42 protein-coding genes and 1 riboswitch (1 of these 43 only partly in view) are annotated in these 42,745 nt (G+C 74.0%); of the genes, 25 read left to right on the top strand and 17 right to left on the bottom strand.

Annotated elements, in window-relative coordinates; translation table 11 throughout:
- Window positions 1-412: 412 nt before the first annotated feature.
- Together DQ237_RS17160 and DQ237_RS17155 are read right to left on the bottom strand one after the other, a co-directional pair.
- A complete protein-coding gene (locus DQ237_RS17160) occupies window positions 413-1,039 on the bottom strand; it encodes an alpha-ketoglutarate-dependent dioxygenase AlkB (protein WP_113801351.1) in 627 nt (208 codons plus the stop codon).
- Between the two features lie 53 nt (window positions 1,040-1,092).
- Window positions 1,093-3,309 carry a RecQ family ATP-dependent DNA helicase gene (locus DQ237_RS17155; RefSeq protein WP_113801350.1) on the bottom strand — a complete coding sequence of 739 codons (2,217 nt, stop codon included), beginning with the start codon at window positions 3,307-3,309 and terminating at the stop codon, window positions 1,093-1,095.
- Between the two features lie 35 nt (window positions 3,310-3,344).
- Between DQ237_RS17155 and DQ237_RS17150 the strand changes: the two genes are divergently transcribed.
- The gene (locus DQ237_RS17150; RefSeq protein ID WP_240619705.1) at window positions 3,345-4,226 is read left to right on the top strand and encodes a PHP domain-containing protein; all 882 of its coding nucleotides are present in this window, start codon (window positions 3,345-3,347) and stop codon (window positions 4,224-4,226) included.
- Window positions 4,226-4,744, top strand: coding sequence for a GNAT family N-acetyltransferase (locus DQ237_RS17145; RefSeq protein WP_113801349.1), 519 nt, complete (start codon window positions 4,226-4,228; stop codon window positions 4,742-4,744). Before DQ237_RS17150 ends, DQ237_RS17145 begins: the two co-directional genes overlap by 1 nt.
- Before the next feature lie 2 nt (window positions 4,745-4,746).
- Here the strand turns inward: DQ237_RS17145 and DQ237_RS17140 are convergent, their stop codons facing one another.
- Together DQ237_RS17140 and DQ237_RS17135 are read right to left on the bottom strand one after the other, a co-directional pair.
- Window positions 4,747-6,426, bottom strand: coding sequence for a signal peptidase I (locus tag DQ237_RS17140; RefSeq protein WP_113801348.1), 1,680 nt, complete (start codon window positions 6,424-6,426; stop codon window positions 4,747-4,749).
- A gap of 67 nt (window positions 6,427-6,493) precedes the next feature.
- Complete coding sequence (locus DQ237_RS17135; protein ID WP_113801347.1) at window positions 6,494-6,883, bottom strand: hypothetical protein; 390 nt, start codon at window positions 6,881-6,883, stop codon at window positions 6,494-6,496.
- A 390-nt stretch (window positions 6,884-7,273) separates the two neighbouring features.
- Here DQ237_RS17135 and DQ237_RS17130 point away from each other — a divergent pair, with 390 nt between their 5' ends.
- The gene (locus DQ237_RS17130; protein WP_240619704.1) at window positions 7,274-8,464 is read left to right on the top strand and encodes a Cache 3/Cache 2 fusion domain-containing protein; all 1,191 of its coding nucleotides are present in this window, start codon (window positions 7,274-7,276) and stop codon (window positions 8,462-8,464) included.
- Window positions 8,465-8,567: 103 nt separating this feature from the next.
- Complete coding sequence (locus DQ237_RS17125) at window positions 8,568-9,653, top strand: PP2C family protein-serine/threonine phosphatase (RefSeq protein ID WP_240619703.1); 1,086 nt, start codon at window positions 8,568-8,570, stop codon at window positions 9,651-9,653.
- Window positions 9,654-9,674: 21 nt separating this feature from the next.
- On the opposite strand, the gene DQ237_RS17120 is transcribed toward DQ237_RS17125, so the two are convergent.
- Complete coding sequence (locus DQ237_RS17120) at window positions 9,675-10,196, bottom strand: RNA 2'-phosphotransferase (protein ID WP_240619702.1); 522 nt, start codon at window positions 10,194-10,196, stop codon at window positions 9,675-9,677.
- A gap of 180 nt (window positions 10,197-10,376) precedes the next feature.
- Between DQ237_RS17120 and DQ237_RS17115 the strand changes: the two genes are divergently transcribed.
- From DQ237_RS17115 to DQ237_RS17095, 5 genes are all read left to right on the top strand, one after another.
- Entirely contained in the window at window positions 10,377-10,778 is a 402-nt protein-coding gene (locus DQ237_RS17115; RefSeq protein ID WP_113801343.1) for a DUF4345 domain-containing protein, read from the top strand.
- A gap of 71 nt (window positions 10,779-10,849) precedes the next feature.
- Window positions 10,850-12,340 carry a uracil-xanthine permease family protein gene (locus DQ237_RS17110; RefSeq protein WP_113801342.1) on the top strand — a complete coding sequence of 497 codons (1,491 nt, stop codon included), beginning with the start codon at window positions 10,850-10,852 and terminating at the stop codon, window positions 12,338-12,340.
- A 41-nt stretch (window positions 12,341-12,381) separates the two neighbouring features.
- A complete protein-coding gene (locus DQ237_RS17105) occupies window positions 12,382-12,780 on the top strand; it encodes a hypothetical protein (RefSeq protein ID WP_113801341.1) in 399 nt (132 codons plus the stop codon).
- A 132-nt stretch (window positions 12,781-12,912) separates the two neighbouring features.
- Window positions 12,913-14,121, top strand: a complete 1,209-nt coding sequence (locus DQ237_RS17100) for an EAL domain-containing protein (RefSeq protein WP_113801340.1) — start codon at window positions 12,913-12,915, stop codon at window positions 14,119-14,121.
- A gap of 49 nt (window positions 14,122-14,170) precedes the next feature.
- Window positions 14,171-15,100 (top strand): oxidoreductase, encoded by a 930-nt coding sequence (locus DQ237_RS17095; protein ID WP_113801368.1) that lies wholly within the window; start codon window positions 14,171-14,173, stop codon window positions 15,098-15,100.
- Between the two features lie 70 nt (window positions 15,101-15,170).
- On the opposite strand, the gene DQ237_RS17090 is transcribed toward DQ237_RS17095, so the two are convergent.
- Together DQ237_RS17090 and DQ237_RS17085 are read right to left on the bottom strand one after the other, a co-directional pair.
- Window positions 15,171-15,722 carry a hypothetical protein gene (locus DQ237_RS17090; protein WP_113801339.1) on the bottom strand — a complete coding sequence of 184 codons (552 nt, stop codon included), beginning with the start codon at window positions 15,720-15,722 and terminating at the stop codon, window positions 15,171-15,173.
- The gene (locus tag DQ237_RS17085; RefSeq protein WP_113801338.1) at window positions 15,722-16,855 is read right to left on the bottom strand and encodes a serine hydrolase; all 1,134 of its coding nucleotides are present in this window, start codon (window positions 16,853-16,855) and stop codon (window positions 15,722-15,724) included. Before DQ237_RS17085 ends, DQ237_RS17090 begins: the two co-directional genes overlap by 1 nt.
- Before the next feature lie 120 nt (window positions 16,856-16,975).
- Between DQ237_RS17085 and DQ237_RS17080 the strand changes: the two genes are divergently transcribed.
- Window positions 16,976-17,617: an NAD(P)-dependent oxidoreductase gene (locus DQ237_RS17080; protein ID WP_113801337.1), complete on the top strand. Its 642-nt coding sequence runs from the start codon at window positions 16,976-16,978 to the stop codon at window positions 17,615-17,617.
- A 1-nt stretch (window position 17,618) separates the two neighbouring features.
- Here the strand turns inward: DQ237_RS17080 and DQ237_RS17075 are convergent, their stop codons facing one another.
- A complete protein-coding gene (locus DQ237_RS17075; RefSeq protein WP_113801336.1) occupies window positions 17,619-18,530 on the bottom strand; it encodes a sensor domain-containing diguanylate cyclase in 912 nt (303 codons plus the stop codon).
- A 161-nt stretch (window positions 18,531-18,691) separates the two neighbouring features.
- On the opposite strand from DQ237_RS17075, the gene DQ237_RS17070 reads away from it, so the two are divergent.
- Window positions 18,692-19,900, top strand: coding sequence for a globin domain-containing protein (locus DQ237_RS17070; protein WP_113801335.1), 1,209 nt, complete (start codon window positions 18,692-18,694; stop codon window positions 19,898-19,900).
- Between the two features lie 46 nt (window positions 19,901-19,946).
- Here DQ237_RS17070 and DQ237_RS17065 read toward each other — a convergent pair whose 3' ends face one another.
- Window positions 19,947-21,032: an alkene reductase gene (locus tag DQ237_RS17065; RefSeq protein ID WP_113801334.1), complete on the bottom strand. Its 1,086-nt coding sequence runs from the start codon at window positions 21,030-21,032 to the stop codon at window positions 19,947-19,949.
- Window positions 21,033-21,168: 136 nt separating this feature from the next.
- On the opposite strand from DQ237_RS17065, the gene DQ237_RS17060 reads away from it, so the two are divergent.
- A complete protein-coding gene (locus DQ237_RS17060; protein ID WP_113801333.1) occupies window positions 21,169-21,522 on the top strand; it encodes a hypothetical protein in 354 nt (117 codons plus the stop codon).
- On the opposite strand, the gene DQ237_RS17055 is transcribed toward DQ237_RS17060, so the two are convergent.
- Entirely contained in the window at window positions 21,516-22,025 is a 510-nt protein-coding gene (locus tag DQ237_RS17055) for a DUF1992 domain-containing protein (RefSeq protein WP_166509661.1), read from the bottom strand. The two genes, DQ237_RS17060 and DQ237_RS17055, sit on opposite strands and share 7 nt — an antisense overlap.
- Window positions 22,026-22,182: 157 nt before the next feature.
- Between DQ237_RS17055 and DQ237_RS17050 the strand changes: the two genes are divergently transcribed.
- The 3 genes from DQ237_RS17050 (at window position 22,183) to DQ237_RS17040 (ending at window position 26,597) form a co-directional block, all read left to right on the top strand.
- Complete coding sequence (locus DQ237_RS17050) at window positions 22,183-23,607, top strand: SulP family inorganic anion transporter (protein ID WP_369832232.1); 1,425 nt, start codon at window positions 22,183-22,185, stop codon at window positions 23,605-23,607.
- 70 nt (window positions 23,608-23,677) lie between these two features.
- Window positions 23,678-24,691 carry an ATP-dependent DNA ligase gene (locus DQ237_RS17045; protein WP_113801331.1) on the top strand — a complete coding sequence of 338 codons (1,014 nt, stop codon included), beginning with the start codon at window positions 23,678-23,680 and terminating at the stop codon, window positions 24,689-24,691.
- A 64-nt stretch (window positions 24,692-24,755) separates the two neighbouring features.
- A complete protein-coding gene (locus DQ237_RS17040) occupies window positions 24,756-26,597 on the top strand; it encodes a GGDEF domain-containing protein (RefSeq protein ID WP_113801330.1) in 1,842 nt (613 codons plus the stop codon).
- Window positions 26,598-26,608: 11 nt separating this feature from the next.
- Here DQ237_RS17040 and DQ237_RS17035 read toward each other — a convergent pair whose 3' ends face one another.
- On the bottom strand, window positions 26,609-27,601 hold the full coding sequence (locus tag DQ237_RS17035) for a sensor histidine kinase (protein WP_166509660.1): 993 nt from the start codon (window positions 27,599-27,601) through the stop codon (window positions 26,609-26,611).
- Between the two features lie 152 nt (window positions 27,602-27,753).
- Between DQ237_RS17035 and DQ237_RS17030 the strand changes: the two genes are divergently transcribed.
- Window positions 27,754-28,245: a phosphoribosyltransferase gene (locus tag DQ237_RS17030; RefSeq protein ID WP_113801366.1), complete on the top strand. Its 492-nt coding sequence runs from the start codon at window positions 27,754-27,756 to the stop codon at window positions 28,243-28,245.
- 213 nt (window positions 28,246-28,458) lie between these two features.
- On the opposite strand, the gene DQ237_RS17025 is transcribed toward DQ237_RS17030, so the two are convergent.
- The 3 genes from DQ237_RS17025 to msrA all read right to left on the bottom strand — a co-directional run bounded on the left by DQ237_RS17025 (window position 28,459) and on the right by msrA (window position 32,121).
- Window positions 28,459-30,045 carry a methyl-accepting chemotaxis protein gene (locus DQ237_RS17025; RefSeq protein WP_113801328.1) on the bottom strand — a complete coding sequence of 529 codons (1,587 nt, stop codon included), beginning with the start codon at window positions 30,043-30,045 and terminating at the stop codon, window positions 28,459-28,461.
- Window positions 30,046-30,160: 115 nt separating this feature from the next.
- Entirely contained in the window at window positions 30,161-31,279 is a 1,119-nt protein-coding gene (locus tag DQ237_RS17020) for a class I SAM-dependent methyltransferase (protein WP_113801365.1), read from the bottom strand.
- Window positions 31,280-31,467: 188 nt separating this feature from the next.
- Window positions 31,468-32,121, bottom strand: a complete 654-nt coding sequence (gene msrA, locus DQ237_RS17015; RefSeq protein ID WP_113801327.1) for a peptide-methionine (S)-S-oxide reductase MsrA — start codon at window positions 32,119-32,121, stop codon at window positions 31,468-31,470.
- Between the two features lie 69 nt (window positions 32,122-32,190).
- Between msrA and DQ237_RS17010 the strand changes: the two genes are divergently transcribed.
- The 4 genes from DQ237_RS17010 (at window position 32,191) to DQ237_RS16995 (ending at window position 34,647) form a co-directional block, all read left to right on the top strand.
- Window positions 32,191-33,213 (top strand): NADP-dependent oxidoreductase, encoded by a 1,023-nt coding sequence (locus DQ237_RS17010; protein ID WP_113801326.1) that lies wholly within the window; start codon window positions 32,191-32,193, stop codon window positions 33,211-33,213.
- Window positions 33,214-33,241: 28 nt separating this feature from the next.
- Complete coding sequence (locus DQ237_RS17005; RefSeq protein WP_113801325.1) at window positions 33,242-33,448, top strand: hypothetical protein; 207 nt, start codon at window positions 33,242-33,244, stop codon at window positions 33,446-33,448.
- On the top strand, window positions 33,445-34,131 hold the full coding sequence (locus tag DQ237_RS17000; protein ID WP_113801324.1) for an alpha/beta fold hydrolase: 687 nt from the start codon (window positions 33,445-33,447) through the stop codon (window positions 34,129-34,131). The genes DQ237_RS17005 and DQ237_RS17000 overlap by 4 nt, the downstream gene beginning before the upstream one ends.
- A 72-nt stretch (window positions 34,132-34,203) precedes the next feature.
- Window positions 34,204-34,647, top strand: coding sequence for a rhodanese-like domain-containing protein (locus tag DQ237_RS16995; RefSeq protein WP_113801323.1), 444 nt, complete (start codon window positions 34,204-34,206; stop codon window positions 34,645-34,647).
- Here DQ237_RS16995 and DQ237_RS16990 read toward each other — a convergent pair.
- Both DQ237_RS16990 and DQ237_RS16985 read right to left on the bottom strand, forming a co-directional pair.
- Window positions 34,631-35,185: a GNAT family N-acetyltransferase gene (locus tag DQ237_RS16990; protein ID WP_113801322.1), complete on the bottom strand. Its 555-nt coding sequence runs from the start codon at window positions 35,183-35,185 to the stop codon at window positions 34,631-34,633. The two genes, DQ237_RS16995 and DQ237_RS16990, sit on opposite strands and share 17 nt — an antisense overlap.
- A 25-nt stretch (window positions 35,186-35,210) precedes the next feature.
- Window positions 35,211-36,017, bottom strand: a complete 807-nt coding sequence (locus DQ237_RS16985; RefSeq protein ID WP_113801364.1) for an SDR family oxidoreductase — start codon at window positions 36,015-36,017, stop codon at window positions 35,211-35,213.
- 176 nt (window positions 36,018-36,193) lie between these two features.
- On the opposite strand from DQ237_RS16985, the gene DQ237_RS16980 reads away from it, so the two are divergent.
- From DQ237_RS16980 to DQ237_RS16960, 5 genes are all read left to right on the top strand, one after another.
- Entirely contained in the window at window positions 36,194-37,483 is a 1,290-nt protein-coding gene (locus tag DQ237_RS16980; protein ID WP_113801321.1) for an Nramp family divalent metal transporter, read from the top strand.
- Between the two features lie 96 nt (window positions 37,484-37,579).
- Window positions 37,580-37,683, top strand: a riboswitch (TPP riboswitch).
- Window positions 37,681-38,292 (top strand): ECF transporter S component, encoded by a 612-nt coding sequence (locus tag DQ237_RS16975; RefSeq protein ID WP_113801320.1) that lies wholly within the window; start codon window positions 37,681-37,683, stop codon window positions 38,290-38,292. (Overlaps the previous riboswitch by 3 nt.)
- Window positions 38,234-39,715 (top strand): ABC transporter ATP-binding protein, encoded by a 1,482-nt coding sequence (locus tag DQ237_RS16970; protein WP_240619700.1) that lies wholly within the window; start codon window positions 38,234-38,236, stop codon window positions 39,713-39,715. The genes DQ237_RS16975 and DQ237_RS16970 overlap by 59 nt, the downstream gene beginning before the upstream one ends.
- A complete protein-coding gene (locus tag DQ237_RS16965; protein ID WP_205730262.1) occupies window positions 39,712-40,479 on the top strand; it encodes an energy-coupling factor transporter transmembrane protein EcfT in 768 nt (255 codons plus the stop codon). Before DQ237_RS16970 ends, DQ237_RS16965 begins: the two co-directional genes overlap by 4 nt.
- Window positions 40,480-40,592: 113 nt before the next feature.
- On the top strand, window positions 40,593-41,027 hold the full coding sequence (locus DQ237_RS16960) for an ATP-binding protein (RefSeq protein ID WP_113801319.1): 435 nt from the start codon (window positions 40,593-40,595) through the stop codon (window positions 41,025-41,027).
- A 2-nt stretch (window positions 41,028-41,029) separates the two neighbouring features.
- On the opposite strand, the gene DQ237_RS16955 is transcribed toward DQ237_RS16960, so the two are convergent.
- Window positions 41,030-42,745, bottom strand: the 3' portion of a protein-coding gene (locus tag DQ237_RS16955; RefSeq protein ID WP_240619699.1) for a SpoIIE family protein phosphatase. It continues 837 nt past the right edge of the window; 1,716 of the gene's 2,553 nt are visible here — the last part of the coding sequence; its start codon lies beyond the right edge, outside the window — the gene reads right to left on this strand; its stop codon occupies window positions 41,030-41,032.

The following is a 42,745-nucleotide window of genomic DNA, read 5'->3' as shown; positions in this document are numbered from 1 at the left end:
CGCCGCCAGCGTTCGTCCTGAGCCAGGATCAAACTCTCCGTAGATGATTTGATCGCGGCTGAGAACCGAGAGCTGACACTCTCGATATCAATCAACCAAAGGAATCCCAGCCACGACTGCACGAGCCGTGGCACGGGGTATTACTTGGCACTGACTTTCGGCACGCTGTTGAGTTCTCAAGGAGCGGACGCGCAGAAACTCGACCCTTCCGGGCTTCGCTCCTGGCGGGATGTCCAACTCTACGCCGCTTCCGGAGCATCCCCGTTCCGGGGGCTCCTCCGTGGCCCTTTCGGGCTCCCGTGGGGCGCAGGGAGAACAGTACACGCCCTCTGAGGGCCTCTGCAGGGGGGGTCCCCCGCGCCCCGGAACGCCCGCCCAGGGGCCCGCGCCCAGTGCGGGAGGGGGCCCTTCGTCAGGCGACGCCCCGCGGTCGGAACTGGACGCTGACCCGCGGCCCGACGGCCTTCGTGGTCTTCGGGATGCAGTGCTCCCACGTCCGCTGGCAGGACCCGCCCATCACCACGAGGTCTCCGTGGCCCAGGGGGAAGCGCAGCGACTCCCCGCCCCCGACCGGGCGCAGGAGCAACGGGCGGGGCGATCCGAAGGAGACGATGGCGACCATCGTGTCGGTGGACCGGCCGCGGCCGATCCGGTCGCCGTGCCACGCGACACTGTCCCGCCCGTCGCGGTACAGGCACATCCCCGCGGACACGAAGGGCTCGCCGAGCTCAGGGCCGTAGTGACGGTTCAGTGCGTCCCGGGCGGCGGTGAGGAGCGCGTGCGGGAGCTGCTCCCCGCCCCCGTACCAGCGCAGGAGGCGCGGGACGGCGACCTCGCGCTCGTACATCTGGCGGCGGTCCTCGCGCCAGCCGATGTCGCCGAGCAGCACCTCGAGCACCTCGTCCGAGCCGGACACCCACCCCGGGAGGTGGTCCACCCACGCACCGCGGCCCAGCTGGTGCCGGACGACCGTGTCGAGAGAGCCGAGGGTCGCCTCCTCGGCGAGATCCCACATCGAGGGCTGGTGTGCCAGCGTCATGCCCGCACGCTACCCGGAGTTTTCGCACATGTGTGCGAAAACCTGTGGAGAAGTCAGGCGGTGAGCGCCAGCGCGAACGGCAGGACCGAGGACGCGCCGGCCCGACGCAGCTCGCGTCCGGCGACGGTCATGGTCCAGCGCGAGTCGGCGAGGTCGTCCACGAGCAGGACCGGCCCGGCCACCTCGGCCAACCGGGCCCGCAGCTCCGGCCCGACGACGATGCGATCCCACACCGCCGCGAGACGGAAGGCGCTGTTCCCCCCGGGCTGGCCGGTCGGGCCGCCGTGGGCGAGGGAGAGCTCCCCGAGGTAGGGGAGCCTGCCCATGCGGGCGAGCCCCTGGGCCACGCCGCTCACCAGCTGGGGGCGGCGCCGCGACGGGATCGCGACCACGGCGGCCGGGCGCTCTGCCCAGTCCCAGGCAGCCAGCACCCGTCCGCAGGCGCGGAGCAGCTCCTCGTCGGGCGGCACGTCGGAGACCGATCGCCGCACCGGGACGTCGAACGCGGCGTCCGGGTCCTCCTCGAGGCCCGGAGCCTCGAGCTCGACCACCCCGCCCACGCCGTCGTCCCCGAGCAGGGCACGCAGGCGCTGGCCCCAACCGAGGTCGGTGAGCCGGGCGACAGCACGGCCGGTGGCCAGCTGCTCGGACGGTGGGATCTTGCCCTTCACATCGACGCCCAGGCGATCGGCGCCGGTGGGCCACATCGCCCGCGGGGCGAGCTCGACCCCCGGGCGGTCGAGCGCAGCGGAGGCCTTCTCGGCGGCCGCTTCGGGGACGTCGGTGGAGTACCAGGGGCCGGCGCAGACGTCGCACCTGCCGCAGGGCGCGGCGGTCGGGTCGTCGAGCGCGGACTGGAGGAAGGCCATGCGGCACTCGGCCTCGTCGACCGGCTTCGCGTAGGTGAGCATCGCCCGCTGCTCGGCCTCCCGGGTGCGGGTGACCCGGGCGTAGCGGTCGGCGTCGTAGATCCAGGGCCGGCCGGTGGACCGCCAGCCGCCCTGCACCCGTTCCACCGCACCGTCGACGGCGAGGACCTTGAGCAGCAGCTCCAGTCGCGACCGCCGGACGTCGGCGACCGTCTCCAGGCGGGCGACGGACCAGTCCTTGCCATCAGCCATCGCCGAGAGCACGGCCGCGGCGTGGTCCTCCCGCGGCATCGACGAGGTGGCGAACCACTGCCAGATCGCGATGTCCTCGGGGCCGGGGAGGAGGAGGACGTCGGCGTGCTCGACGGCACGGCCTGCGCGGCCGACCTGCTGGTAGTAGCTGACCGGCGACGAGGGGGCGCCCAGATGCACCACGAACCCGAGATCGGGCTTGTCGAAGCCCATGCCGAGCGCGGAGGTCGCCACGAGCGCCTTGACCCGGTTCTCGCGGAGCGCCTCCTCGGCGTCCTTGCGGTCTGCGTCGTCGAGCCGGCCGGTGTAGGCGCGCACGTCGTAGCCGGCATCGCGCAGGAGGTTCGCCGTCTCGTCGGCGGCGGCAACCGTCAGGGTGTAGACGATGCCGCTCCCTGGCAGGTCGTCCAGGTGCGAGGCGAGCCAGGCCAGTCGCGCCCGGTCCGACGGGAGGCGCAGCACGCCCAGACGCAGCGAGTCGCGGGCGAGCGGCCCGCGCACCGTCGTCACCTGCACGCCCCCGGCGCCGAGCTGCTCGGCGACGTCCTCCACCACCCGCTCGTTGGCCGTCGCCGTCGTCGCCAGCACGGGTGTGCCGGTCGGGAGGGTGCCGAGCAGGTCGCGGATGCGGCGGTAGTCGGGGCGGAAGTCGTGACCCCAGTCCGAGACGCAGTGCGCCTCGTCGACGACGAGGAGACCGCACCGCTCCACCAGCCCGGGGAGCTGCTCCTCGCGGAAGCGCGGGTTGGTGAGCCGCTCGGGGGACACGAGCAGCACGTCGACCTCGTCGGCGGCGAGCTGCGCGGCGACGTCGTCCCACTCCGTGGCGTTGGCGCTGGAGATCTCCACGGCGCGGATGCCGGCGCGGGCGGCAGCAGCCACCTGGTCGCGCATCAGGGCCAGCAACGGGCTCACGAGCAAGGTGGGACCCTTGCCCCGGCGACGCAACAGGGCGGTGGAGACGAAGTAGACCGCCGACTTGCCCCATCCGGTGCGCTGCACGACCAGGGCGCGCTGCGACCGCTCGACCAGCGCGGCGACGGCGGCGTCCTGCCCCTCCCGGAAGACCGCGTCGGGACGGCCGGTGAGCTCGCGCAGGATCTCCAGCGCCTCGGCGGCGACCTCGGACGGCGGGGCAGCGGTGCTCATGACGACGACAGTAGGCACCGGCGCCGACAGGACGGGTGGCCGCGCGCGACCTGGGGACGGAGGAGGAGAATCCACAGGCGATGGACCACCAGGGGCAGCTTCCGGCCGACAACCACGTGCACACCCACTGGTCGTGGGACACCCCCGACTCCTCGACCATGCGCAAGGCCTGCGAGCGGGCCGTCGCGCTGGGCCTGCCCGCCGTCGCGTTCACCGAGCACCTGGACTTCACCGTCTGGCACGCCGAGGACCGGGCGACGGAGGAGGGGCTGGTCGACCGCTACCCGGCCCACCAGCTGCCGATCGACGTCGAGGGCTACGTCGCCGAGCTCGCCGAGGTCCGCGACCGGTTCCCGGAGCTGCGCATCCTGTCGGGCATCGAGACCGGCGAGCCGCACCTGTTCGCAGCGAGCATCGCCCGGCACCTCGAAGGCGCACCGGTGGACCGCATCCTGGGCTCGCTGCACTCCCTCGCCGACGACGACGGCCGACTGGTGGGGGTGGGGCGGCTGCTGCACGGGGACGCCGACGCCACCATGCGCCGCTACCTCGGCGAGATGGTCGGGATGATCGAGAGCAGCGACGTCTTCCAGGTGCTGGCGCACGTCGACTTCCCCCGGCGGTACTGGCCCGGGGGCAGCCACCGGTACGTGGAGAAGGACTACGAGGAGGAGTACCGGGCGGCGTTCCGCGCCCTGGCCGGCAGCGGCCGCGCGCTGGAGATCAACACCAGCAGCCCGCTCGCCTCGGCCGACCAGGTGCGCTGGTTCCACGAGGAGGGCGGGGAGGCGGTCAGCTTCGGCAGCGACGCCCACGCCCCCGCCGCCGTCGGGCAGAAGTTCGAGCTCGCCGTCGCCGTCGCCGAGGCGGCCGGCTTCCGGCCGGGCCGCGACCGCTTCGACTTCTGGCGCCGTTGATGGGAGTTCGCGACGCCACCGCCGACGACGCGGTGGCCTGCGCGGCGATCTACGCGCCGTACGTCACCGGCACGGCCATCACCTTCGAGCTCGATCCGCCGTCCGCCGCGCAGATGGGCGCGCGGATCGCGGCGGCACAGCGGGCACACGCCTGGCTGGTGCTCGAGGAGGACGGCGCCGTCGCCGGGTACGCCTACGCGGGCCCCTACAAGGAGCGCGCCGCCTACCGGTGGTCGTGCGAGGTGAGCGTCTACCTCGACGCCGGCCGACGACGGCGCGGCGGCGGCCGCACCCTGTACGAGGCGTTGTTCGCCCGGCTGGCGGGACGCGGGTTCCGGACGGCGGTCGCCGGCATCACGCTGCCGAACGAGCCGAGCGAGGGCCTGCACGCCGCGATGGGCTTCGAGCCGATCGGCACCTACCGGCGGATCGGCTTCAAGCACGGGCAGTGGCGCGACGTCCTCTGGACGCAGCGGGAGCTCGGGCCGTACGAGGACGACCCGGCCGAGCCGGTCTGACCTCAGGCGAGGCGGCCCCGGAATCCGCCCGCCCGCGGCAGCGGCGTCGTGAGGTCCGGCTCGTAGGAGTGCGCCGCGGACGTGCGCGACGGCGCGGGCACCGGGGGCTTCCCGCGGCGGCGCTCGGCGGCACCGGGGACGACGAAGCGGTAGGTGGCGTCGACGTCGCGCACGGCGAAGGTGTCCTCGTCCTCGCCGGCGTGGTGCAGCACCACGGTGTCGAAGCGCTCGGCGACGCGGTGGAGGGACTCGGCGTCGGAGACGTCGATGACGGTGCCGGCGGCCTGGAAGGCCGCGACCGGCACGATCCGGTCGGCGTGGCGGACGGCGAACTCGTCGGCGGTGTCCCCGCGACCGGACCGGCTGAGCCAGAACGCACCCGCGGTGACGAGCAGCGCGAGAGCCAGCACGAGGAGACCGAGACCACGGGCGGCGGCGAGGGTGAGCGACAGGCCGGCGATCTCCAGGGTCCGCGGCGCCACCTGGTCGGTCGTCACCACGGTCTCGGTCTTCGTGGTGAGCACGGTCTCCGGCTCGCCCGACAGGCGCAGCGACGTCCCGTCCAGCGTGAACGCGAGGGTGGCCGGCGGGTCCGCCTCGAACGGCGTGCCCTGGACGGTGCCGGAGGTGGCGGTCGTGGGCGTGATGCGGAGCGTGGCGCCCCCGCTGGAGCTGCCCACCTCTGCGTAGTGGCGTTCCAGGACCGAGGTCGCCCGGGCGGCATCGACCACGACGCTCGCGGTGGCGGCACCGTTCTGCAGGGGCACGACCGAGCCGCTGTCCAGGTACGTGCTCCAGCCGTCCGCCGCCTCGATCGAGACGTCGAGCCGCAGCGCACCGGTGAGGTCGGCGAGGCCCGGAGCGGTCACCGCGCTCGCGTACGAGACGGTCAGACCGGTGGCGAGCTTCACCCACACGGTGTCGCCGGTCTCGATGACGCCGGTGGGGTAGGTGGTGCCGCGCTCGGCGCTGCCGGTGTAGGCGAACTGCCCGCGCTCGGTGACCGCGACGGTCTCGCCGGCGTCCTCGTCGGCGGGCACGAGGAAGAGTGCCCCGGCGCTGATCGCGGCCACCAGCGCGGTGGCCCCGGAAGCGAGCGCGACCTGGCGGGCGCGGGCGCGGACGCGCATGGACACGGTGTCCGGGAGCCGCTGGAGGTCGGCCGCGGTGAGGGAGAAGGAGGCGACGGAGAGGGACGGCGTCCGACGGCGGCGGGCGCGACGCTCCCGCACGGGCCGGGCCGCGCCCACGACGAGGACGACGGCGAGGAGGACGACGACCACGGCCCACGGGGACGTGAGGGCGTCGAGGGCGCGGCCACCCTTGGGCACGCGCAGGAAGAGCTGGCCGAGGATCTCGTCCTCGGTCGGGTGGTCCTGGTCGAGCCAGTCGTTGTTGTCGCCCTGGGTGACGAACCCGTCGGAGTCCGCCGAGACGATGCGGTGCATGACGATCGTGTCGAGCGAGTCGCTGTGGTACGCGACGATGTCACCGACCGAGTAGGTGTCGGCCTGGCTGAGGATGGCCAGGTCCCCCGTGTGGAACCGCGGCTCCATGCTCACGCCCTGCGTGGTGACGTACGTCGTGCCGCCACCGAGCGCCGAGGGCCAGAACAACCACAGGGTCGCCAGCACCAGCGCGAGGAACGCGCTGGTGCTGGCGACCTTGGACGTGGAAGTCATGGGGAGACACCCGACCACGGGGCGGGCGGCGCGACCGTTCAGGCCGCGCCGCCCGATCCGGGAAGGATTACTGGGCGATCGTCAGACCGAGGGAGTCGAAGTCGGTCAGGTGCCGGTCGTTCAGCGGGCAGCTGACCGGGGAGATCGTGGTGCGGGTACCCACGGTGCACTGCACCGGGCTGCCGACGACGGCACCGGAGGCGCCACCGCTGCGCAGGGTCACGTAGGCCTGCATGCCGGTGATGTTCTCGGTGATCTCGAAGTTCACCGCGTCGGCCAGGGCCTTGTCGGTCGGGTCGAGGACGTAGGTGATCTTCGTGGCGGTGGCGCCGCTGACGGTCGCGGAGGCGTAACCGGCGGTGCTGGACGGCACGGTGTTGCTGGCAGTGAAGGCGGAGGTGGTGACGCCGGCAGCGACAACCGCGACTCCGGCGAGCAGAACGCGCGACTTGCGCATTGCCTGGTCCTGTTCTCTCAGCGGCTCAGCCCGCCCGGGTGCCGTTCACCCGGGTCATCGGCACTGGCCTGTCCATCGACACCCCAGTTCTCGGCAATGCGCGGCTCATTCTTAACTCTTGTCCCAAAAGAAACTCGAGTCTCCGAGTCGACAATGAAAAGAAGGTGACCGAGCGCATTCTTGATAATGGCTTCGCGCCGGTTCGGGTCGCTTCGGCGTGCCTCCTCGGATCCCAGCCGCAGCGGCCTAGGTTGTTCCGGAACCTCCTGCCCCCGGGGCGCGTCGAGGTGTGTGGTGTCTCGAGGTGCCGGAAGGGGTCTGGTCGTGCGCTCGTCGGTGTCATCGAGGTCCGTCGCTCCCGTCGAGCCGGCGCCTCCTGCCGTCGCCCCCGTGCGGGCGGCGCCCCGCCGTCGCGCCACGGAGCGCGACACGAGCATGGAGGCGGCCGCGCAGCAGGCCGGTGTGCTCGCCCAGGCCTCGCGCGAGGTGTCGGACACCTCCCGGGAGGCCGCCACCTCGCTGTCGGAGCTGCGCGCGGCCATCGGTGACATCTCCACCAGCACCAGCCGCGCCTCCTCGGTCGCCGAGGAGGCGGTGCGCGACGCGCAGGCGGTCGACGAGCGGATCGCCGCGCTGCAGACCGCCAGCGAGTCGATCAGCCAGTTCGTGCGCATGATCACCGCGATCAGCCAGCAGAGCCGTTTCCTGGCGCTCAACGCCTCCGTCGAGGCGACCCGCGCCGGCGAGCTCGGCCGCGGCTTCGCCGTCGTCGCCGACGAGGTCAAGGAGCTCGCCAACCGGACGGCTCAGGCCGCCCAGGACATCGACGCGCAGATCAAGGCGGTCCAGCACGAGACCGCCCAGGCGGTCCAGGTGATCCAGCGGATCACCGGGACGCTCGGCTCCATCGCGGAGGCGCAGGACGCCATCGCCGCCGCCGTCGAGCAGCAGCGGGCAGCCACGGAGCGCGTCGTGGAGAACGTGGACCGGGCGGCGAGCGGTTCGGCCCGGATCACCGATGCGGTCGCGCAGCTGGCCGACAGCCAGCGCGTCGTCTACGTCCGGCGGGCCCTCACCGTCGCCGAGCAGCACCTCGCCGAGCTCGGCGGGGCGCGCCTCGGCGAGCACCGGTCCACGGTGACCGCCAAGGACCAGGTCAGCGGGGCCGCGCACACGGCACAGCTGGCCGACGTCGTCATCGGGGACGTCGTCCTCGACCGCAGCGACGACCCGCACCGCCCGGCACTCCTGGTCGACGAGGTGGTGCGCCAGGTCGGCGGCAGCTGCACGCTCTTCCAGCGCCTGGACGACCAGGGCAGCATGGTCCGGGCAGCGACCACGGTGCTCAACCCCGCGGGCCGGCGGAACGTGGGCACCTACATCCCCCGCGTCGGCGCCGACGGCACGTCGAACCCCGTGCTCGCGGCCGTCCTGGCCGGGCAGGTCTACACCGGTGAGGCCACCGTTGCCGGGCGGCAGTACTTCACCGCCTACGCCGGGCTGCACGACGACGACGACGTCCTGTTCGGGATGCTCTACGTCGGGCTGCCCCTGGACTCGCTGCCCGGCCCCACCACCTGAGCGGCCGGTACGGCCCGGGGATCCCGGCGCGGTGGTGTCGTCGTCTAGGTTGGTGCGGTCGGTTCAACAGCAGCCGCCGCACCGGGCCGGACGAGGAGACGTGGTGAACCGGTCAGGGCGCATCGATGCGGCCGTCCCCGCGGTCGTCCTGGTCCTGGTCGTGCTGGGCGAGATCGTCACCGGCCGCGGGCACGTCGTCCTCGGACTCAGCGTCATGGCGCCCCTCGTGGCCGCGACCTCGCTGGGCCGGCGGGCCACCATCTGCTACGCGGCGGCAGCCTTCGTCGTCGCCACCCTGCTGGGGCTCTACTCGCAGCAGTACACCTCGGACGCCGCCCTGGCCCAGACGATCCGGCTCGTCGCCGTCCTGCTCAGCGGAGCGCTGGCCGTGGCCACCTGCGACCGGCGGCTGCGGCACGAGGCGCACGCCTCCCGGCTCAGCGCGGAGGCGGCCTCGACGCGCGCCGTCGTCCGCACCAGCGAGACCCTCCAGCGGGCCCTGCTGGGCTCACCACCCCAGGTTCCCGGGATGGAGACCGCGGCCCGCTACCTGCCCGGCGACCAGGGGGCACAGGTGGGGGGCGACTGGTACGACGCCTTTCCGCTGCCCGACGGCCGGATGATGCTGGTCATCGGCGACGTCGCAGGGCACGACGCCCCGGCGGCGGCCACGATGGCGCAGACCAAGGGGATGGTCCGCGCGCTGGCGGCGTCGGGCCACACCTCACCGGCCGGCCTCCTCACGGCGCTGGACGAGGTGCTCGACGGGCTCGCCCTGGACTCCCTGGTGACCGTGACCGTCGCGACGGTCGACATCCGGGGCGCCGGTGCCTCGGCGCCGCTGTGCTGGTCGAACGCCGGGCACCCGCCGCCGGTGCTCGTGCGCGCCGACGGCACCGCCGCGCTGCTGGAGAGGACCCCCGAGCGCCTGCTGGGTGCCGGCTCCGTCGGAGCGGTCCGGACGGAGCACACGACCGAGCTGCAGCGCGGAGACTCCGTCCTCTTCTACACCGACGGCCTGGTCGAGCGTCGGGGGATGACCCTCGACGACGGAACCGCGTGGCTCGTCCGGGCACTGGGCCGGATCGGCCTGGAGCCGCTCGACCGCGTGTGCGACGGGCTGCTGGGTGCGCTCGGCTCGCGCGGGGACGACGACATCGCCCTGCTGGCGGTCCGGCTCCCCCGCTGACGCCCGGGTCCCGGGTGACGTTCAGCCCTCGAGAACGGCCAGGTACGGCGGGGGGACGGCGTCCACCAGCCAGACGCCATTGGCGGAGCGGGTGAACGCGACGCCGTCGTCGGCCATCCGACCGGCGGCCACGCCGAGGACGACCGGGTGGCCGCGGCGCGCACCGACCGCGCGGGCGGTCGCGACGTCGGCGCTGAGGTGCACCGCGTGCCGCCGACGGGGCCGGAGCCCCTCGGCGAGGATCGACGGGAGGAACCGCTCGACCGTGCCGTGGAACAGCTCGGCCGACGGCCGCTCCGGCGCGTAGCCGAGGTCGACGGCGACGCTGTGCCCCTGGACCGCGCGGATCCGGTCTCCCACGATCTCGAACCGCCGCTTGTCGTTGGTGGAGACCACGCGGTCGAGCTGTTCGCGGGTCAGGTGCAGCGCGGCCAGCAGCGCGTCGACGTCGACCCAGCCGGCGTCGTCGAGCCGCAGCCCGACGGCCTGCGGTCGATGGCGGAGGACGAAGGAGAGCCGCTTGCTGGTCCGGACGACGTCCACGCCGCCATTGTCGGGCGACGGTGCCCCGCTGCACCCCATCGGCGACGAGGACGGGTCTGGCGGGGCGTGCCGGACCGGGGAGACCCCGTCCGACCCGATCTCGGCTCATGGAGGCCCGCTCGAGGAGGCCCGCTCGGATCCGCGCTGGTCGCGACGCCGGTCGTGTGCCACGGTCCTGGCATGACCTCCTCCGACGGCGGCCGGCGCGGCCTGCAGATCACCCTCGGCGTCCTCTCCGCCATCCCCCTGGCCTCCGGGCTCGGGGGAGCCTTGCTCGGGCCGGCCTCCCTGCCCGGCAACACCGGCCCCCTGGCGCCGGACGTGGAGAACGAGTACCGCTACACGCACGCCGTCTACGCCGCGGTGGCCCCGCTGATCTGGTCGGCGATCCCGCGGGTCGAGCGCTCGGGCGCGCTGGTCCGCGGTGTGTCCGGCGCGCTCTTCGTGGGCGGTCTGGTCCGGCTCCTGGCCTGGCAGAAGGCGGGCAAGCCGCAGCCGGCGCTGGTGGCCGGCGCCGCGCTCGAGCTGCTCGGCACGCCGGCGCTGGTGGCCTGGCAGCGACGGGTCGCCGCGCGCGCCTGACGGGTTCGTCGCATCGACATCGGCCTCTGGAACGATGCGCGCCAGCAATCGCGCAGGTCGAGGAGGCACCGATGTCGTTCGGCTGGAAGCTGTACGGGGACGGCAGGACCCCGCCCCTCGGCGAGGCGGTCGCGCCGGACGAACGGCTCTCCTGGCCGCGCACGGTGGGCATCGGGGCGCAGCACGTCGTCGCCATGTTCGGGGCGACCTTCGTCTTCCCGCTGCTCATGGGCCTGGACGCGAACCTGGCGATCATGATGAGCGGGGTCGCGACGATCCTGTTCCTGCTGATCGTGCAGGGGAAGGTGCCCAGCTACCTGGGCAGCTCGGCGTCGTTCGTGGGTGGCGTCGTCGCCGTGCGGGCAGCCGGGGGCTCGGACGCCGAGGTGCTGGGCGCGCTGCTGGTGTCGGGCGTCGTCCTGGCGCTGGTGGGCCTGGTGATCCACGTCGCCGGCGTGCGTGTGGTGAACCGCGTGCTGCCACCGGCGGTGACCGGCGCCGTCGTCATGCTGATCGGCTTCAACCTCGCGCCGGTGGCGACGGCGACGTACTGGCCGCAGGACCAGTGGGTCGCGCTGGCCACGATGGCGTTCGTCCTCGTCGCCTCGGTGCTGCTGCGCGGCTTCCTCGGCCGGATCTCCATCCTGCTCGGCCTGGTCTTCGGCTATCTGCTGTCGGTGGTCCTCGACCTGACGGCCGGTCCGATCACCTCCGCGCTGCCGGGCCAGAACCTTCGCGACGCCGCCGGTGAGGTGTGCGAGAAGGCCGGCGCGTACTGCCTGCCCACGCCGTTCGCGCACGATCGCGTGGACCTCAGCGCCGTCGGCGACTCCCCGTGGTTCGGGCTCCCCCACCTCACCGGGCCCAGCTTCTCGTTCAACGCCGCGCTGCTGGTGCTGCCCGCGGTGATCGCGCTGGTCGCGGAGAACGCCGGTCACGTGAAGGCGGTGGCCGAGATGACCCGCCGCGACCTCGACCCGATGATCGGGCGCGCCGTCCTCGCCGACGGTGTGACGACGGTGCTCGCGACCTCGGTCGGCGGCTCGCCCACCACCACGTACGCGGAGAACATCGGCGTGATGGCGGCGACGCGCGTGTACTCGACGGCGGCCTACTACGTGGCGGCGGTGGTGGCGATCGTGCTGGGCCTGGTGCCCAAGTTCGGGGCGCTGATCAACGCGATCCCGGGCGGCGTCCTCGGCGGGATCACCGTGGTGCTCTACGGGATGATCGGCCTGCTCGGCGCGAAGATCTGGAAGGAGAACCGCGTCGACTTCGCCAACCCCGTCAACCTGGTGCCGCTGGCGGCGGGGATCGTCATCGCCGTCGGGAACTCGGGCAACGACGCGCCACTGCTGCAGATCACCGACGACTTCTCCCTCGGCGGCATCGCGCTGGGGACGATCGTCGCGGTCGCCGGCTGGCACGTGGCGCGTGCGCTGGCGCCGGCGGAGATGAAGGCGTCGTTGCTGCGCGAGGGCCCGCACCCGGCCGCCGGGTCGACCTTCGGCTCCGTGCACGGCGAGGAGGCCGTGCCGGCCACGGACCGCTCGGCCCCCTGAACCGTGCTGCCGGGCGGCTGATCCGGCCGTAGCGTCCGGTCGTGCCCCCTGCCGACGAGCCCTCCGAGTTCGTCGAGCAGATGTACCTCGCCGTCGTCGAGGAGTCCTGGCTGTGGGAGGTGCCGCTCGGCGTCTCCGACGGGCGGGGCGGTCACGACCACGGACCGTGGGACCCCGCCGAGTGCTCGCGCCAGCTGCTCGCCTGGTTCGACGCCGGCCTGATCGAGCTCTACGCCGATCCGCCGGACGACGCGCCACGGCCGCGGAGCGTGCGCGAGTGGCGGGCCTGGAACGACGGCCGCTCCCGGCGGGTGCCCGAGCCGGCCGTTGCCCGCGCCGTCCTGGCGGAGCCGGCGCGTTGGACGGGCACCTCCGAGGACCGCTTCCTGCGCCTGTGCCCGAGCGAGGCCGGGATGGGGCCCTCGGCCGCGTGGATCTGAGGCGGCACGCCGACCCCGTGTGACGGCAGTCACCCGATCGAGGGCAGAATCGGAACAGATTCGGCCGCGCGCCTACAGGCGCCGCCCGCGGGTGTCGATGCACCCGGCACGGGATCACGGGGGGAGGTCTGTGTGCACGCGTACGGCTCGGAGACGGAACGGCAGATCGCGCAGCTGCTCCGGACCGCCCGCGACAAGCTCGGACTCAGCGTGGCCTTCCTCAGCCGCATCGACGACACCACCCGGACCCTGGAGGTCGTCGACTCCGTCCTCCCGGACATCCAGGCCGGCTACAGCGGCCCGCGGGACAGCGGCTTCTGCCTGTCCGTGGTGGAGGGGCGCCTGCCTCGCGTGCTGTCCGACGCCCGCGCCCACCCGCTCGCCGTCGACCTGCACCCCGCCGACCTGCCGCAGATCCGCAGCCACGTCAGCGTGCCCGTCGTCCTCAGCGACGGCGAGGTCTACGGCACCTTCTGCGCCTTCGGCCTGACCACCGACCCCGAGGTGTCCGACCGGGACGTGCTGCTCATGGAGATCCTCGCCGAAGCGGCGGCGGTGGTCATCGAGCCGCGGTTCCGGCTCGACCAGCAGCAGGCGGCGATCAGCGACCGGCTGGCGCCGGTGCTCGCGGCCGGCGGTCCGGACGTCGTCCTGCAGCCCATCGTCAGCATGTGCTCCGGGGCACGGGTCGGCGCGGAGGCACTCAGCCGCTTTCCGCTCGAGTGGGAGACCACGCCGGACGTCGTCTTCGACCAGGCGCACAGCATCGGGCAGGGTGACCGGCTGGAGCTGCTCGCCCTGGCCCGCGCCGCTGCCCTCCTGGACCGGGTCGAGGGCTACATGTCGCTCAACGTCTCCCCCCAGACCCTGACCACGGCGGAGTGCGGCGAGCTCCTGGCCGGCCTCCCCCTCGACCGCGTGCTGCTCGAGCTCTCCGAGCACGACCCCGTGCACGACTACGCACTGCTGGCCGAGGTGCTCGACCCGCTGCGCCGGCGCGGCATGCGCCTGGCCATCGACGACGTCGGCGCCGGGTTCTCCTCGCTGCGCCACATCGTCATGGCGGCCCCCGACGTGATCAAGCTCGACCGCAGCATCATCAGCGGCGTCGACCGGGACCCGGTGCTCGCCAAGCTCGCGCAGTCGATGGTCGAGTTCGCGCACAGCTTCGGCGCCGCTGTCATCGCCGAGGGCGTGGAGACCGCCGAGGAGTACGCCGTGCTCCGCGCCCTCGGGGTGGACGGAGGCCAAGGGTGGCTCTTCGGCGCGCCCGCCCCGGCCGAGGAGATCGCGCCCGCCGGCGTCGTCCTCGCCGCTCCCCCCACCCCCCTGGACGCCTGACCCCCCTCCCGCCCTGCCCGGCGTGGTCCGGACCAGCAGACTGGCCGGCATGACCTGGACCCCCGCGGACATCCCCGACCTGACCGGCCGCGTCGCCGTGGTGACCGGCGGGAACGGTGGCCTCGGGCTGGTCTGCGTGCAGGAACTGGCCCGGACCGGCGCGCACGTCGTCATCGCCGCGCGCGACCAGGACAAGGCCCGCGGCGCGGAGGAGTACGTCCGCGCCCGCAACCCCGCCGCGCTGACCGAGATCGTGCCGCTGGACCTGGGGTCGCTGGCCTCGGTGGCCACCGCGGCGGAGACGATCCTGGCCGCGCACCCGCGCGTGGACCTGCTGCTGAACAACGCCGGCGTCATGGCGATGCCGAAGCGCACCACGGACGACGGCTTCGAGATGCAGTTCGGCGTCGACCACCTCGGCCACTTCGCCCTCACCGCCCACCTGCTGCCCGCGCTGCTCCGGGCCGAGGCGGCGCGCGTCGTCACGGTCACCAGCACCGCGCGGTTCGGTGGCGGCCCGGTGGACCCGGCCGATCCGCACCTGACCCGCGGCTACGGGCCGTGGCGCGCCTACGCCCGGGCGAAGTGGGCCAACTACCACTTCGGGCTCGGGCTGCAGCGCCGGTTCGAGGAGGCCGGGGTGCGCGCGCTCAGCAACATCGCCCACCCCGGGCTGTCGAACACCGACCTGCAGTCGCGCACCGTCCGCGAGGGCGGCGCCGGGTGGCTGGGTGCGGCGTCGGAGGTGCTGGCCACGCGCAGCGGCATGCCCGCGGCCCTCGGTGCCCGCCCGCAGCTGCGCGCCGCGACCGACCCGGTGTCGCGGGGCGGGGAGCTCTACGCGCCGCGGTACGCGTCCAACGGTCCCGCCGTCCGCCGTCCGATCCTGCGACGCTGGGACCTGGGGACGCGCATCGCCGAGCTGTGGGCGGTCTCCGAGCGCGAGACCGGCGTCGTCCTGGACGTCCCCCGCCCCTGACCGGGGCGTTTTGTGCACTATCTGCCCTCGGCGCGGCGGCCGAGCGGGGCGGTTCGTGCACTTTCTGCCCTCAGCGGCGGCCGGTGGCCTTGAGCTCGACGGCGGTCAGCACCTCCCAGCGGATCGCGGTGCTGCCCGGCCGGATGAGCCGCCAGTAGGGATCGAACTTCGCCCGCGTCCGTGCGTCGGTCGACATCGCCCGGGTCTCCGAGCTCAGCTCCGTGCCGCCCCGGCGCGGCACGAGCCGGAAGTCGATCGCCGCCTTGACCCAGCCGCGCTGGGTGAACCGGCGGAACTCCTCGGCGTCCAGCTCCGGGCCGGCGTCCCCACCGGAGAGCTTCCAGGCCTCCAGCGCACCGCCGAACACCACCGACGACGGGTACCGCGACGACAGCAGCGGAACGGGCAGGGCGTCGAGGAACGGCCGGTCGTGCAGCTCGCCGAGGCCACGGCCCGACAGCACCACCGGCAGGAAGCGGGCGGCCGACAGCGCCAGCGTGACCGGCAGCTCCGACAGCCGCACCGCGTGCAGCGCGTCCCACACCGCGGCCGGGGACGCATCGATCCAGCGCACCTGCCGGGTCACGTGCTCCGGCCGCGGCAGGATCGCGTCGAGATCCATCAGCCGAGCGCGTCGTAGACGGCCCGGACGTAGGCCTCGCTCCGCGACGAGCCGATCAGCCCGCCGCCCATCTTGTTCATCATGTAGGTGATCGTCAGCCGCCGGTCGAGGTCCATGACCGCCAGCGAGCCACCCCAGCCGCCCCAGAAGAACGTCCGACCGGAGGGCACGTAGGGCACGGTCGGCGAGCCGAGGCAGAAGCCCATCCCCCACCGGAACGGCGCGCCCAGGACCAGGTCCACGCCGTCGGACTGCTGGTCGAAGATCAGCTCGATCGTCTCCGGCGAGAGCAGCCGCACGCCGTTCACCTCGCCGCCGAGCGAGAGCACCCGCAGCACGGACATGACCCCGCGGGCGTTCGAGTGGCCGTTGAGCGCGCCCAGCTCGGCGGCCCGCCACTCGGGGGTGTTCGCCGCCTTCGCCGACGCGGTCGGCCCGGTGAACGTCTTCACCGCCACCGACTCCGGGTCCAGCGTCCGCGGGTCGACGTCCGGGGGCGGCGGCGGAACGACCGGCGCGATCCGGGTGATCTCCGACTCGCGGGCGCCGAGCTGGAAGTCCGCACCCAGGGGCTCGGCGATCTCGGTGGCGATGAACCGCCGCAGGGTCTGGTTCCGGATCCGGCGGATGATCTCGCCGACCAGGTGCCCCTGGTTGTTCGCGTGGTAGCCCGAGGCCGTGCCCGGCTCCCACCACGGCCGCTGCTGCGCCAGCCGCTCGGTGGCCGACGGCCAGTCGTACATGTCGCGGATCGAGAAGGGCTGCTCCCAGCCGGAGACGCCGGAGGTGTGCGCCAGCAGGTGCCGCACCTCGATCTGGCTCTTGCCCTTGGCGCAGAACTCCGGCCAGTAGTCGCCGACCGGCGCGTAGAGGTCCAGCTCGCCGCGCTCGACCAGCACCAGCGCGGCCAGCGCCAGCACGCACTTCGTCGTCGACCAGACGTTGACGATCGTGTGCTCCGACCACGGCTGGGTCCGAGCTTCGTCCCGGTAGCCGCCCCACAGGTCGACGACGGTCTCGCCGTCCAGGTCGACGGCGACCGACGCGCCGAGCTCCTCGCCGTCGAGCTGCTGCCCGAGCGCCTCGCGCACCGCGGCGAACCGCTCGTCGCACCGACCGTGGACCTCAGCCATCGACCCTCCCCGCCGCCGGCGACCCCGTCGTCGCCCCCTGGCATGAGATCACGGCCACACGACGGGCGGCATCCGCGCCCGTCGGAGGAATCGCCGTCCGCCCCCGCGGGTTCCCTGGGCATGACACGGATCAGCGTCTTCGGCGGTACGGGATACACGGGCGGCCACCTGGTGGCGGAGGCGGCGCGGCGGGGTCACGAGGTGACCTCCTTCAGCCGGACGCTTCCCGAGCAGCGGGTCGACGGCGTCCGCTACGAGCAGGGCTCGCTGCTCGACGAGACCACCCGCCGCGCGGCGCTCGAGGCGGCCGACGTGCTGGTCGTGGCCGTCGCCCCGCGCGGTGACATGGAGGGGGCCGTGCGCACCGGCATCGCGGCCCTGGCCGCCGAGGCAGAGCAGGCCGGCGTCCGCCTCGGCGTCGTCGGCGGGGCCGGATCGCTGCATGTGGCCGAGGGCGGGCCGCAGCTCTTCGACACCCCCGAGTTCCCGGCCGACTACAAGCCGGAGAGCCTCGAGATGGCCGGCGCCCTGGACGACCTGCGCACGACCGGCACGCTCGACTGGTTCTACCTCTGCCCGCCCGCGGGCTACGGCGCCTACGCGCCCGGCGAGGAACGGGGCGCCTACCGGGTGGGCGGCGACCTGCTGCTCACCGACGCCGAGGGCAACTCCTTCATCGGCGGCGCGGACTTCGCCTGCGCGCTGGTCGACGAGATCGAGACCCCGGCGCACCGACGGGCCCGCTTCACCGTCGCCTACTGACTCACGAGGGGCGAGGACGCCGCCGCCGCTGGTGGCTCTTCGCCCCGTACATGGCCCGGTCCGCGCGGGCGATGACGTCGTCGGCGGACTCCCCCGCGTGACCGATGGCCGCACCGACGCTCACCCCGATGCGCAGCGCGCCGTCCGGACCGGTGAACGGGGCGCCCAGCCGCATCGAGACCCGCGTGGACAGCTCCCGGAGCTCCTGCTCGTCGGCGTCGGGGCAGAACACCACGAACTCGTCGCCCCCGAACCGGGCCACCAGGTGCTCCGGACCCGCGACCTCGGCCAGCCGCGTGGCGGCCTCCACCAGCAGGCGGTCGCCCGCGCCGTGGCCGTGCTCGTCGTTCACCGTCTTGAAGTCGTCGAGGTCGCAGAACAGCAGGCCGCAGTCCGCGGGGTGGTCACCGGCCAGCCGTGAGGTCAGCGCGTCGAACAGCGCCCCTCGGTTGGCCACCCCGGTGAGCGGGTCGGTCCGGGTCTGGCGGCGCAGGGTGGCCTCCCGGGCCCGGTCGTCGGTGACGTCGATGCCGACGCAGGCGACCGCGAACGGCCGGCCGCCGTCGTCCCGCAGCACGGTGTTGCGCATCGTCACCCGCCGGCGCTCGCCGCCCGCGGCGAGCCAGTCGCCCTCCTGCGGATGGGCCACACCGGTCTCGATCGCCGACCGGACCGCGTGCTCGGCCGAGGCGGCGTCCTCCGGGGCGACCCACACGTCGGTGAAGCGCCGGCCCACCAGCTCGTCGCGGTCCAGTCCCGTGAACCGCTGCAGCGCCGGATTGGCGAACAGGATCCGCCCGTCCTCGGCGACGATGCACAGCAGCGCCTCGACGGCCTGCACGAACGCGTGCGCCAGCTGCGCCTGCTCGGAGGCGCCACCGGCCACGGGCCGGGCGTCCTCCTCAGCCGACACGTGGCCTCACCTCTGCGCGTAGGGGTCGATCCGGTTCCGGTCCGGAGCGGTGACCATACGTCGGGCGGACGACGCCGTCAGCCCACTTCCCCCTGCCCCGCCACGGGCCGTTGCCTAACGTGGGACGGGCACGCGAACGCCATGCCACAGGGGGAAGACGCATGCTGTCCGAGAAGTCGAAGCCGGTGATCGAGGCCACGCTGCCCGCCGTCGCCGACAACATCCAGGAGATCGCGCGCCGGTTCTACGCCCATCTGTTCGGGGAGCACCCGCAGCTGCTCGACGGGACGTTCAACCGGGGCAACCAGTCCGAGGGCACGCAGCAGCTGGCCCTGGCCGGCTCGGTGGCGGTCTTCGCCTCCGCGCTGGTGAACCACCCCGACCAGCTCCCGGAGCACCTGCTGAGCCGGATCGCCCACAAGCACGCCTCGCTCGGGATCACGCCGGCGCAGTACCAGGTGGTGCACGACAACCTGTTCTGGGCGATCGCCGACGTCCTCGCCGACGCCGTGACGCCCGAGGTCGCCGCCGCGTGGGACGAGGTCTACTGGCTGATGGCCCACGCCCTGATCAACCAGGAGCGCGGGCTCTACAGCGCCCGCGGCGTGCGGCCGGAGACCGTCTGGCGGGAGTGGGAGGTCGCCGAGAAGATCCGCGAGACCGACGACGTCGTCACCTTCCGGGTCCGCCGGGTCGACGACCGCCTGGTGAAGACCTCGCTCCCCGGCCAGTACGTGACCGTGCGCCCGGTCATGCCCGACGGCGTCCGCCAGCCCCGGCAGTACAGCCTCACGCGCGCCGACGACGGCGAGCACCGCCAGTTCTCGGTCAAGCGCGTGCACGGCGGGAACAAGCCCGACGGCGAGGTGTCGAACCTGCTGCACGACTCCGTGCAGGTCGGCGACCGCCTGGAGCTGTCGCTGCCCTTCGGCGACGTCGTCCTCGACGACTCGGGGCGCCCCGTGGTCTTCCTCAGCGCGGGCGTGGGGATCACCCCGATGGCCGGCATGCTCTCGCACCTGGCGCACGCCGGCTCGGGACTGGACGTGCGGCTCTGGCACGCCGACCTCGACGAGAGCTCCTGGGCCCTGCGCGAGCAGGTGCTCGGAGACGTCGGGAAGCTGCCCAACGCCTCGCTGCACGTGTGGTTCGAGCGGGGGGCGGAGTGCTCCCTGCCCGTGGACGGCGTCCACGCGGGCCAGATGGACCTCTCGGAGGTCGAGCTCCCGTGGGGCGCGGTCTACTACCTGTGCGGCCCGCTGCCCTTCATGCAGGCCGTGCGGAGTGCGCTGATCGACCGGGGGATCCCGCCGCGCGACATCCAGTACGAGGTGTTCGGCCCCGACCTCTGGCAGGCCGACCTGGACTGAGCCGGTACCGGGCCGGGCCCGTCGCGCACGACGGGCCCGGCCGTCCTCAGCGGTCGGCGGCGGCGGCGAGGAACGGGTAGTCGGTGTAGCCCTCGGGCCCCGAGGCGTAGAACGTCGCCGGGTCGGGCTGGTTCTCCGGGTGCTCGCCCTGCCACCGCTCCACCAGGTCGGGGTTGGCGATCAACGCCCGCCCCACGGCCACGGCGTCGGCGTGCGCGTCGTCGATGAGCCGCACGGCCTCCTCGCGGGTGGTGACGGTGCCGAAACCGCTGTTGGCGATGAGCGGCCCGCCGAAGCGACGGCGCAGCTCCTGCACGAGATCGCCGGCGGGTTCCCGGTGCAGCACGCTGAGGTAGGCCAGGCCGAGGGGACGCAGCTGGTCGAGCAGCGCGCCGTAGGTGGCCAGCACGTCGGCCCGATCGGTCTCCAGGGCGCCCTGGATGTTGTGCTCGGGGGAGATGCGCAGCCCGACCTTGCCGGCGCCGACCCGCTCGGCCACCGCCGTCACCACCTCGGCGACGAAGCGGGCGCGGTTCTCCGGGCTGCCGCCGTAGACGTCGTCGCGCTGGTTGGACGCCGGCGACAGGAACTCGTGCAGCAGGTAGCCGTTGGCGCCGTGCAGCTCGACGCCGTCCAGGCCCGCGGCGACGGCGCGCTCGGAGGCGGTGACGAAGTCCCCGAGCGTGGCGCGGGCCTCCTCGGTGGTCAGTGCGTGCGGGACGGGGAAGGCCTTCTTGACGCCGCCGCCGACGTGCACCTCGCCGTCGATGGCGATCGCACTGGGGGCGACGACGCGGGTGCCGGTCAGCTCGGTGTGGGAGACGCGACCACCGTGCATGACCTGCATGACGATCCGCCCACCGCGCTCGTGCACGGCGTCGGCGACCCGCTTCCAGCCCGCTGCCTGCTCCTCGGTCACGATCCCCGGCTGGCCGGCGAAGGCGCGGGACTCCTCGTTCGGGAACGTGCCCTCGGTGATGATCAGACCCGCGCCGGCCCGCTGCTCGTAGTGCTCGACGACGATGTCGCGCGGCACGCCGGCCCGGCCCGACCGCATGCGGGTGAGGGGCGCCATCACGACGCGGTTGGCCAGGTGCAGGTCGCCGAGGCGCACGGGGGAGAACAGGTCCATGCCGGGCGCAACCAAGCCGCGCGCCCGATCGATCCCGGATGAGGGACCCGTCACGAGATCGGGTCGGTCGGGGCCTCCCGGGGAGTCGAGGCCCCGACGCACCCGATCCCGGCGCCCGCTCTGCCACAGTGCGCGCATGAGCCGCACGCCCGACGCCACGTCGGCCCGGACGCCGCTGCGGATCTCCCTGGGCATCGTGCTGCTCCTGGCCACGCTCGGCAGCTTCGGCGCCGGCTTCGGGACGATGACCGACTGCACGAACACCTTCGACTGCACCTCCACCGGGTGCTCGCCGTGCGCCACCGCGAACGGCTGGCTCACCGGCGGCTGGATCGTGCAGGGCGTGCTGCTCCTGGCCGGTGCTGCTCTCGCGCTGCTCGCGACCCGGGGCGTGCGGCGGCCCGCCGTGCGCCGGGCGGCGATCGCGCTCGGCCCGCTGGCGGTCGCGCTGTTCGTCCTCACCTCGGCGGTGGCCGCCGCCTCCTACTGATCGCCACGTCGCCTGCGGAATCGGGCGGACAAGCGGGCGAACCGGCGCCGCGTGCGCACCTCCACCACCTCCGGGGTCGGCGAGGGCAGCACCGGCGGATGCGCCCGGCGCCAGCCCGACAGCAGCGCCTCCGCATCGGCGAGCCCCGGCACGGGTGACCACCGGCTCTCCTGGGGCTGCCGCCAGAAGGCCTCCACCCGGGCGTTGTAGTCCTCGGCGACCGCGCGCACCTCCGCCTCCGACGCCAGCCGCGCCACCCGCCCGGGCAGTTCGTCGCGCTCGCGGCGCAGGGCCAGCCCCGGAGGCAGCATCGCGGCGGTGTCCACGCCCTCCCGCCGCGCCTTGGCGACGGCCCAGTCGTAGGCCGTCTCGTCCCGGTCCCGCCGGGGCAGGGGGTGACCGGCGCCGGGCAGGCCCTCGAAGTCCCCGCGCTCCGCAGCCCGGGCGATCTGCGTCTCCACCCAGGTCTCGAAGGAGACCCCTGGAGGCTTCCGCTCGGTCACGACTCCACCGTTCCCCGCCCCGGGCGTGACCAAGCACGCACCTTCCCGAGCTCCCCGGCAAGCCGTGTTGCTCCCGCAGACTCGAGCGACCGCCCCAGCCGACAAGGACGCGACCATCTCCCCGCTGCTGCCCCCGCGCCGGACCCGGCCCGCCTGGCTGACGCCGCGCCTCGTCCGCACGGAGGTCCTCGCCGGCCTCGTCGTCGCCCTCGCGCTGATCCCCGAGGTGATCAGCTTCTCCGTGCTCGCCGGTGTCGACCCGCGGGTGGGGCTGTTCACCTCGCTCACGATGTCCGTCGTCATCGCGTTCACCGGTGGCCGGCCCGGCATGATCACGGCGGCCGCCGGTGCCACCGCCGTCGTCATCGCCCCGCTGGTCCAGGAGCACGGCGTCGAGTACCTCGTCGCGGCCGTCGTCCTCGGTGGTCTGGCGCAGATGCTGCTGGCCGCCGCCGGCATCGCCCGGCTCATGCGCTTCGTCCCGCGCAGCGTGATGGTCGGCTTCGTCAACGCACTGGCCGTGCTGATCCTCAGCGCCCAGCTGCCCCAGCTCGTCGGTGTCCCCTGGCCGGTCTACCCCATGGTGGCCGGTGGCCTGCTGATCATCCAGCTCGTCCCCCGGTGGACGACGGCGGTCCCCGCGCCACTGGTCGCCATCGCCGTCCTGACCCTCGTCACCGTCGTCGGCGGCGTCGACGTCCCCGACGTCGGCGACCAGGGGGCGCTGCCCGACGGGCTCCCCGCCCTCGCCGTCCCCGACGTGCCGTTCACCTGGGAGACGCTGCGCATCATCGGGCCCTACGCCCTCGGGCTCGCCTTCGTCGGGCTGATGGAGTCGCTGATGACGGCGAAGCTGGTCGACGACCTCACCGACACCCCCTCGGACAAGACCCGCGAGTCCTGGGGTCTGGGCGCGGCGAACGTCGTCACGGGCTTCTTCGGGGGCATGGGCGGCTGCGCGATGATCGGCCAGACGATGATCAACGTCCGGTCCGGCGGTCGGACCCGGCTGTCGACCTTCCTCGCCGGCACGCTGCTCGTGGTCCTCGCCGTCCTGCTGGGCGACGTGGTCGCGGCCATCCCGATGGCCGCCCTCGTCGCCGTCATGGTCCTCGTCGCGCTCACCACGTTCGACTGGCACAGCGTCCGCACGCTGCCGCGGATGCCGCGCAGCGAGACCGCCGTGATGGTCGCGACCGTCGTGGTCACGCTGGTCACCCGCAACCTGGCCCTGGGCGTGGGGGTGGGTGTGGTCGCCGCGTGCGTGCTCTTCGCCCGCCGGGTCGCCCACCTGGTCACCGTGACCCGCTCCACCGACGAGCACGGCCGCCCGGTCTACGCGGTGCACGGCGCCCTCTTCTTCGCCTCCAGCAACGACCTGGTGCACCAGTTCTCCTACGCCGACGACCCCGCGGAGGTGGTGGTCGACCTCTCCGATGCGCACGTCTGGGACGCCTCCACCGTGGCGGTGCTGGACGCGATCACCCACAAGTACGCGGCCCGTGGGAAGACGGCGACGATCGTCGGCCTCGAGGGCCACTCCGCCGACCGGTTCGAGCGGCACACCGGGCAGCTCGACTGACCGGACCCGATCGGGTGTGAGCCGATGCGGCCGGCGTGCGCCGCGGCCGCCGGGTCGGCAGGCTGTCCGGGTGCCCCTGTCCGCCCCCGGCCTGCCCGCGCTGCCACCGGAGCTCGCCGGCCCGGTCGCGGTGCAGCTGGCGAAGCCGGTGCGCGCCATCCCACGGCCGGCCGCGCTGAGCGGTGGGTGCCGCTACGAGCCCAAGTGGGACGGCTACCGGCTGGTGATCGTCCGGGAGCGGAGCTCCACCCGGCTGTGGTCCAAGCAGGGGCGCGACCTCACCGACCGCTTCCCCGACGTCGCCGCCGCAGCGCTCGCGCAGATCCCGGCCGGATCGGTCGTCGACGGCGAGGTGGTCATCTGGAACGGCGAACGGCTGGACTTCGGGCTCCTCCAGCGCCGGATGGTCAGCGCCCCCGGCCGCATCGCGGCCCAGGTGGGCGCGGCCCCGGCCTCCTACGTCGCCTTCGACCTGCTCGCCGCCGGCGGCGAGGACCTGCGCGGGCGCACCTTCACCCGCCGGCGGGCGGCGCTGGAGGACCTCGCCGGGCGCTGGGCTCCACCCATGCAGCTCTCCCCGATGACCGCCGACCTGGCCGAGGCCGAGCAGTGGTTCGCCGACTTCCGCCCCGCCGGCATCGAGGGGCTCGTGGTGAAGGGCGCGGCCACCCGCTACGCCCCCGGGCGGCGCGACTGGCTCAAGGTGAAGAGCTGGGAGACCACCGAGGTCCTCGCCGGCGGGGTGATCGGTCCCATCGACCGCCCGAGCCAGCTGGTGGCCGGGCGGTACCGGAACGGTGAGCTCGTCGTCGTCGGCCGGACCAGCCCGCTGACGCCCCAGCAGTCGGCCGAGCTCGCCGCGGTCCTGCGGCCGGCCGCCGACGACCACCCGTGGCCGGACCGGATCGGCACGGGTCGCTTCGGCGGGAGCCGGTTGGCGGTCCCGCTGACCCGCGTCGACCCCGTGGTCGTCGTGGAGGTGAGCGCCGACGCCGCGCTGCAGGCCGGCGTGTTCCGGCACCCGCTGCGGTTCGTGCGCACTCGTCCGGACCTCCGCGTCTCGGATCTGCCTCCGATGGTCTGAGCGACGCACCCCGGTCGGGGGAGAAAACTGTCAAGGACCGCGGAGGACGTGACGATGGGGTGGCGTGACCGGCTCCCCCGCCCCGACCGCCCGCGCCGCGTGGCGGCACGCGGCGGTGGCGGTGCTGGTCGTCGCGCTGATCGTCACCCTGGTCCCCGACGGCCCCTGGCGGCCCGCCGCGGAGATCCCGCTGTTCGCCCTCGGCCTCGCCGCCGTGCTGGTCGCGCTGCGCCGCCACCGCACCGAGCTGGTCGTCGCGTGGGCCGGTCTCGGCCTGGGCCTGGTCTTCTTCGCCCTGAGCTGCGTCGCCGACGTCTTCTCGCTGGCCGGGGTGGCCACCCCCGTCACCACCCCGCTGGAGTCCGCTCTCGACGTCGCCGCCTACGCGGCGTTCGTCGTCGGCGCCCTGGGGGTCGTACGCCGCCGCCGGCGTCGGCGCGACCGGGCGGCCTGGATCGACACCGCCACGCTCCTGCTCGCCGCCGGGCTCGCCGTGCTCGCCGTGCGCGGCGACGAGCACTCGATGTCGGTGGACCTGATCGAGGTGGGCATCGGCACCCCGCTGCTCACCGCGGTCCTGCTCGTCGTCTGCGTCCCACTGGCCCTGTCGCGCGGCCGGTCGGTCACTACCACGGCCCTGTTCGCTGCGGCCGCCCTGGCGGTCGTCGGCTACGGCGGCACCATCCTCACCGGCGCCACCCTGCGCGGCTCCGCACTGCTCGACCCCCTGCCGCTGCTGTCCGTCGCGGCCCTGGTCCTGGCCGGCCGCCACCCCGCCGTCGCGACCATGGGCCAGGCCACCGCCTCGGACCAGGAGGCCACGTCCGGCCGGGTCATCAGCGTGAGCGCAGCGCTGCTGGTCAGTCCGGCTCTGCTGGTCCTCTGGACGATGGGCCACGGCGGAATCGGCTACGTGCTCGGGGCCGGCAGCTCGCTGCTCACCGGCCTGGCGCTGTGGCGGCTCTTCGCCCTGAACCGCGAGCGCGAGCGCACCAGCGCCGCACTGGCCGCCAGCGAGGCACGGCTGCAGATCCTGCTCGAGAACGCCGCCGACGTCATCACGATCGTCGACGCGGCCGGCACCATCGCCTACATGAGCCCGGCGGTCCAGTCGCTGCTCGGCCGGCCGCCGGCGGACTACCTCGGCCGGGACGCCATCTCGCTGGCCGACCCCCGCGACCAGCCCCGGCTGCGCGCCGCCGTCGCCGCCGCCGGCCGGTCGGGGGATGCGAACTCGGGCGTCGTCGACACCGACATCCGCGTGCAGCACAGCTCGGGCGGCACGCGCTGGGTGGAGATGCGCATCAGCGGCCGCGTCGACGCCCTCGGCATCGAGGGCTGGGTGGTCAACTTCCGCGAGGTCACCGACCGCAAGCTGTTCGAGGACGAGCTGCGCCGCCAGGCCCGCACCGACCCGCTCACCGGTCTGCTGAACCGCACCGCCTTCAACGAGCGACTGGCGGCGGCCACCGGCGACATCGGCGCCGGCTCACCCCCGGCGGTGCTGTTCGTCGACGTCGACGACTTCAAGGCGGTCAACGACACCCTCGGCCACGCCGCCGGCGACGAGCTGCTGCTCGCCGTCGCGGCCCGGCTGTCGGCCGACGTCCGGGGCGACGACGTCGTCGCCCGGCTCGGCGGGGACGAGTTCGCGCTCCTGCTGGCCGAGGCCGACGCCGACCGGCTGCGTGAGGTCGCCGATCGGCTGCTCGCCGCCATGCGACTGCCGGTGCAGGTCGCCGGCCACACGGTGACGGTCACCGCGAGCATCGGCGGCGCGCTCGCCGACCCGGGATGCACCCCAGACCGGCTGCTCCACCGGGCCGACACCGCCATGTACCGGGCGAAGCGGACGGGCAAGAACAGCCGCGCGCTGCTCGACGCCACGGAGTCCGTGCTCGCCTGAGCCGCCCCGGGTCAGCGCAGGCGGCTGCTCAACCGGACCGTCACACCGGGCCGCCGCGGCAGCGCGTCGACGTGGTCCCACAGCTTGCGAGCCAGCCACAACCCCATGCCCCCGAGGGCCAGGTCGTCGCCATGGGCGGGACGGAAGCCGGCGAACGGGTCGTCGAAGCCGGGCCCGCTGTCGGTGATCGCGCAGATCAGCTGGTCCTCGTCGACCCACACCTGGGCCGACACCGGCCGCGATCCGTGCCGGAAGGCGTTGGAAGCGACCTCGCTCGCGGCGAAGTGCAGGTCCTCTGCCTGGTCCGGATCGGGCACGCGCTCGTGGATGACCCGGCGCAGCTCACCCCGCAGCGACGCCAGCGACGGCGAGTCGGTAGCGGCGAAGACGGGGCCCGCGTCCTCGAGCGGTTCGCGCGGCAGGGGTAGGCGCAGGGCGAACTCGCGCTGGTCCGCGAAGGCGCTGCTCGGCACGAGCTGACCGCCCACGAGGAGCTCGGGGTGCGTGGCGGGGACGCCACCCAGCACCTCGGCCGGGAGGGCACGCCGGTCGAACAGGCACAGCGCGGACACCGGATCGTCGGCCAGGATCCGGTTCGCCGCCGCCTCGTACCGGAGGCCCTCCCGCCAGCTGCGGGGTTCGGCACCGAACTGCACCTGGCCCGCGATCCGGAGCCGGCCGGAGCCGGAGCCGGCGGCACGGGTGATCCACTCCCGGGTCACGCCCATCGCGTCGGCCACCCGGGCGCCCAGGAGGCAGATGCGGGAGTCGCTCTCCACGGCCGAGGCACGCTCGCCGAGGGCGGAGGTGACCAGGCCGTGCGTGTCGGGAGGGAGGCAGAGCAGCACCGTGTCACCGGCGCGCAGCCCTTCCTCGACGTAGGGGACGACGCCGGCTACCAGCTCCTCGTCCGAACGGGCGATCAGCGCCGTGTGCGCGTGCCCCGAGCAGCCGGGCGCACCGCGACGGTCGAGCACCGGGCCCGGGTCCGTCGGTTCAGCCATGTCGCCCTCAGATCCTGCTGGCCGCAGCATTCCCGGCCGACTGGTTGAACATTGTGGGACATGTTCGCCGGGGTTCGCCCACCGGCCCCGCGCAACGGGGACGACGCAGCCGCGACTCCCGTCCGCGATGTTTCACGTGCACCATGCGCCCCGTGGACCACGACCGCGAGGTGCTGACCTACGACGCGTTCGGGCTCGCCACCCGCGACCTGGCCCAGCAGGTGGCCGACGACGGGTTCGAACCGGACCTGGTCCTCTGCATCGCCCGCGGCGGCGTGTTCCTGGGCGGCGCCCTGGGCTACGCGCTGGACGTGAAGAACCTCTTCGTGATGAACGTCGAGTTCTACACCGGCGTGGACCAGCGGCTGGACCTGCCCGTCGTCCTCCCGCCCATGCTGGACGTGGTGGACCTGACCGGCGCGGACGTCCTGGTCGCCGACGACGTGGCCGACACCGGGAAGACGCTGGACCTGGTGCGGAACTTCTGCGCCGGTCACGTGGCCGACGTGCGGACCGCCGTGGTCTACGAGAAACCCGGCTCCCTCGTGCGCTGCGACTACGTGTGGCGCCGCACCGACCGGTGGGTCGACTTCCCCTGGTCGGCCGAGGCACCGGTCCGCCGTCGCGGGTCCACGGGATCCTGACCCGGGTCAGGACAGACCGACGGCGGCGGGATCGCTCCCGCCGCCGTCGTCCCCCCAGGTCGCCCCGGCGCCGCGTCATGCGCCGGGCCCCGCGACCAAGTTGCCGGAACCGGGCGTTCCCGGTGCCGCGTGCCCCCTTCATCGGTCGGGGGCTGGACCGACTACAGCGGAACCACCCGAACGGAGGACCTTTCCGGTTCCGGAATGCTCCGCTCAGTACCGGAACGCGGCGATCGAGGAATTCAACGAGGACGCCATGCGGGCCACCTCGTCGATCGCGGCCTGCGCATCGCCCATGGCGCGGGTCGTGGACACGGTCGCCGCGGCCACCGCGTCGATGTTCTGCGCGATCTGGCCGGCGGAGGTCGCCGCCTCGGCCACGTTGCGGTTCATCTCGTTCGTCGTCGCCGTCTGCTCCTCGACGGCCGCGGCGATCGTGGACTGCGCGTCGTTGATCCGGGCGATGATCGCCGAGATCTCGCCGATGGCCCGGACCGCGCCGTCGGTGTCGGCCTGGATGGTGCCGACCCGGCGGGAGATGTCCTCGGTGGCCTTCGCCGTCTCCTGGGCCAGCTCCTTGACCTCGTTGGCGACGACGGCGAACCCCTTGCCCGCCTCACCGGCGCGGGCCGCTTCGATGGTGGCGTTGAGCGCCAGCAGGTTCGTCTGCTCCGCGATGCTCGTGATGACCTTGACGACGCCGGCGATCTCCAGCGAGGACTCCCCCAGCTTGGCGACCGTCGCCGTCGTGTCGTCGGCGACGACCACGGCCTGCCCGGCCACCCGCGACACCTCGCTGGCGTTCTGCGCGATCTCGCGGATGGACGTGCCCATCTCCTCCGAGCCCGCCGCGACGGTCTGCACGTTCTCCGACACCTGGACCGCTGCTCCGGCGACGATGCCGCTCTGGGTCGAGGACTCGTCGGCGAGCCGGGCCATGTCCTGGGCGCTGGCCGACAGCTGCTCGGTGGCCGAGGCCAGCGTCGTCGAGCTGTCCCCGATGGCGGCCATCAGCGCCCGCAGCGTCGTCATCGACGCCTCGAGGGAGCCGGCCATCCGGCCCACCTCGTCCTTGCTGGTCACGTCGGCGGACGCGCGCAGGTCGCCGTCGGCGAGGGCGTCGAGCACGGCCGCGACGCGGCGCACCGGCCCGACCACCGAGCGGGTGACGATCCAGCCCAGGAGGCCGAGGACGAGGACGCCCCCGACGGCGACGGCGATCGACATGCTGATGGCGGTGCCGCGCTCGTCGGTGGTCGTGCGCTCGGCCTGCTCGGCGAACTCGGTGATGGCGTCGCTCATGGTCGGCAGCGCGTCCTCCAGCGCCGAGAAGGCTTCCGCGAACTCCGGGTAGGAGGCCTGGGCGGCGACCGGGTCCGTGCCGGCGGTCGCGATGATGGCCTGCGCGGAGTCGAGGTACTCCTCGACGGCGGGAGCCACCGCCTCCGTGGCGGCGGTGACCTCGGGGCTCAGCCCCTCCTGCAGGATCTCCTCGATCAGGCCGCGGAAGGTCTCGCTGTGGTCGGCGAGGTCGGACACCGCCGCCGTGTACAGGTCGCCGCGTCCGCCGCTGAGCAGCGCCTGCAGGACGTCGGCCCGCACGGCGTCGTGCATCATGTCCGCGAGCAGCGCATCGCCGGTGGACTCGGTGCTGGCGAGGATGTCGTCGGCCCGCTCCCCGGTGTCCTGGAGCGCCGAAACGGAGATGACGGCGAATCCGCCCAGCGCCAGCGCACCGGCCCCGACCAGTGCCGCAAGCTTGACGCCCAGAGGGCGGTCCATCCAGAACGAACGCAGCACGACGCCTCCATCGGCCCCGACATGATCGGGCGCTTCCCACCCGCATCGCGTTCTTCGGTCGGATCGTGGATCGGCTACAGCGGAAACCCGGACGATCTGGTTCCGCTGCAGCAGGTCAGGAGCGCGTGGAGGCGGTGACGGTGAACTTCGGCGTCTGGGCCGCCAGGCGGGTCGGGCCGACCAGCCGGGCGAGCACGGGCCGGTAGCGCAGCGCGGAGTTGTAGACCGTCCAGAGCTCACCGCCGGGACGCAGCACGCGCGCGGCCGCGGCGAAGAGCCGGTCGGCCACCGTGGTGACGACGGCGGCACCCACGTGGAACGGCGGGTTCAGGACGACGAGGTCCGCGCTCCCGTCGGCCAGGGACGCCGCGGCGTCGTCCCGGACCACCCGGATCCGGTCCGCCAGCCCGTTGACCTCCGCCGTCGCGCGGGCCGAGGCCACGGCCGCCGCCGACTGGTCGCTCGCGACGACCTGCAGATCCGGCCGGCTCCCGGCCAGCGCCGCGGCGAGGACACCGGTGCCGCACCCGAGGTCCAGCGCGGTGCCCGTCGTCGGCATCCGGTCCAGGGCGGCCAGCAGCGCCCGGGTGCCGATGTCGACCTTGGTCCCGGCGAACGCCGCGCCGTGGGCGCAGACGGTGAGGCCGAGTTCCGCGTGCCATTGCTGCCGGGGGAAGGACGACGGCTTCGGCTGCGGGCGCCGGGCGACCAGCACCCGCGACTTCTGCCGCGCCAGGGTCGCCGAGACGTCGGCGAACGAGTCGCGGAGGACGTCGTTCATCGCGTGGGTCATGTGCTTCACCCGCCCGCCGACCAGCAGCGTGACGTCGGGCGCCGCGACGGCGGCGACCGATTCCGCGATCTCCCGCAGCGCGTCCAGGCCCTTGGGCGCCTGGACCAGGACCACGCGCGCCCCGGCGGCGACCTCGACCAGAGGCAGGGAGCGGTAGGTGCCGGAGAGGCCGGCGCGCTCGGCGTTGGCGGCCAGCGCCAGCTCGCCGACCAGCAGGTCCTGGGAGACCCGGACGTCGCGCGCCCCGTGCAACTCCACGGCACCCAGGGTCAGCGCCCCGTAGGAGTCGTCGACGACGGCGACCTCACCCGGCCCTGCCAACGCCAGAGCGGCAGCCGCCTCGTCCAGGAGCAGGCGGTCGGTCGCGTCGACGGCCACCAGGTCCGGCGCCTCGACGTCGGGGTATCGCCGCAGCAGGTCGAACAGTTCGGGGCCGGGCATGGCCACCACTCTGCCCGACGCCACTGTCGTGTCCTGCCGCCCGGATGCGTACCAGCGTCGGAATGCGGGGCCTCGATACGACCAACTCGTCGAGCTCGACGTGCGGACGGGGGCCGGTCGGTCCGGGGCCCGAGACCAGACGGACCCGGAACGAGCCCGCACGGTGGTGGCCGTGTCAGCCGCCGGGATCAGACGTTCGGCAGACCCACCGGGCAGGAGACGCCGGTCGAGTGCACCGGGCAGTAGCCGTTGGGCACCTTGTAGAGGTACTGCTGGTGGTAGTCCTCGGCGTAGAAGAACTCGCCCAGCGGCGCGATCTCGGTGGTGATCTCGCCGTAGCCGGCTGCCGTGAGGCGCTCCTGGTAGGCGTCGCGGGTGGCGCGGGCCGCAGCCTCCTGCTCGGGCGTCGCGTAGTAGATCGCCGAGCGGTACTGGGTGCCGATGTCGTTGCCCTGGCGCATCCCCTGCGTCGGGTCGTGGTCCTCCCAGAACACCTTGAGCAGCTGCTCGTAGGAGATGACCGCCGGGTCGAAGACGACGAGCACGACCTCGGTGTGCCCGGTGCGCGCCGAGCAGACCTCCTCGTACGTCGGGTTCGGGGTGTAGCCACCCGCGTAGCCGGCGGCCGTCGAGTAGATGCCCGGCGTCTCCCAGAAGACCTTCTCCACGCCCCAGAAGCAGCCGGCGCCGAAGACGGCGGTCTGCATGCCGTCGGGGAACGGCGGCTGGATGCGGTTGCCGTTGACCGCGTGCACCTCGGGCACGTGGGGCAGCGGGTCGGGACGGCCCGGCAGGGCGCCCTCGGGTGCCACCAGCTCGGTCTTCGCGCGGGAGAACAACATGGCCCGAGCGTATGCCCGCCCTGCAACCCGGTGGCGCGCGATGCACCTGGTCGGGCGCATGATCGCGGGGTGACCGTGCACACGCGTGAATGGCAGCTGGCCGCCCGCCCCGTGGGCGAGCCCACCCCCGACGACTTCCGGCTGGTCGAGCTCGACCGGCCCGACCCCTCCGACGGGCAGGTCGTCGTCCGCATGCTCGTCATGTCGGTCGACCCCTACATGCGGGGCCGGATGAACGCCGGCAAGTCCTACGCCGCGGCCTGGGAGATCGGCGAGACGATGAAGGGCGGCGCCGTGGGCCGGGTGGTCGAGTCCCGCTCCCCCGACGTGCCCGAGGGCGCCCTGGTGCTCGCCGACGCCGCCTGGCGGGACGTCGCCGTGCTGGACGCGAAGCACGTCCGCGTGCTGCCCGACCTGCCCGGCGTCCCGCCGAGCTACCACCTCGGCGTGCTCGGCATGCCCGGCCTCACCGCCTACGCCGGCCTGTTCCGGCTGGCCGAGTTCAGGGAGGGCGACACCGTGTTCGTCTCCGGAGCGGCGGGCGCGGTGGGCAGCCTTGTCGGGCAGTTCGCCCGGCTCAGCGGCGCCTCGGCGGTCATCGGCAGCGCCGGCACGCCGGAGAAGGTGCGCTGGCTGACCGAGGAGCTCGGCTTCACCGCCGCCTTCGACTACCACGACGGGCCGGTCGCCGAGCAGCTGCGGGCGGCGGCTCCCGGCGGCATCGACGTCTTCTTCGACAACGTCGGCGGCGAGCACCTGGAGGCCGCGATCGGCGCGTTCACCGAGCACGGCCGGGCCGCGCTGTGCGGGGCGATCTCCGGCTACAACGCCACCGAGCCGCAGCCCGGGCCGCGCAACATGTTCATGCTGGTCACCAAGAAGCTCAGCCTGCGCGGCTTCATCGTCGGCGACCACACCGACCTGCAGCCCGCCTTCGCCGAGGCGGTCTCCGGCTGGCTGCGCGACGGGAAGCTCGTCGTCCGCGAGACCGTGCGCGAGGGGCTCGACAGCGCGGTCGACACCTTCCTGGACCTCCTGCGCGGCGGGAACACCGGGAAGATGGTCGTCCGCCTCTCCGACGACCAGGCGTGAGCGGCCGGACCTGGGTAAGGGGCCGGTCATGTGGCTCTTCCTGACCAGCCGGCTGCGCACCTGGCTGCTGCTGACCGTCGTCGTCCCGCTGGCCACCGGCCTGCTGCGGCGCCTCGGCCTGGCGCTGCAGCGCCGGCGCGGGCCCTCCGCCGTCAGCGGGGCACTGCTCCGGGCCGGAGATCTCGGGGACCGGGCCCGGGCCACGCTCCGCGGACGACGCGGACGGCGGGGGTGACCGGGCCGGTCCTGGAGACCCGCCCGGCGGCGGGTGCGCCGCGCGCGGTCGCGCTGTTCTGCCACGGCGGAACGGTGGCCAGCGTCGAGCCACCGAAGGAACGGGCTCTGTCCCTCGTACGCATGCGGGCCGTCGAGCAGTTCGTGTCCGGTGCGGCGGCCGATGCCGCGCTAACCACGCACCTGCTGCGCTACCGGGTCGCCGGCTGGAACGGCGCCGCGGCGGACGCCTACGCCGACGTCCGCTGGGCCCTCGAGGAGATCCGGAGGGAGAACCCGGGCCTGCCGGTGGTGCTCGTCGGCCACTCGATGGGCGGCCGGGCGGTGCTCCGCGCCGGCGGTGCCGACGGCGTCGCCGCGGTGTGCGCGCTGGCACCGTGGACGCCACCGGGCGAGCCGGTGGACCACCTGCGCGGCCGGTCGCTCACGATCCTGCACGGTCGCGGCGACCGCTGGGTCCCCGCCCGGCTCTCGGAGGAGTTCGCCGAGCGCGCCGCCGCCGCGGGCGCGGACGTCGCCCGGTTCACGATCGCCGGCGGGCACAGCATGCTGCGCCACGCGCACCGCTGGCACGTGTTCGTCCGCGACGTCGTCCTGGCCGGGGCGGGTCTGGCTCCGGTCCCTGCGGACCTCGCGCGCGCGCTGGACCGCCCGGCACCCGAACGGATCGCCGTGCCGCTCTGACGGCAGAGGTGCTGCGGTCGTTGGCAGGGGACGGCCTCGCCGCGACGGGACGGCGTCCCTAGCGTCGCGACCATGATCACCGACTGGAGCACCGCCCCGGACGACGCCGCTACCTTCTTCGCCCGCCGACTGGCGGTGGAGACCGACCCGACCGACGTCGCCGCCGCCCTCGACTCGGGCGACCCGGGGTTCGTCCTGCTGGACAGCCGCAGCCGCGAGGCGTGGGACCGCGGGCACGTCCCCGGAGCCGTGCACCTCCCCGGCCGGGAGATCGCCGCCCGTGCGGAGGCCGAGCTGGACCGCTCGGTCCCGGTCGTGGCCTACTGCTGGAGCCCCGCCTGCAACGGCGCGACCCGAGCGGCCCTGGCGCTGTCCCTGCTGGGATTCCGGGTGCGCGAGATGATCGGCGGCTTCGAGTACTGGGCGCGCGAGGGACTGCCGGTCGAGACCGCCGACGGCGTGCGGACCGCCCCGGCCGATCCCCTGGTCGCGCCTGCGGTCAGCTGCGGATGCTGAGCCTCGGCAGCGGGTCGTCGGCGAGCCTGGACCAGAGCAGCTCGTCGTGCTTCACGCCGTCGCCGTAGCGGAACGAGCGGCGCAGCCGGCCCTCGTGGGTGAACCCGGCCTTCGCCGCGACCCGCGCCGAGGCGGCGTTCTCCACGGCGTGACAGAGCTCGACCCGGTCCACACCCAGCGTGGCGAACACCCAACGGCAGGCGGCGTCGACCGCACGAGGGGCGACGCCGCGCCCGCGCGCCGTCCCGGCCGTCCAGTACCCGACCTCCGCGTTGCCCAGCGGCAGCTCGATCGAGTGCACCGTAACCGAGCCGAGGAGCGCGCCGGTCGCGGCGCCGACCACCGCCCAGGACGCGCGGTTCTCCTGGTCGCGCAGCCGCCCGACCAGCGCCGCCGCGTCGTCCCGGGTCTCCAGGCCCCCGCCACCGGCCCACAGCCGCGACGCGGCGTCCTGCTGCAGGACGAAGACGGTGTCGACGTCGTCGTCCCGCCAGGGGCGCAGGAGAAGCTCTCCGAGGTCCAGCGGTGGCGTCTGCACCCCCCGATCGTGCCCCGGGCGGGGGTCAGCTCCCTCCGGACCCCGGCGCCGCCATGGGCTTCACCGTCTTGGCCGCCACCGTGTCGGGCGTCATGGCCGACAGCCGCCCCATCGCCTTGCTGGCGAGCGACCCGGCGAACACGGTCGCCTCGCCCTTCATGAGCCCGGCGAAGCCCTGGGCGGCGACCTGGGCCGGGTCGTCCTTGTTCTCCATGGCCCCCAGCGCGGTGTCGGTGAGCTCCGCCCGGTCGAAGAACTCCGTGTCGGTGGGCCCCGGGAGCATCGCCGTGACGGTCACGTCGGTGCTGGCGATCTCCTCGCGCAGCGCGAGGGCGAGCGACTGGACGAACGCCTTGGACGCGCCGTACACGGCCTGGAACGGTTGCGGCGCCTGCGAGGCGACCGAGGACGTGAACAGGATCCGGCCGGCGTTGCGGGCCACCATGTCCTGGGCGACGCGCTTGGCCAGGTGCATCGTCGAGACGCAGTTGAGCGCCACCAGGTCGAGCTCCGCGTCCAGGTCCGTCTCGACGAACGGCCCGCCCACACCGACGCCGGCGTTGAGGGCCGCGGCGTCCAGCGGCCGGCCGGCGCCCCGCACGGCAGCGACCACCTTCTCCACCTCGGGCCGCTGCCGCAGGTCCGCCCGGATGTCGGAGACAGCGGCACCCCGCTGCTGCAGCTGGAGCTTCGCGGCGTCCAGCTCTCCGTCCTCCGCCACCACGATCAGGTCGAAGCCGTTGTCGGCGAACTGCTTGGCCAGCTCCAGACCGATGCCGCTGGAAGCGCCGGTCACGAGGGCGAGGGGGCGGGGCGATGCTGCTTCGGTCACGGAGACCTCCAAGTCGGTGCGGGCGGACCGTTCCTTCCCGCTCCGGCCGGCAGCCACGCCTGTCCGGTGACGGGCCACGACCGTGGCCCCCGGGGGCCACGGATCGGCCCGGGCGTGACACCCCCGGCGGGCAGGACAGGAGCGACCGCCGTTCGTCTCCCGCCTGCGAGGCCGCCGTGTACCTGTCGAAGACCGAGGCCGCCGTCCTCCCCACCACCCTGGTGGGCGCCCCACGGCCCCCCGCTCCCCCGGCGGGCAGGCGGCGGATCTGGCCCATGCTCGGGCCGGCGTTCGTCGCCGCCGTGGCCTACGTCGATCCCGGCAACTTCGCCACCAACTTCTCGGGCGGAGCGGCCTTCGGCTACACGCTGCTCTGGGTGATCGTGGCGGCCAACCTCATGGCGATGCTCGTCCAGACGCTGACCGCGAAGCTGGGGCTGGCCACCGGGCGGGACCTCGCCACCCTGTGCCGGGAGCGGCTGCCACGCCCGGTGACCCGCGTGCTGTGGCTGCAGGCCGAGGCGGTCGCCATCGCCACGGACCTCGCCGAGATCGTGGGCGGCGCGGTGGCACTGAACCTGCTGTTCGGAGTGCCGCTGCCGGTCGGTGGGCTGATCACCGCCGTCGTCGCCTTCGTCCTCCTGGCCGCGCAGTCCCGCGGGCACCGGCCGTTCGAACGGGTCATCACCGGTCTGCTGCTCGTCGTCGGCCTCGGGTTCGGGTACACCCTGGTCGGCGCCGGGGTGGACCTCGGCGGGGTCGCCGGCGGCATGGTGCCGTCCTTCGACGGCTCGGAGAGCATCGTGCTGGCCACGGGGATCCTGGGCGCCACGGTGATGCCCCACGTCATCTACGTGCACTCCGCGCTGACCCCCGGCCGCTACGGCGACGTCGTCACCGCAGGCCGGACCGAGGGCGGCCGGCGGAGGCTGCTGCGGGCCCAGCGGCTGGACGTCGTCCTCGCGATGGGGCTGGCCGGGCTGGTCAACGCCGCGATGCTGATCATCGCCGCGCAGCTGTTCACCGGCGGCGGGCAGGCCGACACGCTGGAGGGCGTGCACGCGGGCCTGGGCGACCAGCTCGGCTCGGGCGCCGCCGTCGCCTTCGCCCTGGCCCTCCTCGCGTCCGGGTTCGCGTCGTCGTCGGTGGGCACGCACGCCGGGCAGGTCGTCATGGCCGGCTTCCTGCGCCGGCACATCCCCGTCCTCGCGCGCCGACTGCTCACCCTGGCTCCGGCGCTCGGGATCCTGGTGCTGGGTGGGGACCCGACCAGCGCCCTGGTCTGGTCGCAGGTGGTGCTCTCGTTCGGCATCCCGTTCGCACTGGTGCCGCTGCTCTGGCTCACCAGCCGCCGCGACCTCATGGGCGGATGGGTGAACCGGCGGGTCACGACCGCTGCGGGATGCGTGGTGGCCGCGCTGATCACCGGCCTGAACGCCCACCTGCTGCTGGGACTCCTCCCCTGAGCGGCGATTTGTGCACTATCCGCCCGGGCGTTTCGTGCACAAAACGCCCGGGGAGGTGGGGTGGTCTACGCTCGGCGGGCACCACAACTGAACACACATTCACAGCAGGGGAGCGCTTCGGCGCTGAGAGTGCGGGACACCGCAGACCCTCGAACCTGATCCGGGTCATGCCGGCGCAGGGAGTCTGGAGGAAAGCCATGGCCGAACAGGCCGTCCGTTCGTCTACCCACGATGCGCAGCCCGCCGCCCGCTGGCGCACCGTCGACATCGTCGTCACCGCCGTCCTGGGCGTCGCCTTCGGCGTCGTCTTCTGGGCCTGGGGCCTGCTCTGGGCGGGCACCGGCACCGCGTTCAGCGCCTTCCCGCCCGGTCAGGCGTTCATGTACGGCGTCTGGCTGGTGCCCGCGGTGCTGGCGCCGCTGATCGTGCGCAAGCCCGGCGCCGGTCTCTTCGCCGAGCTGATCGCCGCCGTCGTCTCCGCGCTCCTCGGATCGGCCTGGGGGACCACGACGATCGTCTACGGCCTGCTGCAGGGGCTGGCCGGCGAGGCCGGGTTCGCCGCCTTCCGGTACCGCCGGTTCGGCTGGCCGCAGGCCGCGCTCTCCGCGGTGCTGGCCGGCGCGATGGCCGCTGTGCTCGACCTCCTCTACTACTACCCCGACTGGACCGCCGGCTGGAAGACGACGTACGTGGCGCTGGTGGTCGCCAGCACTGCCGTCGTCGCGGGGATCGGCGGGATGGCCCTGGCCCGTGCGCTGGCCGCGAGCGGCGCGCTGTCCGCGTTCGCCTCCGGCCGCCGGCGGGTCTGACCTGACCGGGCCGGTCCCGGCCGGGGTCCGGCTGGTCGGCTGGGGGTTCCGCCACGCCGACCGCCGGGCGTGGGCGGTCCGCGACGTCGACCTGCGGATCGAGCCCGGCGAACGGGTCCTGCTGACCGGCGCCTCCGGTTCGGGCAAGTCCACCCTGCTGCACGCCCTGGGGGGACTGCTCGAGCCGGAGGCCGGCGACGCCCGGGGGGAGCTGCTGGTCGACGGCGTCGCCCCCGACCGGCGCCGGTCACGGGCCGGCATGGTCTTCCAGGACCCCGACGCCCAGCTCGTCATGACCCGCAGCGGGGACGACGTCGCGTTCGGGCTGGAGAACGTGGGCACCCCTCCCCGGCTCATCTGGCCCGCGGTGGACGACGCCCTGGCCGCGGTCGGCTTCGACCTCGGCCGGGACCGGGCGACCGCGGCGCTCTCCGGCGGGCAGAAGCAGCGGCTGGTGCTGGCCGGCGCGCTCGCCCCCCGCCCGGGCCTGCTGCTGCTGGACGAACCGACCGCCCAGCTCGATCCGGCCGGGAGCGCCCTCGTCCGCACCGCCGTCGCGCACGCGGTGTCCGACCGGTCGGCGACGCTGGTGGTCGTCGACCACGACGTCGAGGCCTGGCTCCCGCTGGTCGACCGGGTGGTCGAGCTGCTACCCGGCGGCGGGTCGGTCGAGCACGGTCCGGGGTGGATGCCGGCACCTCTGCGGCTGCCGACGCGGTCGCCCCGTGCCGCCGGTGAGCTGCTGCTCTCCGCGGAGGCCGCCGGCTCCACCCACCGTGGCTCGGACGTCCCGTCCCTGCGGCCGGTCGACCTCGAGCTGCGCGCGGGCCGGACGACGGCGGTGACCGGGCCCAACGGCACCGGGAAGTCCACCCTCGCCCTTCTGCTGGGCGGGCTGCGCGCACCGACGACCGGGCGCGTCGTCGCCGGTCCGGCTCTCACCGCCGCCCTGCGCCGTCCGGGACGCCCCCCGTCCCGCTGGCGGGCCGCCGAGCTGGTCGAGCGCATCGGCACCGTCTTCCAGCACCCGGAGCACCAGTTCCTGACCGGCCGGGTCCGCGACGAGCTGGCGCTGGGCCCGCGGCGTTCCGGGGCTGCTGGTCCCGCCGCGACCCGGGTGGCCGACGAGCTCCTCGAGCGGCTGGGCCTCACCGAGCTGGCGGAGGCGAACCCGTTCACGCTCTCCGGCGGCCAGCAGCGCCGGCTGTCCGTCGCCACGGCACTGGCCACCCGGCCCCGGGTGCTCGTCCTCGACGAGCCGACCTTCGGGCAGGACCGGGACACCTGGGCCGAGCTGGTCGCGCTCCTGGCCGAGCAGCAGGACGCCGACCGGGCGCTGTGCCTCGTGACCCACGACGCCGCGGTGGTCCGCGCGCTGGCCGACGAGGTGCTCGAGCTGGGCACACCGGTGGGGGTGTCGTGAGCCTGCCGATGGCGCTGGGCCCCGCGCGCCCCGTGCCGCTGTCCGCCGTCAACCCGGTGGCCCAGCTGACCGCCATCGCCGTCGTGACCGTCGTGCTGCTGGTGAGCGGCGACCTGGTGACCCCCGCCGTCGTCCTCGCCGGTGAGCTCGCCCTGCTGCCGGCGGCCGGCCTGCACCGTCCCCGGCCGCTGCTGGCCCGGACCTGGCCGCTGCTGCTGAGCGCGGCGGGGGTCGCCTGGGTCAACGTCGCCTTCGGCTCGCTGGACGGCGCCGATGCCTGGCTGAGCGGCGCGACGTGGGGGCTGCGGGTGGTCGCACTCGCGCTGCCGGGCATCCTGCTGGTCGCCGCCACCGACCCGGTGCGGCTGGCCGACGCGCTGACCACGCACTGGCGGGTGTCCGGCCGCTTCGCGTACGGGGCGCTGGCCGCGCTGCGGCTGGTCCCGCTGCTGGCCGCGGAGTGGGAGACGATCCGGCTCGCCCGCCGCGCGCGCGGGATGGACGCCGGCGCCGACCCGGTGGCCCACCTGCGCCTGCTGGGCAGCACCGCCTTCGGCCTGCTCGTCGCCGCGGTACGGCGGGGCACCCGACTCGCGACCGCCATGGACGCCCGGGGCTTCGACTCGGGGATGGTCCGGAGCTCCGCCCGGCCCTCGGTGCTGCGCCCCACGGACGCCTGGTTCGTCGTGACGGCGGTCGTGCTGTGCGCCGTCGCGGTCACCCTCAGCGTGCTGTCGGGCAGCTGGTCACCCGTCCTCGGCTGACGCGAGGAGCGTGATCCGCGCGACATCATGTTTGGCGCACGCCAGGACGGCCCATACGTGGTTGTTCGGCCAGCACAGCGTCCCGCGGGCCAGGAACCGAGGAGAGCACGCGCGTGACAGGGCAGGCGGCCGGAACGACCTGGCCGTCGGCGTACCCGCCTCCCGCGGAGGCGGTCCTGAGCTGGGACCTGCGCTCGGTCGCCGAGCTGCCCGCGGTGCGGGCCGACGTCCGCGACGGGCTGACCGCGGCGGCCAGCGACTCCGTGACGCCGGATCTCATCGACCGGCTGGTCCTGGCCCTGGACGAGATGGCCTCCAACGCCCTGCGGCACGGGGGCGGTGAGGTGCGAGCAGCCATCGGGCGCACCGACCGGGCCTACCTCATCGAGGTCACCGACCAGGCCCCGCAGACGCCCCCCTCACCTGCGGTGGGTCGCGACCCGAGCCTCGGTGGCCTCGGGCTCTACCTGATCGCCGAGCTCGCCGACGGGCACGGCTGGTACGCCACCGACCACCACAAGCACGTCTGGGCCCTGCTGCCCCGCTGAGCTCAGCCGTCCTGCGGGTGCAACCGCAGCGCCACCAGGGCGACGTCGTCCTGCAACCCCTCGGGCCGCAGTCGCTCCAGCAGCGCGTCGCACAGCTCCGGCAGCGGCCGGTCGGCGAGCTCGCGCAGGGCGGCCAGCAGCCGGGCCGTGCCCTCGTCCAGCGAGAGGTCGCGGCCCTCCACCAGCCCGTCGGTGTACAGCAGCACCGTGGCGCCGCGGGCCACGGTGGTCTCGGTCTCCGTACGCCGGGTCGTCGCGTCGACGCCCAGCATCAGCTCGGCGCGCTCGCCGGCGAGGACCTCGATCCGCCCGTCGGCGTGCACGACCAGCGGGGGCGGGTGGCCGGCGTTCGACCAGCGCAGCCGGTTGAGCCCGGCGGCCCGCTCGGCCGCCGTCTGCTCGATCCGCATGATGGCCGCGGTGGCGAGCGTGCCCATGCCCAGCCCCTGGACCGCGGCGTCGAGGTCCCGCAGCACACCGGCCGGGCCGATGCCGTCGCGATAGGCGACGCCGCGGAGCATGCCGCGCAGCTGCCCCATCGCGGCCGCCGCCTCGGTGTCGTGGCCGACGACGTCGCCGATGACCAGCATGGTGGCACCGGAGGGCTGCAGGAAGGCGTCGTACCAGTCGCCGCCCACCTCGGCCGCCGCCATCGCGGGGTGGTAGCGGACCACGATCTCGGTGCGGTCGGGCTGCGGCGGGGCCGTGAGCAGGCTGCGCTGCAGGCCCTCGGCCAGTCGCCGCTGCTGCTGGTAGAGCCGGGCGTTGTCCAGGGCCAGGGCGACCCGACCGGCGACGTCGTGCGCCGTCGTCACGTCCTCGTCGTCGGGCACCGGGCGCTCGGCGGGCCGGTAGACGCTCAGGGCACCCAGGGTCCGCCCGCGAGCCGCCAGTGGCAGGGTGATCGCCGACCGCGGGGCCAGCGCGCGGAAGGTGTCCCGCACCTCCCCCGCCGGCAGCGTCCGTCCGACCGTCGCCTCGATGTCCGGGACGACGAAGACCTGCCCCGAGGCGAGGGCACGCAGCACCGGCGCATCCGGCTGCAGGCCCGCCAGTCGCACCGACGCGTACCGGGCCACCGTCCCGCGCTGCGCCGGATCCCGGTGCCAGCTGGCGACGTCGCGCATCCGACCGTCCTCGTCGACCAGGCTGAGGATCGCCCAGTCGCCCAGCTCGGGCACCAGCAGCTCGGCGACCCGCTGCAGCGCCTGCTCCTCCGCGACCACGCCGTCGAGCGCGGCGGACATGGCGGTCGTGACCTGGGCCACCAGCGCCACCCGCACCGTGCTGCGGCGCGCCTGCTCCTCGGCCGACCGCCGCTCGGTGACGTCGAGGAAGGAGACCGACAGCCCGTCGGGGGTCGGCCACGCCCGCACCTCGTACCAGGCGTCCAGCGGGGCGGGGTAGTACGCCTCGAACATCCGCTCCTCGGACAGCTCCAGGGCGGCCCGGTAGTGGCGCTCGAAGTCGCTGCCGACCGCCGCCGGGAACAGCTCCCAGAGCACGCCGCCCAGCAGGGCCTCCCGCGAGGTGCCCAGCACCCGCTCGGCCTCGGCGTTGACGTAGGAGAAGCGCCAGTCCCGGTCGAGGGAGAAGAAGGCCGCGTTCATCGCCTCGAGCACCCGGGCCACCCGTGCGTCGCCCTCACGCTGCGGCGTCGTGTCGTAGGCCGCGCCGATCATGCGGACGGGACGTCCCTCGTCGTCGACGACCACGCG

It is taken from the genome of Blastococcus sp. TF02-8 (genome assembly GCF_003319175.1).
GTDB lineage: Bacteria > Actinomycetota > Actinomycetes > Mycobacteriales > Geodermatophilaceae > Blastococcus.
The sequence above is the reverse complement of the archived record's forward strand: the minus strand, read 5'-3'. Positions and strand labels throughout refer to the sequence as shown.

What these genes read in the sequence shown, in the direction of transcription:
- DQ237_RS17160 (WP_113801351.1), bottom strand. Translation starts at nt 1,039, where the DNA reads ATGACGCTGGCACACCAGCCCTCGATGTGGGATCTCGCCGAGGAGGCG.
- DQ237_RS17155 (WP_113801350.1), bottom strand. Translation starts at nt 3,309, where the DNA reads ATGAGCACCGCTGCCCCGCCGTCCGAGGTCGCCGCCGAGGCGCTGGAG.
- DQ237_RS17145 (WP_113801349.1), top strand. Translation starts at nt 4,226, where the DNA reads ATGGGAGTTCGCGACGCCACCGCCGACGACGCGGTGGCCTGCGCGGCG.
- DQ237_RS17140 (WP_113801348.1), bottom strand. Translation starts at nt 6,426, where the DNA reads ATGACTTCCACGTCCAAGGTCGCCAGCACCAGCGCGTTCCTCGCGCTG.
- DQ237_RS17135 (WP_113801347.1), bottom strand. Translation starts at nt 6,883, where the DNA reads ATGCGCAAGTCGCGCGTTCTGCTCGCCGGAGTCGCGGTTGTCGCTGCC.
- DQ237_RS17115 (WP_113801343.1), top strand. Translation starts at nt 10,377, where the DNA reads ATGACCTCCTCCGACGGCGGCCGGCGCGGCCTGCAGATCACCCTCGGC.
- DQ237_RS17110 (WP_113801342.1), top strand. Translation starts at nt 10,850, where the DNA reads ATGTCGTTCGGCTGGAAGCTGTACGGGGACGGCAGGACCCCGCCCCTC.
- DQ237_RS17095 (WP_113801368.1), top strand. Translation starts at nt 14,171, where the DNA reads ATGACCTGGACCCCCGCGGACATCCCCGACCTGACCGGCCGCGTCGCC.
- DQ237_RS17090 (WP_113801339.1), bottom strand. Translation starts at nt 15,722, where the DNA reads ATGGATCTCGACGCGATCCTGCCGCGGCCGGAGCACGTGACCCGGCAG.
- DQ237_RS17085 (WP_113801338.1), bottom strand. Translation starts at nt 16,855, where the DNA reads ATGGCTGAGGTCCACGGTCGGTGCGACGAGCGGTTCGCCGCGGTGCGC.
- DQ237_RS17080 (WP_113801337.1), top strand. Translation starts at nt 16,976, where the DNA reads ATGACACGGATCAGCGTCTTCGGCGGTACGGGATACACGGGCGGCCAC.
- DQ237_RS17070 (WP_113801335.1), top strand. Translation starts at nt 18,692, where the DNA reads ATGCTGTCCGAGAAGTCGAAGCCGGTGATCGAGGCCACGCTGCCCGCC.
- DQ237_RS17065 (WP_113801334.1), bottom strand. Translation starts at nt 21,032, where the DNA reads ATGGACCTGTTCTCCCCCGTGCGCCTCGGCGACCTGCACCTGGCCAAC.
- DQ237_RS17060 (WP_113801333.1), top strand. Translation starts at nt 21,169, where the DNA reads ATGAGCCGCACGCCCGACGCCACGTCGGCCCGGACGCCGCTGCGGATC.
- DQ237_RS17035 (WP_166509660.1), bottom strand. Translation starts at nt 27,601, where the DNA reads ATGGCTGAACCGACGGACCCGGGCCCGGTGCTCGACCGTCGCGGTGCG.
- DQ237_RS17020 (WP_113801365.1), bottom strand. Translation starts at nt 31,279, where the DNA reads ATGCCCGGCCCCGAACTGTTCGACCTGCTGCGGCGATACCCCGACGTC.
- msrA (WP_113801327.1), bottom strand. Translation starts at nt 32,121, where the DNA reads ATGTTGTTCTCCCGCGCGAAGACCGAGCTGGTGGCACCCGAGGGCGCC.
- DQ237_RS17005 (WP_113801325.1), top strand. Translation starts at nt 33,242, where the DNA reads ATGTGGCTCTTCCTGACCAGCCGGCTGCGCACCTGGCTGCTGCTGACC.
- DQ237_RS16995 (WP_113801323.1), top strand. Translation starts at nt 34,204, where the DNA reads ATGATCACCGACTGGAGCACCGCCCCGGACGACGCCGCTACCTTCTTC.
- DQ237_RS16975 (WP_113801320.1), top strand. Translation starts at nt 37,681, where the DNA reads ATGGCCGAACAGGCCGTCCGTTCGTCTACCCACGATGCGCAGCCCGCC.